This is a genomic window from Acinetobacter sp. YH12227 (assembly GCF_013417785.1).
Taxonomy (GTDB): Bacteria; Pseudomonadota; Gammaproteobacteria; order Pseudomonadales; family Moraxellaceae; genus Acinetobacter; species Acinetobacter gandensis.
On sequence record NZ_VPDH01000032.1, the window covers coordinates 1 to 42,830 of the forward strand.

General features: G+C 40.5%; 35 protein-coding genes and 3 pseudogenes. 16 read left to right on the plus strand and 22 right to left on the minus strand.

All coding sequences use genetic code 11. From position 1 onward, the window contains the following. Positions 1-100 (plus strand): annotated as a pseudogene (locus FTV09_RS08685) (IS1 family transposase); the annotation flags it as partial. Between the two features lie 2 nt (positions 101-102). Here the strand turns inward: FTV09_RS08685 and FTV09_RS08690 are convergent. The 5 genes from FTV09_RS08690 to acnD all read right to left on the minus strand — a co-directional run bounded on the left by FTV09_RS08690 (position 103) and on the right by acnD (position 6,300). Next, positions 103-588: a DUF2569 domain-containing protein gene (locus FTV09_RS08690; protein ID WP_180058004.1), complete on the minus strand. Its 486-nt coding sequence runs from the start codon at positions 586-588 to the stop codon at positions 103-105. A 161-nt stretch (positions 589-749) separates the two neighbouring features. After that, positions 750-1,325, minus strand: coding sequence for a DUF4126 domain-containing protein (locus FTV09_RS08695; RefSeq protein ID WP_180058006.1), 576 nt, complete (start codon positions 1,323-1,325; stop codon positions 750-752). A gap of 124 nt (positions 1,326-1,449) precedes the next feature. Continuing rightward, positions 1,450-1,593, minus strand: coding sequence for a hypothetical protein (locus FTV09_RS08700; protein WP_081410307.1), 144 nt, complete (start codon positions 1,591-1,593; stop codon positions 1,450-1,452). Between the two features lie 192 nt (positions 1,594-1,785). Beyond that, positions 1,786-3,597 carry a hypothetical protein gene (locus FTV09_RS08705; RefSeq protein ID WP_180058008.1) on the minus strand — a complete coding sequence of 604 codons (1,812 nt, stop codon included), beginning with the start codon at positions 3,595-3,597 and terminating at the stop codon, positions 1,786-1,788. 84 nt (positions 3,598-3,681) lie between these two features. Next, complete coding sequence (gene acnD / locus FTV09_RS08710; RefSeq protein ID WP_180058010.1) at positions 3,682-6,300, minus strand: Fe/S-dependent 2-methylisocitrate dehydratase AcnD; 2,619 nt, start codon at positions 6,298-6,300, stop codon at positions 3,682-3,684. Between the two features lie 599 nt (positions 6,301-6,899). Here acnD and FTV09_RS08715 point away from each other — a divergent pair. Continuing rightward, positions 6,900-8,996, plus strand: coding sequence for a multicopper oxidase family protein (locus FTV09_RS08715; protein ID WP_180058012.1), 2,097 nt, complete (start codon positions 6,900-6,902; stop codon positions 8,994-8,996). A gap of 123 nt (positions 8,997-9,119) precedes the next feature. Continuing rightward, positions 9,120-9,845 (plus strand): folate-binding protein YgfZ, encoded by a 726-nt coding sequence (locus FTV09_RS08720; protein ID WP_257222868.1) that lies wholly within the window; start codon positions 9,120-9,122, stop codon positions 9,843-9,845. A 44-nt stretch (positions 9,846-9,889) separates the two neighbouring features. Here FTV09_RS08720 and FTV09_RS08725 read toward each other — a convergent pair whose 3' ends face one another. Then, on the minus strand, positions 9,890-10,135 hold the full coding sequence (locus tag FTV09_RS08725) for a hypothetical protein (protein ID WP_067764873.1): 246 nt from the start codon (positions 10,133-10,135) through the stop codon (positions 9,890-9,892). 280 nt (positions 10,136-10,415) lie between these two features. Here FTV09_RS08725 and FTV09_RS08730 point away from each other — a divergent pair, with 280 nt between their 5' ends. After that, positions 10,416-11,198, plus strand: a complete 783-nt coding sequence (locus FTV09_RS08730) for a tetratricopeptide repeat protein (protein ID WP_373685034.1) — start codon at positions 10,416-10,418, stop codon at positions 11,196-11,198. Positions 11,199-11,284: 86 nt separating this feature from the next. Here FTV09_RS08730 and FTV09_RS08735 read toward each other — a convergent pair whose 3' ends face one another. The 3 genes from FTV09_RS08735 to FTV09_RS08745 are packed head-to-tail and all read right to left on the minus strand — an operon-like array spanning position 11,285 to position 15,905. Next, a complete protein-coding gene (locus tag FTV09_RS08735; protein ID WP_180058014.1) occupies positions 11,285-12,421 on the minus strand; it encodes an NADH:flavin oxidoreductase/NADH oxidase in 1,137 nt (378 codons plus the stop codon). A 15-nt stretch (positions 12,422-12,436) separates the two neighbouring features. Continuing rightward, positions 12,437-14,629 (minus strand): TonB-dependent receptor, encoded by a 2,193-nt coding sequence (locus tag FTV09_RS08740; RefSeq protein WP_180058016.1) that lies wholly within the window; start codon positions 14,627-14,629, stop codon positions 12,437-12,439. Between the two features lie 19 nt (positions 14,630-14,648). Beyond that, the gene (locus FTV09_RS08745; RefSeq protein WP_180058017.1) at positions 14,649-15,905 is read right to left on the minus strand and encodes a carbohydrate porin; all 1,257 of its coding nucleotides are present in this window, start codon (positions 15,903-15,905) and stop codon (positions 14,649-14,651) included. A 391-nt stretch (positions 15,906-16,296) separates the two neighbouring features. Between FTV09_RS08745 and mutM the strand changes: the two genes are divergently transcribed. Together mutM and FTV09_RS08755 are read left to right on the plus strand one after the other, a co-directional pair. After that, positions 16,297-17,151, plus strand: coding sequence for a bifunctional DNA-formamidopyrimidine glycosylase/DNA-(apurinic or apyrimidinic site) lyase (gene mutM, locus FTV09_RS08750; RefSeq protein WP_180058019.1), 855 nt, complete (start codon positions 16,297-16,299; stop codon positions 17,149-17,151). Next, positions 17,148-17,429, plus strand: a complete 282-nt coding sequence (locus tag FTV09_RS08755; RefSeq protein ID WP_067764891.1) for a peptidylprolyl isomerase — start codon at positions 17,148-17,150, stop codon at positions 17,427-17,429. Before mutM ends, FTV09_RS08755 begins: the two co-directional genes overlap by 4 nt. Positions 17,430-17,564: 135 nt before the next feature. On the opposite strand, the gene mscL is transcribed toward FTV09_RS08755, so the two are convergent. Continuing rightward, positions 17,565-18,008 carry a large conductance mechanosensitive channel protein MscL gene (gene mscL / locus FTV09_RS08760; protein ID WP_180058021.1) on the minus strand — a complete coding sequence of 148 codons (444 nt, stop codon included), beginning with the start codon at positions 18,006-18,008 and terminating at the stop codon, positions 17,565-17,567. Positions 18,009-18,287: 279 nt separating this feature from the next. Beyond that, entirely contained in the window at positions 18,288-20,123 is a 1,836-nt protein-coding gene (gene typA / locus FTV09_RS08765; RefSeq protein WP_067764897.1) for a translational GTPase TypA, read from the minus strand. Between the two features lie 173 nt (positions 20,124-20,296). On the opposite strand from typA, the gene FTV09_RS08770 reads away from it, so the two are divergent. The 3 genes from FTV09_RS08770 (at position 20,297) to FTV09_RS08780 (ending at position 24,230) form a co-directional block, all read left to right on the plus strand. Further along, positions 20,297-21,667 (plus strand): uracil-xanthine permease family protein, encoded by a 1,371-nt coding sequence (locus FTV09_RS08770; RefSeq protein WP_180058022.1) that lies wholly within the window; start codon positions 20,297-20,299, stop codon positions 21,665-21,667. Positions 21,668-21,732: 65 nt separating this feature from the next. Further along, on the plus strand, positions 21,733-22,764 hold the full coding sequence (locus FTV09_RS08775) for a methyltransferase (protein ID WP_067764902.1): 1,032 nt from the start codon (positions 21,733-21,735) through the stop codon (positions 22,762-22,764). Positions 22,765-22,766: 2 nt separating this feature from the next. Further along, positions 22,767-24,230, plus strand: coding sequence for an amino acid permease (locus tag FTV09_RS08780; RefSeq protein WP_067764905.1), 1,464 nt, complete (start codon positions 22,767-22,769; stop codon positions 24,228-24,230). Between the two features lie 62 nt (positions 24,231-24,292). On the opposite strand, the gene FTV09_RS08785 is transcribed toward FTV09_RS08780, so the two are convergent. Beyond that, the gene (locus FTV09_RS08785; protein ID WP_180058024.1) at positions 24,293-24,838 is read right to left on the minus strand and encodes a peptidase C39; all 546 of its coding nucleotides are present in this window, start codon (positions 24,836-24,838) and stop codon (positions 24,293-24,295) included. Between the two features lie 100 nt (positions 24,839-24,938). After that, positions 24,939-25,988: an outer membrane protein Omp38 gene (omp38, locus tag FTV09_RS08790; RefSeq protein WP_067764911.1), complete on the minus strand. Its 1,050-nt coding sequence runs from the start codon at positions 25,986-25,988 to the stop codon at positions 24,939-24,941. A gap of 379 nt (positions 25,989-26,367) precedes the next feature. On the opposite strand from omp38, the gene FTV09_RS08795 reads away from it, so the two are divergent. From FTV09_RS08795 to FTV09_RS08805, 3 genes are all read left to right on the plus strand, one after another. After that, a complete protein-coding gene (locus FTV09_RS08795) occupies positions 26,368-26,889 on the plus strand; it encodes a GspH/FimT family protein (RefSeq protein ID WP_180058026.1) in 522 nt (173 codons plus the stop codon). 108 nt (positions 26,890-26,997) lie between these two features. Beyond that, positions 26,998-28,173 (plus strand): thiolase family protein, encoded by a 1,176-nt coding sequence (locus tag FTV09_RS08800; protein ID WP_180058028.1) that lies wholly within the window; start codon positions 26,998-27,000, stop codon positions 28,171-28,173. A 191-nt stretch (positions 28,174-28,364) separates the two neighbouring features. Beyond that, the gene (locus FTV09_RS08805; protein WP_180058030.1) at positions 28,365-28,814 is read left to right on the plus strand and encodes a VOC family protein; all 450 of its coding nucleotides are present in this window, start codon (positions 28,365-28,367) and stop codon (positions 28,812-28,814) included. A gap of 70 nt (positions 28,815-28,884) precedes the next feature. On the opposite strand, the gene FTV09_RS08810 is transcribed toward FTV09_RS08805, so the two are convergent. The 5 genes from FTV09_RS08810 to FTV09_RS08830 form a co-directional block, all read right to left on the minus strand. Further along, entirely contained in the window at positions 28,885-29,370 is a 486-nt protein-coding gene (locus FTV09_RS08810; RefSeq protein ID WP_067764923.1) for a DUF934 domain-containing protein, read from the minus strand. Next, positions 29,363-31,006, minus strand: coding sequence for a nitrite/sulfite reductase (locus FTV09_RS08815; RefSeq protein WP_180058032.1), 1,644 nt, complete (start codon positions 31,004-31,006; stop codon positions 29,363-29,365). Before FTV09_RS08815 ends, FTV09_RS08810 begins: the two co-directional genes overlap by 8 nt. Before the next feature lie 266 nt (positions 31,007-31,272). Further along, positions 31,273-33,678 carry a glucose/quinate/shikimate family membrane-bound PQQ-dependent dehydrogenase gene (locus tag FTV09_RS08820; protein WP_180058034.1) on the minus strand — a complete coding sequence of 802 codons (2,406 nt, stop codon included), beginning with the start codon at positions 33,676-33,678 and terminating at the stop codon, positions 31,273-31,275. Positions 33,679-33,849: 171 nt separating this feature from the next. Beyond that, positions 33,850-35,058: a carbohydrate porin gene (locus FTV09_RS08825; RefSeq protein WP_257222869.1), complete on the minus strand. Its 1,209-nt coding sequence runs from the start codon at positions 35,056-35,058 to the stop codon at positions 33,850-33,852. A gap of 194 nt (positions 35,059-35,252) precedes the next feature. Beyond that, positions 35,253-36,371 carry a CaiB/BaiF CoA-transferase family protein gene (locus FTV09_RS08830; RefSeq protein ID WP_180058038.1) on the minus strand — a complete coding sequence of 373 codons (1,119 nt, stop codon included), beginning with the start codon at positions 36,369-36,371 and terminating at the stop codon, positions 35,253-35,255. A 211-nt stretch (positions 36,372-36,582) separates the two neighbouring features. On the opposite strand from FTV09_RS08830, the gene FTV09_RS08835 reads away from it, so the two are divergent. Next, on the plus strand, positions 36,583-37,593 hold the full coding sequence (locus FTV09_RS08835) for an AraC family transcriptional regulator (protein WP_067765044.1): 1,011 nt from the start codon (positions 36,583-36,585) through the stop codon (positions 37,591-37,593). A gap of 53 nt (positions 37,594-37,646) precedes the next feature. Here the strand turns inward: FTV09_RS08835 and FTV09_RS08840 are convergent, their stop codons facing one another. Further along, positions 37,647-37,895: a hypothetical protein gene (locus tag FTV09_RS08840; protein ID WP_180058040.1), complete on the minus strand. Its 249-nt coding sequence runs from the start codon at positions 37,893-37,895 to the stop codon at positions 37,647-37,649. 265 nt (positions 37,896-38,160) lie between these two features. On the opposite strand from FTV09_RS08840, the gene FTV09_RS08845 reads away from it, so the two are divergent. From FTV09_RS08845 to FTV09_RS08855, 3 genes are all read left to right on the plus strand, one after another. Next, positions 38,161-39,366: an acetyl-CoA C-acetyltransferase gene (locus tag FTV09_RS08845; RefSeq protein WP_180058042.1), complete on the plus strand. Its 1,206-nt coding sequence runs from the start codon at positions 38,161-38,163 to the stop codon at positions 39,364-39,366. Positions 39,367-39,377: 11 nt separating this feature from the next. After that, positions 39,378-41,510, plus strand: coding sequence for a 3-hydroxyacyl-CoA dehydrogenase NAD-binding domain-containing protein (locus tag FTV09_RS08850; RefSeq protein WP_180058044.1), 2,133 nt, complete (start codon positions 39,378-39,380; stop codon positions 41,508-41,510). A gap of 163 nt (positions 41,511-41,673) precedes the next feature. Then, the gene (locus tag FTV09_RS08855; protein ID WP_180058046.1) at positions 41,674-42,012 is read left to right on the plus strand and encodes a hypothetical protein; all 339 of its coding nucleotides are present in this window, start codon (positions 41,674-41,676) and stop codon (positions 42,010-42,012) included. Positions 42,013-42,093: 81 nt separating this feature from the next. On the opposite strand, the gene FTV09_RS08860 is transcribed toward FTV09_RS08855, so the two are convergent. From FTV09_RS08860 to FTV09_RS08870, 3 genes and pseudogenes are all read right to left on the minus strand, one after another. Beyond that, the gene (locus tag FTV09_RS08860; protein WP_180058048.1) at positions 42,094-42,519 is read right to left on the minus strand and encodes a GNAT family N-acetyltransferase; all 426 of its coding nucleotides are present in this window, start codon (positions 42,517-42,519) and stop codon (positions 42,094-42,096) included. A gap of 9 nt (positions 42,520-42,528) precedes the next feature. Beyond that, positions 42,529-42,717, minus strand: a pseudogene (locus FTV09_RS08865) (methyltransferase); the annotation flags it as partial. 2 nt (positions 42,718-42,719) lie between these two features. Next, positions 42,720-42,830 (minus strand): annotated as a pseudogene (locus FTV09_RS08870) (IS701 family transposase); the annotation flags it as partial.

Consider the following 42,830-nt stretch of genomic DNA (forward strand, 5'->3'; position numbering starts at 1 on the left):
GCGCGGTTTTAGAAAGAGTTGTAATTTCTCCAAAAAGATTGAAAACCATTTTAAAGCCTTCGACTTAACCTTTTTTTACATCAATAATGGTTTCATTTAATGTCAGCATACTTTTTGAAACACCACCGTATTTTTTACTCGTACAGACAAAAGTAAATACGGTACCCAAATGACACAACGTAAAGCGCTTTTAGCTAACTCTATGATTGTCTCATCACCAAAAGCGGTTTCTTGAGGGACTAGATAATCGGAAACCATGCAGTCGATAAGTAAAATCAATAAATAGCCAATCATTAAACCAATATAAAATTTTGGAAAGCGAAAATGTTTTGAAAAATACAAATAGACGGCATACAAGGAACAAACCAGCAGCACCACATTTACCGCACACTCGGCATAAATGAAATATAACAAACTGGGATGATAAATTTCTGACGTTGGATCACTGAGTAGATCAATACCCCCTTCTTTAAAAAATTCTAGCAAGGCATAGCCATCGACCAATAATGTGATGGGTGACAAAATCACACCAATGCCCACCAAAATGAGCCATCCACCCAGACCTGTTAATTCTTCCTGTTTATTCATTTTTATCTACATCGTTTTAATCTGGCGTGATCTTAGTCAGTGGACAGTTTTAAAGCAATCTTGTATTGATATTCAGCAATAAAAAATCCCATCTTTAAATACGCCGATGGGATATAGGTATTTTTAATCAAAATGATCATGCTGGCATTAGCGTTACAAACTTAAAGCGGCGTGGCAGGATTTTCATTGTGTTTCATACGAATCCGACGTACTAACCAAATTACGATACAAACAACTAATACCACGACAAAAAATGGAAGTAAGAAACTCAATACAGATAACACCAATGCCCCAATCCATTCACCTGTTGAAATGACAGGATTGGCTATACCACCTGTAGTGACTGTGGAAACACCTCGCGCTGCTACGGTGCTCATTTGTACTGCTGTTGCTGTACCGCCACCAACGATAATCGCAGCTGCCCAACTGGCAAACTGTGACATTTCCCCGCTACTTACAGCCATGGTGGCTAATGTCCCTGCAATCATGGCTGCCGGTGTTGAAACTGTGTCTAAGGCATTATCTACCCACGGTATGTAATAAGCAGCAATTTCACAAACGGTCGCAACTGCAAGTCCCATGCATACCGCAGGCATTGCAAGCCATTCAAAACCTTTCATCGGTTCGAACCAGCCCATTAGCGAAGCAACGCTCATAACTAATAAGGGTACAAATACACGGAAGCCACAGGCTGCACTAAGCCCTACGCCGATACATAAACCTAAGATTGTTTCCATGTGTGACCTCACCGTTGAAATGGTTTTTTATATTTTTATGCTTAGAGATAAATTAACAAAAAAGCCCTATCAAGTGATAGGGCTTTTCTTTCTTAACAGCGGGTAACTGTTAGTGTTTTGCAGCTTAGGCATTCTTATTGTTAAATTGATTGCCTTGGCATTTGGTACACGGTGGTAAACGATCAGTACCAATTTCTAAGTAGGTGCGGTGGCCGCATTTGACACAAAAATAGAAGCCTGTTCCGGGTTTTTGACCAGCAGTAACCATTTTTGTTCTCCATGTGTTTTAGAAATGGTGCAATCAGTATACCCCTATCGTGATGATTGTCTATTGGTCATTTCGACAATTGATAATGGCATTTAGGCAAAGCATAATTTCGTGTGGAAATTTTGGTGGGTTTACAGAGATTTGCTTATTAAATTCTAAAATCTTTCATAAATTAAAAAATTTTAACCATATTTATGCAGCACAATAAATCATAGGAAAAACTCCTGCATCTTTGGCTGCATGTGAAAATGACGATAAAATCCACAGCCATTGAGTAATATGTCCTGCGACTTTTTGTCCTTGTTGCAATTTCTTAAGCTCTCTCTCTATTTTAGTTTTAGAGATAAAATTACAACTTAGAATGCATTTTCTATGTAATTTAGGGTTTTTTAAAATTAAGCTAATATCTTCATGAAAATTTCCTGAATCCTTTCGAATCCTAGATATTTGAGTTTGTATGCCCTTACCTGTTCCATTAGCCCCCTTACCACTTTTATAAAACTCAGAAAAAGTTGTGGAGTACTTATTTATAATTTGTTGACTTGAGAAATGCATATTTCCTAAATTTTTAATACCTTGGCCAACAACATCCTGTAATTTACTAGCAGAATTTGTAATGTCATTTGAAAATTTTGAGTGGATAAAGCTGACACTAAAGTCTTTGGAATCAATAATTAAGTGATCTGCCCACTCATCACCTAAATCATCACAAAATATATAATCATTATTAGAGTGTAAGTTTTCAACAAAACCAAACATCGAATCTTTAGTAAAACTAGTTTGTTTAGAATCAAATTGACCTTTCTCTGATTTAAGCTTTTCAATATCTGCTCGAGGATAAAGCATAGTCAAAATTGAATCTATTTCTGATAAGCCAGATACATCTTCAAAGCAATTATCCATACAATACATATAACTAGGATTATCAAATGTCAGGCAGAATAAGCCTTTTTTATTAATATAACTCAAAAGACTTTCTAACTTTCCATTTTCTTCAATTTTAAAATTTCTCAATAATTTTGAATAAATAGACAATGTTCTTTTATTTCTGTTTATTTTTGAGGAGCCTTCAAAATTAACCACATTTAAATTATTATCCAACTCATATACAACACCCAATTTAGAAAATAACTTTTTATAGATCCCATCTGGCACATCTATAATTTTTTTGTCACGCTTAGATTGACCATTTACTTTTCTTTTCCGCTCATATTTTATTGATATCATTCCATTTTCTATTCGGTCTTCGATAGCAGAAATATCAATTAATAAGGCGGCGGGGTTACACAACGACAATACATGATCTAATGAAACTTTTTTTGCAAAAAGCTTAAGAAATTCATTTTCACTTGCATTTTCAATTAATTGAATTTGAATATATGCCCATTCGACTATTTCTTCTATAGATTGTCTAGGTGATGATTCAACAAATCTACCACTTCCTGAAATAGATTTAGTCTGCCCTTGCTCTCTTACTTTTAAATGCGATGGAACTGCACGTCCTGCTGAATGACTAGAGAAAGCTCCTTTTAGGTCACTTGATTCAAGTGACCTATTTCTAATAGCTTTTTCCGAAACTGTCATGTTACGCAATGAAATTTTTTGAAAATCCGCATTTTCCCCAATTAATTTACTTAATTCATTAACATCAATTAGTTGAAAATTCTCTTTCATATATTGCAAGTATGTTGCACAACTTTTACTCAATACAACTAAATAATTACCTATTTCAATTAGTACTATATAGGCAAAAATATGATCTTCGTAACTATCGTCATCCAAAAAATAAACAGGTCTGACTGTGGAAAAAACTTTAATTGAAATTGTAAAATCAATCAAATTTTGTGTCTGTTGGTTTAATCTAAATTCATCAATTATAAAAGTTGTGTTGGTTTCTTTATTATCACTAGCTAAATCACATATTTGATTAATTACAGCATCAGTAAATGGAATATCAGATTTAAAAAATAAGACATTTTTTGTTAATTCCAATCTTTCAGGCATGAATTCCCCAATTCAAAATGAATAAAAAACACCCTAAAATATAGGGTGTTTTTTAAACAATATCAAATGTTTCGAATTAAACTCTTAAGCCACATTCCCTTCTAAAAAGTCCTGTGCAAAGCGCTGTAACACGCCACCCGCTTCATATACTGAAACTTCTTCTTCAGTATCCAAACGACACGTTACAGGCACTTTAATAATTTCATTTTTGCCATCTGCTGTAGAACGCTCAACCACTAAAGTTAGGTCAGAACGTGGCGCAATATTACCAATTACGCTATACAGCTCAGTACCATCCAGCTTCAATGTTTTGCGGTCAGTTCCTGCTTTAAACTCAAGCGGTAACACGCCCATACCTACCAAGTTAGTACGGTGAATACGCTCAAAACCTTCCGCTACAATCACTTCTACACCCGCAAGGCGTACACCTTTGGCAGCCCAGTCACGGCTCGAACCCTGACCATAGTCTTTACCTGCAATAATGATCAGCGGTTGCTTACGGTTCATGTAAGTTTCAATCGCTTCCCACATACGCATCACTTCGCCTTCTGGCTCTACACGCGCTTTTGAACCTTGCTTGATGGTACCGTCTGAACGCACCACCATTTCATTAAACAATTTCGGGTTGGCAAATGTTGCACGTTGAGCCGTCAAATGGTCACCGCGGTGGGTTGCGTAAGAGTTGAAGTCTTCCTCAGGCACGCCCATTTTGTGCAGATACTCACCCGCAGCAGAGTCCATCATAATCGCATTCGATGGAGACAAATGGTCGGTGGTAATGTTATCTGGCAAGATTGCAAGTGGACGCATATTGCTTAATGTACGTGGTGCAGCCAAAGCCCCTTCCCAATACGGCGGACGACGGATATAGGTACTTTGTGGACGCCAGTCATAAAGCGGACTTTCAGATTTTTCAGCCACACCCAAGTCAAACATTGGAATGTAGACTTTCTTAAACTGCTCAGGTTTTACTGCAACTTTTACCAGTGCATCAATTTCTTCATCCGACGGCCAAATGTCTTTTAAGTAAATAGGATTACCGTCTTTGTCATTGCCGAGTGAATCAGTTTCGATATCAAAACGAATTGTCCCTGCAATTGCATACGCAACAACGAGTGGTGGCGATGCCAAGAACGCTTGTTTAGCATAAGGATGGATACGGCCGTCAAAGTTACGGTTACCCGAAAGCACCGCTGTTGCGTATAAATCACGATCAATAATTTCTTGCTGAATTACAGGGTCTAGCGCACCTGACATCCCGTTACAGGTTGTACATGCGTAAGCCACGATACCAAAGCCAAGCTTTTCTAGATCACCCAATACACCCGCTTCTTCTAGGTATAAAGCAGCGGCTTTAGAACCTGGTGCAAAAGATGATTTCACCCACGGTTTACGTACCAAGCCCAATTCATTGGCTTTACGTGCCAATAGACCTGCCGCAACAGTGTTACGTGGGTTTGAGGTATTGGTACAAGAGGTAATCGCAGCAATAATCACCGCGCCATCTGGCATTAAGCCTTCAGCTTCTTGCGCACGTGCAGCGTCTAAATTGCCTGCAATACCTTTGGCTTTTAAATCCGCAGTCGATACACGTGCATGCGGGTTCGATGGGCCTGCAATGTTGCGAGTCACTGTTGAAAGGTCGAAACGTAATACACGCGGATATTCTGCCGCTGTCATATCAGACGCCCAAAGACCAATTTCTTTGGCATAGGTTTCAACCAATTTCACCTGATCTGCTTCACGACCTGTCAGTGTTAGGTAATCAATGGTGTTTTGGTCAATGTAGAACATTGCCGCAGTTGCACCATATTCAGGGGTCATGTTCGAAATGGTTGCGCGATCGCCCACAGACATGCTGTCTGCACCTTCGCCGAAGAACTCAAGGTACGCACCGACTACACGCTCTTTACGTAAAAACTCCGTTAAAGCCAATACGATATCTGTTGCTGTAATACCCGGCTTGCGTTGACCTACAAGCTCTACACCAATAATATCTGGTAGACGCATCCACGATGCGCGACCGAGCATGACATTTTCAGCTTCTAAACCACCTACACCCACAGAAATCACGCCCAAAGCATCTGTATGTGGTGTATGTGAGTCTGTGCCCACGCAGGTATCTGGGAATGCCACACCTTCACGGTTTTGCACCACTGGAGACATTTTCTCCAAGTTAATTTGGTGCATGATGCCGTTACCCGCAGGAATTACATCGACATTTTCAAATGCAGTTTTGGTCCACTCAATAAAGTGGAAACGGTCTTCATTACGACGGTCTTCCACGGCACGGTTTTTCTCGAATGCATCTGGATCAAAACCGCCATATTCCACTGCCAATGAGTGGTCAACAATAAGTTGTGTAGGTACAACTGGATTGACTTTTGATGGATCACCGCCTTGGTCTGCAATCGCATCACGTAGACCAGCAAGGTCAACCAAAGCCGTTTGACCTAAGATGTCATGGCACACCACACGTGCTGGATACCATGGAAAGTCGTGGTCTTGTTTACGGAAAATGAGTTCTTTTAAGGATTGCTCAAGAATGGCTGGATCACATTTACGAACCAACTGCTCTGCAAGGACTTTTGAAGTGTATGGTAGTTTTGCATATGCGCCTTGCTCAATATTTTCAACGGCTTCACGCACATCAAAATATTCTAACTGGGTGCCTTGCAGTGGTTTACGGTAGTTGTTGTTCATAGCGTTCCTGCCCTCGGTCTTTCATTTTTTTGCGTTGTCTTTTGTTTAAGACAATTCATCTTTGTTCGTTAGGCATACTACACTGTCGAAAGTCCATTTCCCAAATCTTATATATTTCAAATATTTAAGCATAAAAATAGGTGTTTTTTGAAATATCTTGTTACATAAGTGATAGAATTAAAGCTCTAAATTGATTTTTTATCGAAAAATCATGGAATTTTCTCATTATTCTTTAGTCTAAGCAGAAATAGTCTGGATATTAATTCAACACCTTGAAGCACATCATGCAGTTTTTAAATTACTTAATACTGTTTTAACCTTGTCATCGACTCTAAAAATAAAGCTGTAAGTACACAAAATTTCAGCATTAATTTAAGCGTGACACAAAGCACATTAAATACCTAATCTTCTGATCAAATCGCATATTAATCCCTATTTGCAGGGATAGATTCAGGCTTCACCCCTCCCCGATAATATGAAGCGTACTCCTGACAGGAGTTGGTTTTATGACGCCAATCATCGTGACACACAACAAATAATTTGGACGCGCCATCATTCAAACTCACTGTTGATTCGTCATTATGCTTTGGGGAAAGTTCATGACACATTATAAAAAATTTATCGGGGCAAGCTGCCTTTTAAGCTGTTTAACGCTTTTTGCCTGTGGCGATAACAACAAAAAAGACAACGAAACATTAGTGCAAGAAGATGAGGCTGATGCTCTTCACGTAATTACCAATCCACCACGTTTAAAAGCCAATAAAAGCGGCGAACATGAGCTGATTGTTGCTTATAAAAAGCAAGCTTTATTTGACCCTGAAACAGGGGAATATGATCAATTACATGCGCGTGGCTATTTGACCAAGCCTGAGCTTTATAACAGTAAAAATGCCGATGGCAGCGTCACAGATGTATTGGTTGGCCCTCAAATTCGCGCCAAACAAGGTGAAAATTTAAAAGTTCATTTGGTCAATAACCTACCGGTTGAATCAAACGAAACTTGTCCTGATCCTGTTACCAATATTAATCAAGGCAATTGCTTTAACACCACTAATTTACATACCCATGGTTTATGGGTGAGTCCGCAAGGCAATAGTGACAACGTATTCCTCACTATCAAACCCAATCAAGACTTTCATTATGAATTTCAGATTGAGCCGAATCATCCTGCGGGTACGTTTTGGTATCATTCGCATGTCCATGGCTCAACAGCTATTCAGGTTTCAAGCGGCATGGCTGGCCCTTTAATTATTGAAGGTGAGCGTAAACCTATTGTGACGAATGGACAAATTCAGCAAAACGGTGACTTTGATATTTTATGGAAAAATCAAAAGACACAAAATTATGATCATGAAAAAATTATGCTGTTTCAGCAAATTCAATACAATGAAGATTGCGACACTAAGCTGACGCCGAATGCCGATTCACCTTGCCTGTATGCCCTTGAAGATTATTCAAAACTCGATATTCCAACCTCGTGGGCAGATGAAAATCGTTATACCAGTATCAATGGCAAAATGCTGGGAGAAATTAAAGTTGATCAAAATCAATACCACCGTTGGCGCATGATTCACGGTGGTATTCGTGACACTATTGGCTTAACCATCAAAGAGCTACCAAATTCTTCAGCATTCACCGCTGAACAAACGCTTGCTGAATGTCAGAACTATCAAACCAAAGCCATGTCAGCGCAATTTAAAAAATTAAAAACCTTGCCACTGTATACAGTCGCTCAAGATGGTTTAACCATGGGGAAAATACAAAAACAAGGGATTGAAATATTTCAGCCAGGCTATCGCTTTGATGCCATGTTGGCTTTTCCAAGCATTAATAAATACTGTGTATACGATGCTAAATTGAACTTAGAAGACGAAATCAATGCCCCAGACTCAAGTCCGCTGCTACGTCGTGCACCCGAAGAAAAACTGAATACGCAATTGCTCGGTTGGGTCAATGTTCAAGCAACGCAGCTACCTGTACAAAGCCCTTATGACTTTTTGAAAGCGCAAGCCACTGCTATTGGACTTGCACCTGAAGTAATTCAGCAAGTTTCGCAAGGTGATCTATCCGCCTTTATTTCTCATGCTAGCCTCATGACTGCTGAAGTCGATGAATTGCTCAAAAACATGGCAAAACAAATCACCAACTTCGACATTATGTTTAATGCTGATGGAAGCTTTAAATTTGGTATTCGTCATGCCGATGAAGGGACACTCATCAGCTTTGGCGATGCTTATCATGCAGAAGACCACACCCACCATAGCTTTGTACGTAAGCTCCCAATAGGTCAAACCCAAGAATGGGAATTAACCAGTAATGTTGCAAGTCATCCCTTCCATATTCATGTCAACCCATTCCAAGTAGTGAAAATTTTGAATGAAGTGGGTGTCGATGTCAGTGCCATAGGCAGTTCAGATAAAGATGGTGCTGGAAACATTGACTCGCAATATCACGGCATGAAAGGCGTTTGGAAAGATACGCTATTTGTGAAGCAAGGCTATAAAATAATTGTCCGCAGTAAGTATGAAAAATTTGAAGGTGATTTTGTATTGCACTGTCATATTCTGGACCATGAAGACCAAGGCATGATGGAAACTGTGCGTATATGTGGTGATAAGTTTGACTGTAACAGCGAAGCACCCGCCCACCACAGTATAGACATGAGCGCCAACGATTTATCAGCGCATAGCCATTAAGCCGATCCTTAAATAACAAAAATTAAAATGCCCATCCCAATATGGGCATTTTGTTTGCCTATCTGCTTTGCTTGCTGCAAAATATTGTAATTAATCATTTGTGAATATACACAGAGGCTCGTCATGTCAACGTCTATGGCATTTACATCTTTCACTTTAAATGGTGTGGATGCACAAAAATTCCTTCAAGGTCAGGTGACTTTACATGTTGAACGTCTGGAAGAAAATGTAACGCGTTATACAGCAATCTGCGACCTGAAAGGCCGTATTCACTTTGGCCTATGGCTGACCAAATTAAATGCCGAGAGTTTTGTGATTGTCACAACTCAAGATCAATCTGAAGAATTTGCCAAGCACATTAAAAAATTTGGTGCATTTTCAAAAATGAAACTTGAAGATGCGGGTCTCGTTTATCCACATTTAGTGAATGGCGAAACAACTTTTGGCACAGAGCCAACTGATGTTGCTGCATGGGAAGTTCAAGCGATTCACGCAGGTCAAGCCTATATCGACCAAGCGATTGAACATGTGTTCCAACCACAAGAATTACGTTTACATCAACGTGAAGGCGTGCACTATGACAAAGGCTGTTACTTAGGTCAGGAAGTTATTGCTCGTCTTTGGTTTAAAGCCAAGCCTAAAGCGTGGCTACATGCTATTGCAGGCAAAGGTTCTGCTCCCGCTGAAGGTGAACAATTGAATAAAGGCGTTCAAGTCGTCAATAGCGCAGTGGTTGAAAATGGCTATGTGGGGCTGGTTGTTGCCCGTCCAGATGCATTGTCTGAACTAGATGTCACTGTGCTTGATTTGCCAGAAGCTTTAAATGGTGATGTAGCACGACCGCAGTAAAATATTGATGCATAAAAAAACCTCCTGATAGGAGGTTTTTTTATTTAAAATCCATGAAACAGCTTGTTCATGTCTTTACACACATAGTCTTTAAAATGGTAAGCGCGTGCATGTTTAGCATCAAATTTTGCTTCCAGCTCACCTTTCTTAAAAATATAGACACGGTTTTCTTTACTGACCAAAAATTCAGCACCCAGCTTCATTAATAACGCATCAATCTTATCTTCATCTGCAATTGACTCATCCGCTGCAACCTTGTCATAGTTACGTTTGATGCCTTTTATAAACATGGTCTAACCTCAGATCTTTCGTTGAAGGCGCGATTTAAGCAAAGAACAATTAACTTTGCAAAGTACAAGCCAAATAAAAGCGGTATTGTTCTGAAAACTACAGCTTTTATACGTTAGAAAAATTTTCAAATTTTAAGTCCTAATCACAATTCCTCACTTTACATTTACATAAATCGACCTATGATGTTAAAACAGTCAAAAATAACCACCAAAACACATAAATGGAATTATGTGCATGTTTTACAAAAGGTTTTAAAATGAAAAAATTATTCTCGCAAGTATTTTGGCACTCACAACCCAATTCGCATTGGCTGATACTAAAGCCGCTACAGTGGATCCTGAATTTGCAAAAATCGAAGCGATGGTTAAAGCAAAAAATATGACGGGTGCTTATCAAGCACTCAGTAAATTAGCTGCAACCGGCAATGCCCAAGCCATCTATAACTTAGGCTATTTAACACAAACTGGCCAAGGTACAGCAAAAGACGAGAAAAAAGCCATTCAGCTTTATGAGCAAGCCGGTGCAAAAGGCTACCCTGTTGCTAACTATGTCTTAGGTAAAAATTACGCCACAGGTACTTTAGGCCTAAAACAAGATCCAGCCAAAGCCAAACAATATTTAGAACGTGCATCGAGTGCAGGTTTTGACGATGCAACTATCGACTATGCGATTCTTTTATTTGCTGAAAATAATCCTCAGTCAGACAAATTAGCATTAACGAAGCTAGATCCACTGATCAAGAAAGGTTTCTATCCTGCAATACATGCCAAAGCGCTGTATGACATCAGTACAGGTTTTAAAACTAAGAATGATAAACCAGTTCAACAAGGCTTAAATAGCATTCAAGATTTGGCGAAAAAAGGATATATTCCTGCTCTCATGGCTGTGGGGAACATGTTTGTGAATGGCAATATCATTCCACAAAACCTGCCTGAAGCGAAAAAAATCTTTGCAGCACTTGCACAAGAAAATGTACCACAGGCCAAAGAATCATTAGCAACAGTAGATAAATTAATAGCGGAACAAGCCAAAGCACCGAAAGCTAGCGCGAAAAAAAGTTAAAGCTCATTCATAAACTGTGAAAAAAAAGCCTTGCAATTGCAGGGCTTTTTATATTGCATTTTAAATTTATACCATTCTAGGCCAATTTATTTAAGCAAGGCTGCATCATCAAAGGCTTTAAATTGACTGCGCTGCGCATGTGGCTGACAGCGTAAATATTGCGGCGCAATTTGAATATCTGCTCCCAATTCTGCTGCTGCATGCCAAGGCCAACGCGGGTCATATTGAATAGCACGTGCAATACCAATTGCATCTGCCATTTCATATTGCAATATGCCTTCTGCCTGCATCGCTTCCGTAATTAAGCCCACTGCAATGACCGGAATCGTAACCGCATGCTTAATCGCCTCTGCAAAAGGGACTTGATAACTCGCCTGTAGATGTATTTTCTGATCAACAGCTAAGCCACCACTCGAAGCATGGATATACGCTGCACCTAATTGTTCTAAAGCTTTAGACAATCCCACTGCAGACTCGATGTCCCAACTAGGCTCGCCGGTATATTCCATCCAGTCTGTTGCAGAGATACGTACACCAATTGGATAATCCACAGGAACAACATTTTTCATGGCCTGTAAGACTTCTAAAGTCAAACGAATACGATTTTCAAAGCTACCACCATATTCATCAGTACGTTGATTAGATAAAGGCGACATAAACTGATGTAATAAATAGCCATGTGCTGCATGCAATTCAATGAGGTCAAATCCTGTATCAACTGCACGTTTTGCAGACTCAGCAAAGTCTAGAATAATCTGATCAATTTCAGCTTTGGTTAATGCATGCGGCGCATGATCCTGCGTATTAAATGGTAATTCACTGGCTGAAACCGTTTGCCAGCCTTGCGCATGATCAGGTGCTAATTGGCCCCGTCCATTCCACGGCTTATCAGTCGACGCTTTTCGCCCAGCATGGGCAAGTTGGATTGCAAATGGCATCGGTGAAAGACTTTTCACTTTTGCCAATAAAGCTTTGATCTGTGCGCGTTGTAAATCATTCCAAAGCCCAAGGTCTGCATAGCTAATACGCCCTTCAGGCTGTACCGCAGTCGCCTCAACAATACAAAGCCCAGCACCTGACAATGCGTAATTCGCCCATTGCTGTTCATGCCAATAGGTTAATTCGCCTTGTTCATTGGCAGAGTACTGACACATTGGTGCTATCACAATTCGATTACTTAAAGTCAAACTGCCAAACTGAATTGGTTGAAATAACAACGCCACAAAACTCTCCTTATTTTAAAATGCTTTCGTTACACTCAAGCCCGCACTCCAATTGACCCCATCTGCGGGTTCAAAGAAGCGTCCATTACCGTCATTCACAATCACAGAGCCGACATATTTTTCATCAAATAAATTGTCTGCTCGAACATAGCTTTTTATTTTCCAGTCATCCTGTTGCCAAACATAACCGGCATTGGCAGAAACCACGGTGTAGCTTGGTGCAGCATCACTATTGGCATCATCGACATAAATTTTATCCATATAACGGACATCAAGTCCGGCATTAAAACCTGTTTCAGGTTGCCAATTTAGCGCTGCAAAGGCTTGGTTTTTAGCAATACCCGGAATGTCATTTCCTTTCGTTACAACCTTTGCAGGATCGCTATTGGAAATGTCTGCATCAAAAGTAGCATCGATAAAGCTATAACTGGCTTGGGCAGTCAAATCACGCCAGAGCTTTTTATTCCATGATAACTCTAGCCCTTGGCGCAAGGTTTTATCGGCATTGCGGAAAGTATTACGCCCATTGTTCGATTCGCCTGAAACAATGTCATTCTGTGTTTCACTTTGGAACACGGCTGCCGTGAAATTGCCCCATGCATTTTGCGCTTTCACCCCCAATTCATAGTTATCACTACTAGCAGGTTTCAAATCAAAATTCATGCCGTCATCTTTAGAATAGGCCATTTCGGTAAATGTGGGTGTTTCAAAACCTTTGGCATAACTGACATAAGCGTTTATTTTCGGATTGATCGCCCAGCTTAGTGCCGCTGATGGTAGAACCTTGTCATAGTCGGTTTTACCGCTATCATTTCCATTATCTTTATCAGCTTCATAGACTGCTTTACTTTCATAATGATCATTGGATTTATAATGCACGTTGCTATATCTTAAACCTGCGTCCAAAGTCCATGTTGGAAGAAAATTCCAAGAGGCTTGCACATACGGATCCAAATTCCATAGGGTATTATTTTCATTGCGGCGAATATTGCCTTTTACACCATACTGCCCTTCAGCATTAAAGTTTTCATAACCTTTTCGGTCTTCATCCATATAGTCAAAGGCAAAACCGGCGGTTAGTCGTGTATTTGGTAGCAAATCTTTGCCCGTCCAACGAATATCCGTTCCATAATAATCACGACTAAAATCAATCACACCGCCTGCATGGCGAGGGTTTCTTTGACTTGTTGATGATATTGGATTTCCATCTTCATCTAAGCCTAAATTTATTGAATACTCACCTTTAGGAATCGATTGATACTGGGTTACATCACGTTGCCCCATATATACCATTGCATTGAGTTCATGCTGATCATTCAATGGTTTTTTCCATGTTAAGCCAGTTTGAGTTTGGTTAATTTCTTTACGTACATCAAACTGCTTTAAAAATGCTACTTGCTGTTTCGGATTATTTTGCCAATGTTTTCTTGTCAAACCTTGCGGATCATCTGCATTAATATCCACATGATTAACAATCCAGTTCACTTTTGAACCATCATCCAAATCCCATGTAAGCTTGGCATTACTTAATACTTTTTTAGCAGCGCTGTGGTCGCGATATCCATCCGTTTCAAAGTACGATGAACTCACCACATAACTTGGCTCACTAGCCTTGTCTGATCCACCTTGTAGCACCACATCAGCACGACTTTTGTTATGACTCCCAGCAGAATAACCAAGCTCAACGGAATCTTTGCCTGTTCCTTCTTGGGTTGTAGTTAATACCGCACCGCCCGAAGAGTTCCCGTAAAGTGATGAAAATGGGCCGCCTAATACTTCAACATGACTTAAGCTACTCATATCAATATTTGAGGTTTGCCCTTGCCCATCTGGCATGGTCGCTGGAATTCCATCAACATATAAACGGATACCGCGTACACCAAAAGTAGAGCGCGCACCAAAACCACGCATCGAAATTTGTAAATCCTGTGCGTAATTTTCACGATTATTGAGTTGTAGTCCGGGAACACCTTTTAAGGTCTCCGACAGGTTCACACCTGTATTGTTATTATTTTCTGGCTGCTCAATTCGATAAACCGAGGCTGGTGTTTTAAGCCAAGTCGTATTGGTACGAGGAGCTTCGATTGTAATAGCAGGAAGTAAAACAGGTTCCGTAGAACCTATTTCTGCATAAAGTTGCTGGCAGATGCATGCCGTCAGGCAAAGTAAATGTGTCGATGTGAATTTGACGTTATATTTACTTTGCATGGATGCACCTACTTGTTCATTAGAATGTTACCTTAGAGCTTAAACCAATTACGAAAGCATCATCAACTCGATTTGTTGAGCCTGGGTTAACAACATACTGTAGACTCGGGCGAACCATCAGCCATTTTGTTGGATTATGGCTGTAGTTCAACTCAATGTTATATTCTGCGCTCGCATCAAATTTGTCAGCAGATAAACGATTATTCACATGTGCTCTGTTCACGCCTAGACCAATCATGTCAGTCGGTAAACGGTCTGCTAAACCGATATATTTCAGACCCAATTGTTGTGAATTATCCACTTTCGTTGTTACACGATCATGCCAAGTAAAGTTAGCAAAACTATGTAAGCCACGACGACCCTCGCCTGTAGATGTCAATTGCTGCTCAATCGCAACCCAACCACCAAAAGTACGATTTTTTGCATCTGTCGGGTTAGCAATATCTTTTTGATTTTTTACGTCATCCGCAGTGTTATACATCCCACCAACACGGTAACTGCCCGCTAAGCCGTTTACCAGTGATTTAGGTGTCCACACCAATTCAACTGGAATAGTCACACCATCTGCTTGATCGGTATCCAAATTCCAACCATGACGTTCTAAAGCATTTTCAGGGTTAAATTCATAAACACCGACTTGTGCTGCAAGTTCAGGCGTCGCTTGATATTTCACACGACCGCCCCATTGAGCAACAGGCGTATTCATCCACATCGTACCTTGCCATTTGCCCATCTGTGCTGCACAAAAGGCATTACTTTCAAAGTCACATGCCATCACGTTAAAGTCCATTCCGAGACCTAGACGACCGGCTTTAATACTAATACCCTGTTCTTTAAAATTCTTTTCAATAGAAAGTTCTGTTAAGCGACTTTTTTGGTTGCCGCGACCAAAATTGGCTTGAACATTGGCCAATTGTGGGGCATCACCTTGTAAATCATCAATCGTTGTACTTTGGCCTTGACGGGCTGTCATCACTGCACGCACAGTTACGCCATCCCAACCCGCCAGCTTTTCCATATTGAGTTGGGTACCCAGCCACAATTGACTCGCCACTGTCGCTGAATGTCCAGCATTGCGCCCGCCATCGGCAAGATAGGCAGCATCTGCTGCAATATTTGCTTCAAACTTCACGCCCTGTTGAGCGAGTTCAGTACGTTTACCATCCCAATCACCCAACATATACTGACCTTTAGGGTCAAAAGCATCTGCGGCATTAGTATGTGTCATGGCTGCCATTACCAACGTAGGCATTAAAGCTAGACTGAATTTTTTCATTGGAAAACCTAAATCTGGAGAGAGTGCAGATCGCAACCCAAAGGTTTGAAATCTAAAGGCATAAAAATTACATAACTTTTCACATTCTATCTCAGCATATTTTTTATTATTCATTAAACTTTTTTTTATATATTTATATAAATACAAATAAACTTTTTTATATTTAAATTATTTTTAGCATTGTTTTCAAACACTTAAATTAAAAACCATTTTCACAGAAGTTTAATTTTTATACTTGATGAATCTGCTGCATTATTTGACCCTAAAGTTCATTTTACCTCTTCAAGCTTATTAATGAAATTCGCCCTTTCTAGCTTCAGCACCAAACTTGCAATTCTACTCAAAACACCCAATATTAAGCGCAATATGTTGACAGTATTACGCCTAAGCTATGCCTGAATTACCAGAAGTAGAAACCACCAAAACCAGTCTATTGCCTTTACTAAATGAAAAAGTGTTGAAGGTGGATATTTATCAATCCAGTTTACGTTGGCCTATTCCTGATGACATTCAAAAACTGGTAGGGCAAAAACTCATAAAACTAAGTCGGCGCTCGAAATACATCTTAGCTGAGTTCGAACAAGACACGATGCTGTGGCATTTGGGCATGTCTGGTAGTTTCCGTATTTGTGAAGGTCATGAGGAACGTCGTAAGCATGACCATCTCATAATTCAGTTTGAAGACATGCAATTGCGCTACCATGACCCTCGCCGATTTGGCTGTATTTTATGGTTAGATCAAAATACTCAAACTAAGCTAATTGACACGTTAGGACCAGAACCCTTAAGTGATGCTTTTAATGCGGACTACCTATTCAATAAATTTAAAAATAAGAATACCGGCATTAAAGTTGCAATTATGGATAACCATGTTGTTGTTGGTGTCGGTAACATTTACGCGACTGAAAGCTTATTTAACCTTGGTATTCATCCTGCACAACCTGCTTCCAGTTTAAGCATGAACCAAGTTGAAAAAATGGTGCTTGAAATTAAGCGCATTCTTAAACAAGCGATTGATTTGGGTGGCTCTACCCTACGAGATTACAGTAATGCTATGGGTGAAAATGGTTATTTCCAGCAAACACTACTGGCTTATGGGCGTGTTGGTGAGATGTGCATTAACTGTGAAACGACGTTACAGAACCTTAAGCTCGGGCAACGGGCAAGCGTATTTTGTCCTGAATGTCAGCCATTAAAAAAGGTTAAAATGACCAGTAAGAAAGCCCTTAAAGGAAGCAAAGCATGAAATCTGCCATCGTCCGTCATATTTTAGTGAAAGATAAAGAGTTGTGTGAACAACTCAAAAAGAAAATTAAAGGCGGTGCAGATTTTGCCAAAATTGCCAAACAACATTCGACCTGTCCATCTGGGAAAAAAGGCGGTGAGCTGGGTGATATTAAAAAAGGTCAACTGGTCGGCCCAATCGATAAAGCAGTTTTCACATTGCCTGAACGTGAACTGCATGGCCCAATCAAAAGCCAATTTGGTTGGCATTTATTAGAAATTAAATTTCGAATGGATTAGTCATTTCCCCCCTCTTCTGATGAAGCAGTGTTTCTCACCTTTAATAAAGGAAGGAAAAGCCCCCCTTTAAAAAAGGGATTTAGGGAAATTAAAAAACGGCGCTCCAAGCGCCGTTTTTTTATTTACTCCAAAAGCTTAAGCTTCAGGACGTTTTTTTAGCTCGTCACGAATTTCACGCAGTAATTCGATATCTTCCGGAGTCGCTTCAGGTTCAGGCGCTGCTTCTTCTGCTTTATCACGGCGTAGTTTGTTCATCAGTTTCACCAACCAGAACACTACCCATGCTAAAAGCAAGAAGTTAATAAGAATGGTTAAGAAGTTACCATAGGCCAAGACATTTAAACCGGCATCTTGTGCTGCTTTTAAAGTAGTTACATTATTCGGATTATCGCCCAAGACAACAAACCAATTTGAATAATCAACATCACCGCCCAGAATCCATGAAATCAATGGCATCACGATATCTTTTACCATTGAATCAATAATTTTACCGAACGCACCACCGATGATCACACCGACAGCCAAGTCCATCACGTTGCCTTTTACGGCAAATTCTTTAAATTCTTGAATAATACTCATGTTATCTCCAGAAATTTTTTTCAGCTTTAATTTTGTGACGAAGTATACATTATATCTGTATAACTATTTCCACCTAATTTACTTGGTTTTTATTAGATTCTAAATGCCATGTATAAAAATTCACACAAAACATTTTTCTCTATATTAAAAAGGATTTATCAATATTATGCATGTCAGATTAAATGAATAAACTCATTCAAGTTTTTCTTTTTTATTCAAAACATCCATGCATAAAAAAACCGCTAACCTAAGTCAGCGGTTTTTTTCAGAACGATAAAATTAACCGTTACGGTTACGTTTACGTTCGTTTTCAGTCAACCAACGTTTACGAATACGGATTGACTTAGGTGTTACTTCAACTAACTCGTCATCTTCAATGAATTCAAGTGCTTGTTCAAGCGTGAACTCAATGTTAGGAACAAGTGTTAATGCATCATCAGTACCAGAAGCACGTACGTTTGTTAACTGTTTCGCTTTAGTTGGGTTTACAGTCATGTCGTCTGAACGTGAGTTAATACCTACGATCATACCTTCATAAACTTCTAACTGTGGTTTAGCAAATAGACGACCACGGTCTTGAAGTGTAAACAATGCATAGCCCAAGCAAGTACCTTGAACCATAGAAATCAATACACCGTTTTGACGTTTCGCAACAGTACCTTGTTTCATAGGACCGTAGTGCGAGAAGCTTGATGTCATGATGCCTGTACCTGAAGTCATTGTTAAGAATTCAGAACGGAAACCAATCAAGCCACGTGAAGGAACAGTCGCTTCAATACGGATACGGCCTTTACCGTCAACTTCCATATTTGTCATTTCACCTTTACGGTGACCCATTTGTTCCATTACAGAACCTTGGTGCTGTTCTTCAACGTCAAACGTTACGTTTTCGTAAGGTTCTTGTTTTTCACCATCAACTTCTTTCAAGATTACTTGTGGACGAGATACGCCCATTTCGAAACCTTCACGACGCATGTTTTCAATAAGTACTGAAAGGTGAAGTTCACCACGACCAGATACTTTGAAACGATCTGGACTGTCAGTATCTTCAACACGTAGTGCTACGTTGTGAATCAATTCGCGGTCAAGACGTTCACGAATATTACGTGAAGTTACGAATTTACCTTCTTTACCAGCAAACGGTGAGTTATTTACTTGGAAAGTCATAGACACTGTAGGTTCGTCTACAGAAAGCGCTGGAAGAGCTTCAACTGCTTTTGGATCACAGATTGTGTCAGAGATATGAAGTTCATCAATACCTGTTACACAAACGATATCACCAGCAGAAGCTGATTCTACGTCGATACGTTCTAAACCATGGTAACCCATGATTTTTAAGATACGGCCGTTACGTGTTTTACCGTCTTTGTCGATTACAGTTACAGGCGTGTTTAATTTCACTGAACCACGTTGAATACGACCAACACCGATAACACCAACGAAACTGTTATAGTCAAGTGAAGACACTTGCATTTGGAATGGACCATCAACGTCTACCGCTGGTGGTTCAACAATGTCTACGATTGTTTGGAACAATGGCGTCATGTCTTCAGCTAGTTCTTCTGGAGATGGACCAGCCACACCACGAAGACCTGAAGCATATACAACTGGGAAGTCTAACTGTTCGTCAGTACCACCAAGGTTGTCGAATAAATCGAATACTTGGTCAATTACCCAGTCTGGACGTGCACTTGGCTTATCCACTTTGTTGATAATTACGATTGGTTTCAAACCACGTGCGAACGCTTTTTGCGTTACGAAACGAGTTTGTGGCATTGGACCTTCTTGAGAGTCAACAAGAAGTAGTACACAGTCAACCATCGACATTACACGTTCAACTTCACCACCGAAGTCGGCGTGTCCCGGGGTGTCCACGATGTTGATACGGTATTCAGTATTTGTACGAGCATCAGTCCATTTAATTGCAGTGTTTTTTGCAAGAATGGTAATACCACGTTCGCTTTCAATAGCGCCCGAATCCATTACACGTTCGATCTCGCCTGCGCGATCGCCAAGAGCACCTGATTGTTGTAAAAGTTTGTCAACTAGAGTTGTTTTACCATGGTCGACGTGCGCGATGATGGCAATGTTACGGAGAGTTTTAATATCTGACATGTTAATTCGATACGCCTAAAGTTTGAGGGCAAATTATACAGAAAAAATATAGATTTTAGTAGTGACAGTTTATTGACAATGACAATTTTTTTGACGACTGACACGCTTTAGGTTTTGTAAAGCTGTGTAAACAGATTAGAATGGCGCCACCTAGCCTTAATTTTCAGTGCCGCATGTCTGATATCAATCAATCTCCCAACCCCAAAGATCAACTTGATTTAGTCTATGGACTTAATGATCGACCTAAACCACTTATCGCGTTTTTAGCAGCATTCCAACATCTATTGGCCATTATTGTCCCAATTGTGACACCTGGTTTGCTGATCTGTTTAGCACTTGGCGTGTCCAAAGAAGACACCAATATGATTCTTTCGATGTCATTGGTGATCTCAGGGATTGCAACGTTCTTGCAATGTAAAAAAGTGGGCCCTTTTGGTGCAGGTCTTCTCATTGTACAGGGCACAAGTTTCAACTTTATTGGACCTATTATTGGTATTGGCTCGGCAATGGTTGCAGCAGGGACACCTGTTGAAGCCGTGATGGCATCAATTTTTGGTGTAGTGATTGCTGGTTCGTTCATTGAAATGGGTGTTTCACGTATTTTACCTTGGGTAAAAAAACTCATCACACCTTTAGTCACCGGTATTGTCGTGTTATTGATTGGTCTTACCTTAATTAAAGAAGGCCTGATCAGCATGGGTGGTGGTTATCAAGCCATGGGGGATAAAACCTTTGCCAATGCAGACAATCTCATCATGTCATGTACAGTTTTGGCACTTATTATCTTACTGAATCGTGTACGTATTACATGGGTGAAAAGTTCTGCCATCTTAATTGCCTTAGTCGTGGGTTATATCCTTGCAGGCTTTATGGGTCATTTGAACTTCGATGGTTTAAAAGATGCGCCGCTTATTCAAGTCCCAACACCTATGCACTTTGGCTTAAGCTTTTCTTGGAGCCTTTTCATTCCAATGGCATTTATCTACCTAGTAACCTCTTTAGAGGCAATTGGTGATATTACTGCCACTTCTAAGCTTTCAAACCAAGCAGTAGATGGCCCTGAATGGATGAAGCGTATTAAAGGTGGTGTATTGGTCAATGGTGCAAATTCATTCCTTGCTGGTATCTTTAACACGTTCCCAAGCTCTGTATTTGCACAAAATAATGGGGTAATTCAGTTAACAGGTGTAGCTAGCCGTTATGTGGGTATTTGGATTGCAGCCTTACTGATCATCTTAGGTTTATTACCCGCTGTTGCTGGGGTTATTCAAGCTGTTCCGCAAGCCGTTTTAGGTGGCGCAGTTATGGTGATGTTTGGTGCTGTAGCAGCATCTGGCATCAATATTTTGTCAGGTGTTCATCTAGATCGTCGTGCCCTACTGATCATCGCTATTTCATTGGCACTAGGTCTAGGTGTTGCACAAGTACCACAAATTCTTGAACACCTTCCTGAATTGTTCCGTAATATCTTCAGTTCAGGCGTTGCAACTGGTGGTATTGCTGCCCTTATTTTGAATATTGTTCTTCCAGAAGTGAAGAAATAAGTTCATTTGTCTTTAACACTGCCTAGGCATTTGCCTGGGCAGTGTTTTTTGTGATGGAGAGATCAATGGATCTAACAAGCGAAGTCGTCATGCGACAAATCGATTTATTGAAAGGTCGGGTGCTCTTTATTAATGCACCGACAGATGACTTATTGAGTCAATTCACTGATGACATCACCGCTTCAATCTGGTGTTGGAATTTTAATGACTACCAATATTTTCAATCACAACAATCAAAAGTACATTTTGGTGTCGAATTTCCCGAGGGTGAATTTGATCAAGCTGTTATTTTTGTACCGAAATCAAAAGAATTACTCAATTACCTTTTACACAATGTTGCAAGTCATTTGAGTGCTGGCTCATCTATTTTTCTAGTCGGGGAGAAAAAAGGTGGCGTAGAACGTGCCGCTAAGCAAATGCAACCTTATGGCAAAACTTTAAAAATTGACAGTGCACGTCACTGTCAAATGTGGCAAACCCATTTAGAAAAGACCATTACTCCTAAACCATTAAGCGAATGGGTACAACAATATACCGTTGATACGCCAAATGGCGAATTAACCATTTGCGCATTGCCAGGTGTCTTTAGTCAGAATCGACTTGATGTCGGTACAGCAACTTTATTACCTTATTTGTCTAAAGTGACATCAGGTAAAATTGCCGACTTTGGCTGTGGCGCTGGGGTGATTAGTGCGTATTTAGCCAAACTCAATCCTAAAAATCGTATTTTTGCGATGGATGTCGATGCTTTTGCATTAACCTCTACACAAATGACGTTTGAGCAAAATCAGCTTGAACCTGAACAACTTGAGATTAAAGCAGTCACAGGCATTCAGGATGCTCCACTATTTTTACATGCCATTGTCAGCAATCCCCCCTTTCATCAAGGGATTCAAACAGACTACAATGCCAGCGAAAATCTCTGCAAGACCTCGCGCAGACACTTAAAGTCTGGGGGTGAACTGTGGATCGTTGCTAACCGATTCCTCAATTACCCAACATTAATTGAGCAAAATTTCGGTCAATGCACAATTAAAGCAGACCAACAAGGTTTTAAAGTTTTGTTTGCGAGCACGCAAAAAAATATTAAGGAATAATGATGAGCGAAACACAACAACCGACCCAGCTTAAACGTAAGCTGGGCGCTCGCCATCTCAATATGATTGCAATTGGTGGCTCAATCGGTACAGGTTTATTCCTTGCATCGGGTGCGACCATTGCCAACGCTGGCCCAGGCGGCGCCCTACTCGCATATTGCTTAATTGGTATCATGATTTACTTCTTGATGACCAGTTTAGGTGAGTTGGCGACACATAACCCTACTTCTGGTGCATTTTTTACCTATGGTACAAAGTATGTCGAAGGTGGCTTTGGCTTCGCATTGGGTTGGAACTATTGGTATAACTGGGCCATTACCGTTGCATTTGAATTGGTTGCAGTCCAATTCATTATGAAATTTTGGTTTCCAGACATTCCAGGTTTCTACTGGAGTGCGATATTCTTAGCAATTATTTTTGCCATTAACGCTTTAACCGTAAAAGGCTTTGGTGAAAGTGAGTTTTTATTCTCATTGGTTAAAGTCGTTGCGATTATTGCATTCATCATCATTGGTTTATTCATGATTGGTAAGATCATGCTTACTTCTGATGTCCCTGCATTTGCAAACTGGACCAAAGGTGAAGCACCATTTGTAGGTGGTCTCCAAGCATTGATTGGTGTGGCGATGATTGCAGGATTCTCTTTCCAAGGGACAGAGATGGTTGGTGTTGCTGCTGGTGAATCTAAAGATCCTAAGAAAACGATTCCTGTTGCGATTAAACAAATCTTCTGGCGTATTTTATTGTTCTATGTAGTGTGTATTTTCATCATTGGTACGCTCATTGCCTACGATGATCCACGTCTATTACAAGCTGCAGCGACAGACAACATTACCCTTTCACCTTTTACGCTCCTTTATGAAAAAGCAGGTTTTGCATTTGCTGCCAGCTTAATGAATGCCGTGATTCTCACTGCAATTCTATCAGCTGGTAACTCTGGCATGTATTCTTCTACACGTATGCTGTTTGATATGGCACGTAAAGGTAGCGCACCAAAATGGTTTGCACGCCTTGACCCCCGTGGCGTACCAATGAATGCACTGTATGCGACAACTGCTATTGCAGCGCTATGCTTCTTAACCACATTCTTAGGTGAGCAAGAAGTATTTAACTGGTTGCTCAACATGTCTGGTATGTGTGGCTTTATCGTTTGGTTAGGTATTGCAATTTCACATTACCGCTTCCGTAAAGGCTATTTAGCACAAGGTTATAAACTTGAAGACCTCGCATACAAAGCCAAGTTCTTCCCTTTCGCACCTTGGTTTGCATTCATTTTATGTGCCATTGTTGTCCTAGGTCAAAACTATCAAGCGGTTCAATCTGGTGACTGGATGGGAGTTTTATCTACCTATATCAGCCTTCCATTGTTCCTTGCGATCTGGCTTGGATATAAATGGAAAAATAAAACCAAATTAGTTGCGTATCAAGAAATGGATGTTAAACCCATGAATGTTGATCAAGACTAAATATTTAAAAAGCAGCTTTCGAGCTGCTTTTTTTATCCTAGAAATTTAATATTTTTATAAATTTACACGTCTGTAAATTCTTCAGCTCTCATTACAAAATTTCGATCATCAATGACGATTACTTGCTGACATATACCAGGCTGTTCGCGTTGCTGCTGAAACAGACCTGCAGACATTGCATCAAAACTATCAAAAAAACAAATCTCATGCTCATCCATAGAATAAATGAGCGAATGATTCCCCACCCCCTCTAAAGTATCGTAATACACAATAACAAAGCGTCCAGCTTCAACATGCTGCTGGATTTCTTGATAGCCCAAGACACCATTTACAGGAATATTTAATTCATTTGCTTCAAGATAACATTCAATTTCAGTTTGATGCTGTTCAGGATCATGTTCTGTAAAAAAATCCACATCAAGTCCAAGTTTTTTAAGGCCAACAGCAAGTGCAATTCCAAAGGTACCATCTTGATTATTATATCTACACAATTGGACTAAATCCGTAATATCAAGATCAACACCATAGTGATGAAAGATCATCCAAATTGCATAAATACCACCATTGGCTTCTAAATTTTGTAAATCTTCTGGGATATCAATGCTCATGAATACACTCAATTTTACTGAATATTACATTTTACTTATATTTAAGCATAAAAAAAGCGGCTCATCAGAGCCGCTTTTCTTTACCTAAGTAAAACTCAAATTATTGAGCTTGACCAGGTTGAGCCACTACAGTACGGCTACCAGAAATAGTCGCGAATACACGACGGTTCATAGCACGGCCTTCTTTAGTGTTGTTGTCAGCGATTGGTTGATCCCATGCAAAGCCTTGAGTAGAAAGACGAGCTGGATCTACGTTGTATTCGTTAACAAGTGAAGATTTAACAGAGTTAGCACGAGCAAGTGATAAACGTTCGTTTAGAGCACGTGGACCAGTGTTATCTGTGTGACCTTCGATGTTTGCTGTAGCGTTAGGGTATTCAACTAACTTTTCAGCAACTTTAGCGATTTCAGGTTTGTATTGATCTTTGATGTTTGATTTGTTTGTATCAAAGAACACACGAAGTTCCATGTTAAGGTCTTCAGTCAACTCTTGTGGAGCTGGAGCTACAGGAGCTACAGGAGCTACAGGAGCAACTTCAACTACAGGAGCAGCTGGTTTAAGGTGACCACCAAGAACTACGTTAAGACCAGCTAAAGCTGTATAGTTCCAGAAATCTTCGTCAATGTTGTAAGTAGCACGAGCTTCAGTACGTAGAGATAAAGCATCGTTTAAGCGCCAGAAAGCACCTAGACCAGCATTACCCAAAGTACCTTCTTCAGTAGTACCACGGTCAGTACCAGCACCACGAGCATTTACGTCGTCAAATTTGTATTTGTAGTGACCAGCACCTAACAATACATATGGCTTAACTTTGCTGTCGTAGTTTTTAGTGATCAAATCAGAAGTAGCATAGAAGTTACCATTGATTTGAGTTTGTTTGTACTCACCCCAATCAGTATCCACATCGCCTTTAACTTGGTTGTATTCAGCTTCGAAACCTAACCATGGAGTTAATTCAACACCAAGTGCTGCACCAACAAACAAGTCGTCTTGTAGCTCAGGACTTTCAGTTAAGTTACCGCGGCTGTTGTTGTGTTGAGAATCTTGGAAAGTGTAACCAAGCATTAATGGAGTAACAGTTACGCCTGCGTTTGCAGCTGCTAAAGGAGCAGCTACGAGCATTGCTAATGCAATACGACTCATTTTCATGGATTTATCCTCCAGAGATAACAATTGTTGTTCAAGCTCAAGCCGAAAAATTGGCTATCCTGAGATAGGCTTTCTTATACCCCAGTTTTTTTTTTAAGCTATTCACGCTGAATCATACAAACACTTTATTCTTTTTCCAAGTGCTTGATTAATCTAATCAAGTAAATTATTGACAAAATTACTTACAATTTCCGTTGTAATTCGGTAAATTTTCACTCAATTCTGAGCAGCGAATCGCCTATTGTCACTTGCTATTTTTATTTTAACAGCTTTATCAAAAATTGAGTAATAAAATTCTATACTCAAAATTCATAAAACGATCAAAGCATATTTATAACACTAGACAAAGAAAAATAATATTAAAATTAGGATTAAATAAATGTTTTATATAATAAAAAATGGTTTTACACTATTTGAGATCATTATTACCATTCTCATTATCGCCATCATTACAACAATTGCATTGCCTCACTTCCATAAAATGATGGCAGAACGAGAAATCAAGAAAGTTAAAGCAACAATTATCAGCTCAAGCCATTATGCACGTAACCATGCATCTCTATACCATGCAAACATTGTGATATGCCCAACGCCTGATCTAAAACAATGTCAATCCAGTCATTGGAATACAGGCTTTTTAATTTTTATCGATCAAAATAAGAATCGACAAGTTGATTCGAATGAAAAAATTTTATACCAAGAAGCACTCAACCTAAAATATGGTGATTTAAATTGGCGCGGAACGCTCAGCACTCCAAGTTTAACCTTTCAAGCTTTATCCGGTTTACCCATTGGTTCTAATGGGAGCTTTTATTATTGTTCTAAATCTGATCTTCCACATCAAAGAATCATTATGAGCAAGATGGCACACATACGAATCGAAAATCCATCGACATGCTAGAGAACCGATGCGTCTACGAACATCTTTGAATTTCACTTTATTCAAAGCTAATTTTGCCTATACTGCTTTGGATTTTGAAATTTTAAACAGAACAATGGAAGCATAAAAATGACAGAAATCGTAATTGTAAATGGTGCACGTACTGCAATGGGTGGTTTCCAAGGCAGCCTAGCATCTGTAACCGCACCTGAACTTGGTGCTGTAACAATCAAAGAAGCTGTAGCTCGCTCTGGTTTACAAGCAAATGATATTGAAGAAGTGATTATGGGCTGTGTTCTACCTGCTGGATTGAAGCAAGGTCCTGCACGCCAAGCTATGCGACAAGCTGGACTACCGGATAGTACAGGCGCAGTTACGATTAATAAGCTATGCGGTTCAGGTATGAAGGCCGTAATGCAAGCAGCAGATATGATTAAAGCCGGTTCTGCAAATTTCGTAGTTGCTGGTGGTATGGAATCTATGAGTAATGCACCTTATGTCCTCACTAAAGCACGTTCAGGTTATCGCATGGGCCATGGTGACGTTAAAGATCACATGTTCCTTGATGGATTAGAAGATGCTGAAACAGGCCGCCTAATGGGTTCATTTGCTCAAGACATGGCAAATACAAAAGGTTATACCCGTGAACAAATGGATGACTTTGCGATCCGTTCACTGAAACGTGCGCAAACTGCAATCAATGAAGGTTACTTTGCCGATGAAATCGTACCTGTTACAGTTTCAACTCGTAAAGGCGATGTGGTCATTGATAAAGATGAACAACCTTTTAACGCTAATTTAGAAAAAATCCCAACATTACGTCCCGCGTTTGCCAAAGATGGCACCATTACCGCGGCTAATGCCAGTTCAATTTCTGATGGGGCTTCTGCGTTGGTGCTTACTTCGGCAGAACAAGCAGCAAGCAAAGGTTTAAGTCCTTTAGCTAAAATCGTGGCTTATGCCTCAAACTCACAGCATCCATCAGAATTTACCATTGCGCCTGTTGGTGCCATTCAAAAAGTTTTAAATCAAACTGGTTGGTCTGTTGCGGATGTTGACCTGTGGGAAATCAATGAAGCTTTTGCCATGGTAACCATGTGTCCGATAGATGAATTCAAATTAGACCCAGAAAAAGTCAATATTCATGGCGGTGCTTGTGCACTAGGCCATCCTGTCGGCTCTACCGGTTCACGTATCATTTTGACTTTGATTCATGCACTGAAACGCACAGGTGGCAAACGTGGTATTGCAGCCCTATGCATTGGTGGTGGCGAAGCAACTGCTGTGGCGATTGAACTGCTTTAATTTACTGTTTTAATTCTCCCTCCCTCGGGGAGAGAGCTAGAGAGAGGGGCTTTTACTCCCCTTCCTATAGAATTTTAAATCCCTCTTTTGAGGGATTTTTTTACTTACATTTTTTAATTGTTGCATCATTTAAAGTTAAGCAAAGCATCCTAATATTTAAAGTTATACATAACAAAAAATGGATATTTACTATGCAGCTAAATCACTACTTGAATTTTCAAGGCAATACCGAGGCAGCCTTTAATTTTTATCGTTCTGTATTTTGTGGAGAATTCCTCAATATGATGCGTTATGGTGATATGCCTGCCGAGGAAGGCATTTCACTATCCGATGCAGATCAGCAAAAGATTATGCATATTTCCCTGCCAATCAATGAATTTACCGTGCTGATGGCCTCAGATGTCAACGAACAATTTTGTGCACAAACCAACCAACCCTTTACAGTAGGTAGCAATCATTATATTTCGATTAATTTAGAAAGCAGTGAACAAGCTGAAGCCAAACGATTGTTTGATGCATTGTCCAAAGGTGGCTCTATAGAAATGCCTCTCGAAAAGACCTTTTGGGGTGCACTCTATGGCGCATTTACCGATCAGTTCGGTATTAAATGGATGGTCAATTGCCAGCTTGAAAACGAATAATCACTCATTAAAAGTATTTCGATCAATAAAAAAGCCTCCGAACGGAGGCTTTTTCAATCAATCACGGCACTTAAGCACCTGTTTGATAATGTGCTTGCGGCACCGCAGTTGAAGCTTGGTAAGGATTCGTAAAATCACCTAAACCTGCAGCAGCTTCAGTAATATCCTTGCCTTCTTTAACCACAAAACTATCAAAACCTGAACGTTTCATGTAATTCAACACATCTTTAAAGACATCACCTGTTGCACGAAGTTCACCTTGGAAACCTTGGCGACGTAACAATGCAGCAAATGAATAGCCACGACCATCATTAAAGCCTGCAAAATCGATGAAAATTGTATCTAGCTGATCTAATGGAAATTGATGATCTTCAGGAGATGCATCAACTGTAACGAATAAACCTTTTTTACCGCTAATATTCGCCAATTGATCTAATTGCTCAACGGTTAAGACTACATCACCTTGTGGCAACACACCATCTTCACCAATCACTTGATAGGTATTATTAGTAACAGAGCCATCTTTAGTGAGGACTTGAAGTGCGGTATTAAGCATATGCACGCTCCTTAAATGGTTGAATACCAACACGGCGGTAAGTATCAATAAACTCTTCACCTTCAGTACGAAGATCAAGATAAGTATTTAAAATTTCATCAATAATATCTGGTACAACGTCAGCCGCAAATGATGGGCCAAGAATATCGCCAATTGAAGCATCATGATCCGCATTACCACCTAAGGTAATTTGGTAGAATTCAGCGCCTTTTTTATCTACACCTAAAATACCAATGTTACCTACATGGTGGTGACCACAAGCATTCATACAACCTGAAATATTCAAGTCGATTTTGCCAAGGTTATAAATGGTATCGAGATCGTCAAAACGACGTGAAATCGCTTCAGAAATTGGAATTGATTTCGCATTTGCCAATGAACAGAAATCACCACCTGGGCAGCAAATAATGTCTGTTAAGAAGCCAATGTGTGCACGTGCCAAATTGTGTTGATCAAGGATTTTCCACAATTCGAATAAATCTTTTTGCGGTACATCAACAAGTGCAATATTTTGTTCATGCGTCGTACGGAACTCACCAAAAGTATATTTATCAGCAAGATCTGCAATCAAATTCATTTCTTCAACAGTCATATCACCCGGTGCAATACCCGCACGTTTCAGTGAAATGGTCACAATACGATAGCCTTTAACTTTATGCGCATTGGTGTTGATATTGAACCATTGTTTGAATTTTGGCTCAGCTGCAAATTGTTCACCAAAGTCTTCATCTGCATAGTCTTGATAATCAAATGGTGTGAAGTTCTCATCCATTTTTTTCAAGGTGTCTGCATCAACTTTTAAAGTCTTGATGGTGTGTGCAAATTCAGCTTCAACTTTTTCAGCAAATACAGCTGGTGTCAGTGCTTTCACTAAAATTTTGATACGCGCTTTATATTTATTGTCACGACGACCATGCAAGTTATAGACACGAAGAACGGCTTCTAGGTATGCAATAAGGTCTTCACGTGGCAAGAAATCACGAATAAAGCTACCAATGACAGGTGTGCGGCCTAAACCACCACCGACTTTAATTTTGTAGCCGATCTCACCTGCTTCATTTTTCACGATATACACACCGATATCATGGAAAGATGTTGCAGCACGGTCAGTTTCTTCAAGTGCAGACACTGCAATTTTGAACTTACGAGGCAAGAATGCAAATTCAGGATGGAATGTTGACCATTGACGAATCAATTCACACGTTGGGCGTGGGTCAGCAATTTCACCTGCAACCACACCTGCATATTGGTCAGTCGTGGTATTTCGAATACAGTTCCCTGAGGTTTGAATCGCATGCATTTGAACAGATGCAAGCTCTTGCAACATGTCAGGTACGTTTTCTAGTGCAGGCCAGTTGAACTGAATGTTTTGACGTGTTGAAACGTGCGCATAACCACGGTCGTAGTCTTGAGCAAGTTGTGCAATTTTACGTAATTGTTTTGAGTTCATTAGACCATAAGGCACAGCAACACGCAGCATTGGCGCATAACGTTGTACATAAAGGCCATTTTGAAGACGCAGTGGACGGTACTCATCTTCCGTCAATTTGCCTGCTAAATAACGTTCCGTTTGATCACGGAACTGTGCAACACGTTCATTAACCAGTTGCTGGTCAAAATCAGTATATAAATACATGGCGTACAGCTAGTAATTTCTATTATAACGGTGCACAGCATAACGAGATTTGATCTATCAAGAAAATGCGTTTTTTACATATTTAATAGCGATTTTATTGATAAGACAATCGTAATTTCACTGATATAGCGGATTGCAGACACTCATTTCATCTATTGCTCTATATTGATTATTTTTATCATTGCTTAGCACATTTACTCATATACAGTTACATAAAAAAAAGCCCGACGAATCGGACTTTCTTTTTCTTGGTTTTTTAAAGCCAATTATTTTTTATCTGGTAAAGCATAGGCCACTAAATAGTCACCCATTTTAGTACCAAATGAACCATGTCCACCGGCCATAATCACAACATATTGCTTACCATTCACTTCATAAGTCATAGGTGTCGCTTGACCACCTGCAGGTAAACGCCCTTCCCACAAAGTATCGCCATTGGTTACATTGATTGCGCGCATATAGTTATCTTGCGTACCACCAACAAACATCACATTACCCGCAGTCGAAATTGAACCACCAAGACCAGGAACACCAATTTTTACTGCTGGAAGTTGGAATAAATTTGGAAGACTGTCGCGAATCGTCCCGATACGTTTTTTCCAAACAACTTCATGGGTATTTAAATCAACACCTGCAGTAAAGCCCCAAGATGGTTGTTTACAAGGTAGACCAAGTGGTGACAAGAAGGCTTTAATTTCTACACCATAAGGTACACCATACATCGGTTGAACGCCTTGTTCAGTACCTGCACCTTTCGCTGTTTGCGCGCGGTTCGGATCTGTAGGAATCAACTTAGTCACAAATGGCAAGCCAATTGGGTTCATCACAGCCACTTGACGGTCTTGGTTGACCGACATCCCCCCCCATTCAAATACACCCAAGTTACCTGGGAATACTAAAGTACCGTTTTCTGAAGGTGGAGTGTAAATGCCATCATAGTTCAATGATTTGAAGTAAACACGACACATCAACTGGTCAAACATGGTTGCGCCCCACATTTGTTTATCCGTCAACTTATCTTTTGGTGCTAAATCAAAATCTGAGAAGGGTTGAGTTGCTGAGTAGCGCTCACCTTTGGTTTGTGGACCACGTTTCACAGTTTGTGGCACAGGTTTCTCAGTGATTGGAACAATTGCTTTACCTGTACGACGGTCGAGTACGAACGCGTTACCAGTTTTAGTCAAGACATAAATCGCAGGTACTGTATTTCCTGATTTATCTTTGATATCCGCCAATGAAGGTTGCGATGGTACGTCCATATCCCACAAATCATGATGGGTTGTTTGGAAGTTCCAAATCAATTTACCTGTCGATGCATTTAATGCCAACATTGAGTTCGCATAACGCTCATCAAGTTCAGTCCGATGACCACCATAAATATCTGGTGTGCCTACCCCTGTTGGTACATAAACAATATCGAGTTTTTCGTCATAAGCCAAAGGTGCCCATGCATTCGGAGAGGCTACAGAGAATTTTTGACCTTCGCCCGGCATGGCATTTGGATCTTGCGCACCAGTATCAAAAATCCACAACAATTCACCTGTGTTGACATCGTAACCACGAATAACACCTGATGGTTCTTTAGTCGAGAAGTTATCTGTAGTTGAACCGCCAATCACAATGGTTGTGCCAGTTACAACTGGAGGTGAAGTTGGAATATAACCACCTGGATACGGATAAGGCATATCTTTTTGTAGATCGACCTGACCATTATGACCAAAGTCAGTACATGCTTTACCTGTATCTGCATTCACCGCAACCAAACGACCATCGTTCACTGGTAAGATCACTTTACGTGGACATTCTGTTGAGCTTGAACGTTTGTTGACTAAACTTTTTGCAAATTGAGTCGTGTTCGCTGCATCAAAATAAGATACGCCACGACAAGTTAAATGTTGATAGGTATTATCCGCTTTAAGCTTAGGATCAAATACCCATTTTTCTTTGCCTGTCGCAGGATCAAGCGCAATTAAACGTTGATGTGTTGTACACATAAACATGTTGTTGCCAACTTTAATTGGCGTCACCTGATTGGTAGTTTCACCTGAGTCATTTTCTGTTGGCATTTCACCAGTACGGAAAGTCCAGGCAACTTCCAAATCTTTCACGTTGTCGCTATTGATTTGAGTCAATGGTGAATAACGTACCCCACCCTGAGTACGACCATAGGCAGGCCAATCTTCAGGAGCAACCCCCTCAATTGCCGCAGCAGCTTGAGGCTGAGTATTTTTAATTTCACCATGTATTTCTTGTGGATCATTAAAAATAGAATAAATCATCACCACAATGGCAATAGCTAAAGTACTTGATAAAGCAATTTTGCTGGTTTTACTGTCCAACATGCCACGAGTGACTGCTGGAATTAACAACCAAAGGCCCAGTAAACCTAAAATATCAAAACGTGGTGCAAGTGCCCAGAAGTCTGAACCGACTTCCCAAAGTCCCCAAATGATCGTACCAATCATCAATATGGCATAAATATATAGGGAAGAGCTTTGATTTTTTCTTAAGAATACAGCTGATGCAAACATCAACAGACCAGCAATGATGTAGTACCAAGACCCACCAAGGACTGCCAGCCAGATACCACCAAAAAGAAGAACAAGACCGAATATTGCCATCACAACGACGGTAAATGTTCGCATTCCTGTTCCAGTAGATGGATTACTCATGTTGACCACCTCTATTATCGAATGTTTTACAATGCGTATAAATAAGCTCATACGCATCACCTTGATCTGTCGCAAAAAGAAGCTGTTAAAAAAACAATTCGATATAGAGTATTTTTTTATCCTAATGCACTAGATTGAATTGCTTTTATAAAAACTTTTTTTACGCAAAAATTAAAATGCTGTTTGGAACTTCAGACCGCCCACCCAAGCATTTTCACCATTTTTATATGCACCAACATGACGAACATATTGCACATTTGGACGAATGGTTAACCAGTTTGTTGCATGGATGCCGTAATAAATTTCGGCATCGTATTCTTCACTACGACCATCATTGAGGTCATCATTGATGCTAATACGGGCAAGACCTACTGCGATTTCATCTTTGGGACGCGCATCGAATGCGCCTTTGTAGACCAAGCCAATATTTTGCATATCGCTTACATTATTGGTTTTAGTATCGTGCACGGTGGCATTGATAAACCCAGTTAAGCCACGTGATGTGTCTTCTTGATGTGCAGTTAATTGTTGTTTCGCAACGACCCAGCCACCTTGATGATGATCTTTTTCTTTGTTTGTGTTAGCAACTACATCTGCGTCAGCAGTGATGTAGTAATAACCAGCACGGTATTCACCTGGTAATTTTTGTTCGCCTACTTTGGGTGTCCATACCACTTCAGCAGGTATAATCGCACCTTTAGAACCATCAGTACTCAGATTAAAACCTTTACTGCGTTTTAAGTTTTCAGGGTTGTATTCATACACACCTGTTTGTACATAAACTTCTGGGTTTAGGTTGTATTTAACACGAGCCGCCCATTGTGAAACTGGCCAGTTGTACCATTGGTCGCCCACCCAGTTACCTACTTGTGAGCCACATAGAGCTAAGTTCTGAAAATCACAATCGAAACTGTTGAAATCCTCACCTTCACCAAAACGACCGACTTTAATATCTAATTTTTGGTCTAAGAATTTTTTCTTGATCCAAAAGTCTGTTAAACGCCAAGTTTGACCGCGACCCCATACCTCTTGTGCTGAGCTTAAATGTCCATTTTCAACACCTGTAGATTGACCATTTAAAGCACCAGAGGTTTGAGAGAGAGATCGACCATTACGCTCTGTAATGTTAATTTGCGCTTCGGTATCCTTCCAGCCTGCTATCTCTTCTAAGTCTAAGTGAGCACCTATAACAAATTGATCTGCATATTCAGTGCCATGACTTGAGGCATATTTTGAATCGAGCAAAGTGGCTAATTCACCACCGTAGCCAAAATTAAAATCATAACCTTTATTTTGCAATTCAGTTCTTTTTCCATTCCAATCACCAAGCATCCATTGGCTTTCAGCACTAAAGGCTGAGTTTCCAGCAGCAAAAGTCATACTTGATACGATTGAAGTTAGGGCGGCTGCAACTACGGTAAATTTGGGAGAGAAGCACATATAGCAGACCTACTTATTTATAGATATTTTGTATATATTACACCTATTTTTTGTAGCTTTGTTTAACTTTTTTATTTTGATTTAATTTACCTCTTGGTAAAAATAGCCAAGTTATTAAAAACATTCTGTATTTTTTACCATTTTCCTTCGCCTATTTTTTGCCCCACATGCAAATAACGATTTTGTGAGCGAGAAAACTTTATTGGACAAGCTAATTGACGTTCTGTCTGTGCCGAATTTGTATCCAAAGGAACATCGACCGTCCAATCCCGTTGCAATGCCAACGCTGAATCTAATGCTTCATCTAAATGAAGTACCGGTTCAACACAGACATCTGTATTTTCAAATAAGCTTAGCCAATGATGTAAATCCTGTTGGATGATTTTTTCCTGAATTGCCATTTTGACTTGTTTACGATCATCTGCATCAAATGAAGCGCCTTTTTCAAGCAATATTGGAAGTTCTAAAAGCTGTGCCAAACCCGAAGTAAATTGTGGCTCTAAACTACCAATGGATAGATAACGTGCATCTTTTGTTTGGTAATAATCATAAAAACTGCCACCATTTAAATAAGATTGCTCTGGCGCAGCGGCAACACTTGCGGCCAAAACACCTGAAGCTGCCATATTATTGAGACTGACTACACAATCAGTCATGGAAATATCGATAAATTGCCCCTGCCCGCTGCGTGCACGTTCATAAACTGCCGCAAGAATAGCAATGACAGCATGTAATGAACCACCCGCCACATCCGCAATTTGCACGCCTAAAGCTGGCGGTCCACCGTCAATACGCCCACTGTGTCCTGATATACCAGATAATGCGAGATAATTTATATCGTGTCCGGCCTTATCTTTATATGGGCCACTTTGACCATAACCTGTAATGGAACAATAAATCAGTCGCGGATTGATCTCACTTAAAGTGTCATAACCCAGTCCTAAACGCTGCATCACACCGGGACGGAATTGTTCTAAGACAATGTCGTAATCAGAAATTTTTGATTTAATCAGTTCTACATTTTCAGAAAGTTTTAAATCGAGTGCGATGGATTGCTTGTTGCGATTGAGATAACTATGCGAAGTCGCCTGTCCATTGGCATAAGGTGGCATCATTCGAATAAGGTCTGGACGCGTCGGTGATTCAATATGCACAACATCTGCGCCCATGTCCGCCAGATACATGGTGGCAAAAGGCCCTGGCAAAAGTGTAGAAAAATCGAGAACTTTCAATCCTTTTAAAGCTGCTTCCATTGGAGTTTTTACTCTATTTGTGTTGATTTTTCATTCATGTTAGAAATATAAAAAGATTAAAACAATGTCATGTTCAGCCATTTACCTTGATAGTTTCGGCAATTTACCATGTAAAAATGGCAAAACCGCTGTTGTAAATTGCCATGATTTCATTTTTTAGCGTCATTTAGGTCAAGCATTAGTGAACATTAAAGAGACTGAAGGATTAAACATGAGTCGTGATACGATCAGTATCCATTTCGTCAATGCAGCCTTAACAGGTGTAAAACGTCTCGGCATGGATGTCGAAACTTTATTGTCTCATGTTGGTATTGAAGCCGAACTTCTACGCCAACCCAAAGCACGTATTTCTCCAGAACAATACACACGTTTTATTAAAATGTTGTGGATGGTGACTCAGGACGAACACGTTGGTTTTGATATTCAACCACGTCGTTTAGGCACTTTTGCCATCATGTGCCAATTGATCATTCATGCGAAGACCCTTGGTGACGCGCTTGAACTTTCATCACAGTTCTATAAATTGTTTGGCGATGAATGGTCTGTAACTTTAGAACGTGATAAGCATGAAGCACGTCTAGTACCACAAATTCCAAAAACCATGGACCCAGATCATTTTATTACTGAAAGTATGCTCATGATTTGGCATGGTTTAGCATCATGGTTAATTGAACGTCGTCTACCTTTAGAACGTGTTCATTTTGGTTATGCTCGCCCTGAACATGCAGATGAATACGATGCGCTATTCTTTGCACCCGTAATGCAATTTGATGCACCGCGTACCGAAATTACCTTTGCTGCTGATTATCTCGACCTGCCAATTCGTCAAAACGAAGAAACTTTGGAAGAGTTCTTAAAAGCAGCGCCAGCTCAGTTACTTGTTAAGTTTAAAAATACCAATTCTTTAACTTCACGTATCCGTGACGTGTTGAAGAGCCAAATTGGTGAAGAAATGCCAACGCTTAACGATGTGGCATCTATGCTGTATTTATCTCCACAAACCTTACGCCGCCGCTTGGCTGCCGAAGGTAAGAGCTATCAAGGCGTGAAAGATGCCCTACGTCGTGATGCTGCAATTCACTTGTTGTTAAATCCAGATTTAACACTTGAAGATGTCGCGCAACAAGTTGGCTTTAGTGAAACCAGTACATTCCACCGTGCATTTAAAAAATGGACAGGTGTGACACCAGGCCTATACCGCCAACTGCACGGCTATCACTAAGCTGCTGTTAATTTAAAATATAAAATGTAAAACCTGATTTCGATCAGGTTTTTTTATTGGGAAAAATCCGCGCGTTCTCTTTGACAAAGCACTGGATCCACTGAGGTAATCACTCGTTTTCCATTCTGAATCCGATGCATCTCTGCTTTGGTGACTTGAAAGTTTCGATCATATTCACAAGCTAACCCGCCCGTTCCTTCATCTGATGGGTGAATACCGTAAATCATATAGATATAAAAACTGATCATGATGACAAAACCCAAACACACGGTCAGCACAATCCAAGCTGCTACTTTCAACATTTTTTTCGCGCAATTTTGCATGATTTCTTTATTTGCGATATGTGTTCCAAATGATTACAACATGTTTATAAGCGCATTGGTCGATTTGGAAGCTAAATCATTCTAATAAAAAACACATTGTATCGATTCCATTTTGCTTGATTCTCTTAAAAATAGTTGACCAAAAAGCTCAAATGATCTGATCCGTTCTTGTCATTGCACTCTTGTAATTAATCCGTACACTCAAAAAACCAATAAAAATTTAAATGCATATAGGGACAGGATTATGAGCGAGGCTTACATCATTGACGCCATTCGCACACCGCGCGGCAAAGGGAAAAAAGACGGTTCACTGCATCAAGTGAAACCGATCAGCTTATTGACAGGGTTACTCAACGAATTACAAAGCCGTCACCAGTTTGACACGTCCGCAGTGGATGACATTGTTTTGGGCTGTGTCACCCCGATTGGTGATCAAGGTGCAGATATTGCTAAAACTGCCGCGATTGCAGCAGGTTGGGACAATGATGTGGCTGGCGTTCAAATTAACCGCTTTTGTGCATCAGGTTTAGAAGCAGTCAACTTAGCGGCACAAAAAGTCCGTTCAGGCTGGGAAGATTTAATCGTCGCTGGTGGTGTTGAATCGATGTCACGTGTACCGATGGGTTCAGATGGCGGCCCGTGGGCACTTGATCCTGAGACCAACATGGCTTGTGATTTTATTCCGCAAGGGATTGGTGCAGATTTGATTGCAACAATTGACGGTTATTCACGTGCGGATGTCGATGCTTTTGCTGCAGATTCGCAACAAAAAGCCGCAGCAGCACAGGCCAATGGCTATTTTGATCAATCCGTCGTTCCAGTCACAGATAAAGCTGGCGTCACAATTTTAGCCAAAGATGAATTTATTAAACCCACCACAACAGCAGAAGGCTTAAGCAAGCTGAATCCTAGCTTCGCCATGATGGGGCAAATGGGCTTTGATGCGATTGCTTTGCAAAAATATCCAGAAGTCGGTGCAGTCAATCATGTACATCATGCAGGAAACTCATCAGGCATTGTAGATGGTGCTGCTGTCGTTCTACTGGCGTCTGAAAAAGCCGTGAAAGAACAAGGTTTGAAACCACGTGCCAAAGTTTTAGCTACAGCACTGGTAGGTACAGATCCAACCATCATGCTGACTGGGCCTGCACCAGCCGCACGTAAAGCTTTAGCCAAAGCAGGCCTAACAATTGATGATATTGATTTATTTGAAGTGAATGAAGCCTTTGCAGCTGTAGTGATGCGTTTTATTACCGAACTCAAAGTTGACCCTGCCAAAGTCAATGTGAATGGCGGTGCTATTGCATTAGGTCATCCGCTGGGTGCAACAGGTGCGATGATTTTAGGCACCTTGCTCGATGAATTGGAGCGTCAAGGTAAAAAACGCGGTTTAGCCACACTCTGTGTGGGCGGTGGTATGGGCATCGCAACGATTATTGAGTTGGTATAAGGAGAATAAAAATGAGCGCAATTCAGTTTGAAAAAAATGCCGACAACATCGTCATTCTAACCTTAGACTCACCCAATCAATCTGCCAATACCATGAACGCAGATTTCCGTACTGCCCTAAGCGATACCGTTGAAAAGCTTCAGGCAGATACAGAGATTGCAGGCATTATTTTCCGTTCTGCCAAAAAAACCTTTTTTGCTGGCGGTGATTTAGACGAGCTAATTCAAGCTACACCTGAACATGCGACTGAATTCTTCAATATGATTGAAGAGATGAAAGCCAAACTACGTTATATCGAAACCCGTGGCATTCCTGTGGCAGCAGCACTAAATGGCACAGCACTCGGGGGTGGTTGGGAACTCGCACTCGGCTGTCATTATCGTGTTGCGTTAAACGATGAAAAAAGTAAGTTTGGTTTACCTGAAGTGACGTTAGGCTTATTACCGGGCGGCGGCGGCGTGGTACGCATGACTCGCTTACTCGGTCTGCAAAATGCCTTTCCTTTCCTGATGGAAGGCAAACAATTTGGAGTAGAAAAAGCCAAATCACTTGGACTGATTCATGACACAGCAGAGTCTGAACAAGAACTGCTGGACAAAGCCACTGCTTGGGTCAAGGCCAATCCAAAATCACAGCAGCCTTTTGATGTGAAAGGCTTTAAAATTCCAGGTGGCACACCGTCCACGCCAGCTGTAGCACAAATGTTAGCGATTGCTCCTGCCATGCTGCGTGATAAAACCAAAGGCTGCTACCCTGCGCCTGAGGCAATTATGGCAGCCGCTGTTGAAGGTGCTCAGGTCGATGTCGATACAGCATTAACAATTGAGTCCCGTTACTTCACCTATTTGGCGACAGGTCAAATTTCTAAGAACATGATCGGTACTTTTTGGCATGGACTAAACGCCATTAAATCAGGTGCAAGTCGACCAAAAGACATTGCAAAATGGCAAGCCAGCAAAGTTGGGATTTTAGGTGCAGGTATGATGGGCGCTGGTATCGCCTATGCGACAGCATCTAAAGGGATTGCTGTAGTACTCAAAGATGTCAGCATTGAAAATGCTGAAAAAGGCAAAGCCTATAGCCAAAAATTGCTAGATAAAAAAGTTTCGCAAGGCCGTTTAAGTACAGATAAGCGCGATCAAATATTAGCGCTGATTCATTCAACCGCCGACGCCGTAGATCTACAAGGCTGTGACTTGATTATTGAAGCCGTCTTTGAAAACCCTGAGCTTAAAGCCAAAGTCACTCAAGAGGCTGAAACTCATCTTAACGACAACGGCATATTCGCATCGAATACCTCAACTCTACCGATTTCAGGTTTAGCGCAAGCCTCTCACGATCAAACGAAATTCATCGGTCTGCATTTCTTCAGTCCTGTTGATAAAATGCAATTGGTCGAAATCATAAAAGGTAAAAACACGTCCGCTGAAACCTTGGCCAAAGCCTATGACTTTGTGCAGCAAATTGGCAAAACGCCAATTGTGGTGAATGACAGCCGTGGTTTCTTTACCAGTCGTGTATTCGGCACCTTTGTACAAGAAGGCTTACGCATGTTGGCAGAAGGGGTTCATCCTGCTCGTATTGAAATGGCAGCCCTCAAAGCAGGTATGCCGGTGGGTCCTTTGGCTATTCAAGATGAAGTCTCTCTCACCTTGTCTGAGCATGTTGCTGCTGAAACTCGTAAAGCACTGCAAGCCGAAGGCAAAGATTTACCACGCTCTGGCGCAGATGAAGTCATTCAAACCATGATTCATGACTTAGGACGCAAAGGTAAAGCAGCAGGCGCTGGTTTTTATGACTACCCTGAAGGTGGCAAAAAACACCTGTGGGAGGGTTTAAACCGCTGGCAGAAACAGGTGGATATTTCTGAACAGGAAATGATTGATCGCTTCCTGTTTGTGCAGTCACTCGATACATTACGCTGTTTGGAAGAAGGCGTTTTAGAATCCACCATTGATGGTAATGTGGGTTCAATTTTTGGTATTGGCTTTGCCCCATGGACTGGCGGTGCTCTGCAATTTTTAAATCAATACGGTTTAGAAAAAGCGCTGCTGCGTGCCCAAAAACTCGAGACACAATATGGTGAACGCTTTAAGGCACCACAACTGCTGAAAGATAAAATTGCCCGCGGCGAGAAAATTTGATTTTTTAAGCGATTAAAGGAGCTTCGGCTCCTTTTTTATGTTCATAATGCCCTGACCACACATTGATATCGATTTCGAATATATTTCACTCAGTGAAACGCAAAATATATGTTATAAAGTAACATCAATTAAGCATTCACTTTATCCAATTGAGTACGTTGTTATGACAGATCATTCATCTCCTGAAAAATCGCCTTGGGGCTGGAAAGCACTGATTATCTTTTGTATTTTAGGTGGTCTGTTTATGTTGATTTTCTGGCTCGCTATTTCAAATGAACCAGACTATATGCCAAGTCAGCAAAACAAACAAAATACCCAACAGCATGCATTCAAAAATGCACCTGTTATGTCTGAAGAAGCGATGCAAAAAGCACAGGCCGATAAAGTTACACGAGAAGCATCTACAGCAACTGCTAGCGAAATGCACATGACTGAAGAACAACATGCGCATATGGATGATACGGGTGCAGAGCCGACTTCTGGCAATACACACGGTCACTAATATCTAAGCATTCATAGATCAATATTAAAAAGCGCTTCAACTAAGAGGCGCTTTTTTTATTAATCAAATAAAGTAGATTTCTTAGTTTAGAGACATCCGCATATCAATATGTGGAATACCACAATCTAAATATTCTTCACCTTCAAGCACAAAACCCAAATTGGCATAAAAATCGATGGCATGAACTTGAGCAGAAAGGTTTAAAAATTCACGATGCTCTTGCTGTGCATATTGAATGATGTACTGCATTAAAATACGACCAACCCCTTGCCCACGATGCGTAGCTAATACGGCAACTCGTCCAATACTATTGTTCCTTAGGAGGCGAGCTGTCGCTATCACAATGGTTTCATCACGCACGACAAAATGAACTGAAACAGCATCTTCAGCATCCCATTCATCTTTAGCTGCAATGTGCTGCTCTTGAATAAACACCTGTTCACGAACTGGCATAGCGTCATGCCTTAACATTTGCCACGTTCCATGTTCAATTTGCATTGAGCTCATTTCATTTCCTTAGCATTTACAGCCAATATCTTGTTGATCCCACTGATCATTCAATAGCAATTCCAAGGAATGCTTTTTAATGCCATACATTTCTTTCAGTGCTTTAATTTGTGCCAATACGGCTGCATCTGGCTGTTGATAATCTTGGCGTTTGGTCGCCAAAATCATTTTATTTTTACTGGTATAGGACTTACGCACTATTATTTATAGATTCTCTGTGGTAGCAGATGATTTTTATCGAGAATAAAGTCATCAATGAAGTTTTTGATAACTGGTCTAAATAATTTCTTCTGCCAACGATATACATTTTC

Coding starts and splice junctions, on each gene's coding strand:
- FTV09_RS08690 (WP_180058004.1), bottom strand. CDS start 588: ATGAATAAACAGGAAGAATTAACAGGTCTGGGTGGATGGCTCATTTTG.
- FTV09_RS08695 (WP_180058006.1), bottom strand. CDS start 1,325: ATGGAAACAATCTTAGGTTTATGTATCGGCGTAGGGCTTAGTGCAGCC.
- FTV09_RS08700 (WP_081410307.1), bottom strand. CDS start 1,593: ATGGTTACTGCTGGTCAAAAACCCGGAACAGGCTTCTATTTTTGTGTC.
- FTV09_RS08705 (WP_180058008.1), bottom strand. CDS start 3,597: ATGCCTGAAAGATTGGAATTAACAAAAAATGTCTTATTTTTTAAATCT.
- acnD (WP_180058010.1), bottom strand. CDS start 6,300: ATGAACAACAACTACCGTAAACCACTGCAAGGCACCCAGTTAGAATAT.
- FTV09_RS08715 (WP_180058012.1), top strand. CDS start 6,900: ATGACACATTATAAAAAATTTATCGGGGCAAGCTGCCTTTTAAGCTGT.
- FTV09_RS08720 (WP_257222868.1), top strand. CDS start 9,120: ATGTCAACGTCTATGGCATTTACATCTTTCACTTTAAATGGTGTGGAT.
- FTV09_RS08725 (WP_067764873.1), bottom strand. CDS start 10,135: ATGTTTATAAAAGGCATCAAACGTAACTATGACAAGGTTGCAGCGGAT.
- FTV09_RS08740 (WP_180058016.1), bottom strand. CDS start 14,629: ATGCAAAGTAAATATAACGTCAAATTCACATCGACACATTTACTTTGC.
- FTV09_RS08745 (WP_180058017.1), bottom strand. CDS start 15,905: ATGAAAAAATTCAGTCTAGCTTTAATGCCTACGTTGGTAATGGCAGCC.
- mutM (WP_180058019.1), top strand. CDS start 16,297: ATGCCTGAATTACCAGAAGTAGAAACCACCAAAACCAGTCTATTGCCT.
- FTV09_RS08755 (WP_067764891.1), top strand. CDS start 17,148: ATGAAATCTGCCATCGTCCGTCATATTTTAGTGAAAGATAAAGAGTTG.
- mscL (WP_180058021.1), bottom strand. CDS start 18,008: ATGAGTATTATTCAAGAATTTAAAGAATTTGCCGTAAAAGGCAACGTG.
- typA (WP_067764897.1), bottom strand. CDS start 20,123: ATGTCAGATATTAAAACTCTCCGTAACATTGCCATCATCGCGCACGTC.
- FTV09_RS08770 (WP_180058022.1), top strand. CDS start 20,297: ATGTCTGATATCAATCAATCTCCCAACCCCAAAGATCAACTTGATTTA.
- FTV09_RS08775 (WP_067764902.1), top strand. CDS start 21,733: ATGGATCTAACAAGCGAAGTCGTCATGCGACAAATCGATTTATTGAAA.
- FTV09_RS08780 (WP_067764905.1), top strand. CDS start 22,767: ATGAGCGAAACACAACAACCGACCCAGCTTAAACGTAAGCTGGGCGCT.
- FTV09_RS08785 (WP_180058024.1), bottom strand. CDS start 24,838: ATGAGCATTGATATCCCAGAAGATTTACAAAATTTAGAAGCCAATGGT.
- omp38 (WP_067764911.1), bottom strand. CDS start 25,988: ATGAAAATGAGTCGTATTGCATTAGCAATGCTCGTAGCTGCTCCTTTA.
- FTV09_RS08795 (WP_180058026.1), top strand. CDS start 26,368: ATGTTTTATATAATAAAAAATGGTTTTACACTATTTGAGATCATTATT.
- FTV09_RS08800 (WP_180058028.1), top strand. CDS start 26,998: ATGACAGAAATCGTAATTGTAAATGGTGCACGTACTGCAATGGGTGGT.
- FTV09_RS08805 (WP_180058030.1), top strand. CDS start 28,365: ATGCAGCTAAATCACTACTTGAATTTTCAAGGCAATACCGAGGCAGCC.
- FTV09_RS08810 (WP_067764923.1), bottom strand. CDS start 29,370: ATGCTTAATACCGCACTTCAAGTCCTCACTAAAGATGGCTCTGTTACT.
- FTV09_RS08815 (WP_180058032.1), bottom strand. CDS start 31,006: ATGTATTTATATACTGATTTTGACCAGCAACTGGTTAATGAACGTGTT.
- FTV09_RS08820 (WP_180058034.1), bottom strand. CDS start 33,678: ATGAGTAATCCATCTACTGGAACAGGAATGCGAACATTTACCGTCGTT.
- FTV09_RS08825 (WP_257222869.1), bottom strand. CDS start 35,058: ATGACTTTTGCTGCTGGAAACTCAGCCTTTAGTGCTGAAAGCCAATGG.
- FTV09_RS08830 (WP_180058038.1), bottom strand. CDS start 36,371: ATGGAAGCAGCTTTAAAAGGATTGAAAGTTCTCGATTTTTCTACACTT.
- FTV09_RS08835 (WP_067765044.1), top strand. CDS start 36,583: ATGAGTCGTGATACGATCAGTATCCATTTCGTCAATGCAGCCTTAACA.
- FTV09_RS08840 (WP_180058040.1), bottom strand. CDS start 37,895: ATGTTGAAAGTAGCAGCTTGGATTGTGCTGACCGTGTGTTTGGGTTTT.
- FTV09_RS08845 (WP_180058042.1), top strand. CDS start 38,161: ATGAGCGAGGCTTACATCATTGACGCCATTCGCACACCGCGCGGCAAA.
- FTV09_RS08850 (WP_180058044.1), top strand. CDS start 39,378: ATGAGCGCAATTCAGTTTGAAAAAAATGCCGACAACATCGTCATTCTA.
- FTV09_RS08855 (WP_180058046.1), top strand. CDS start 41,674: ATGACAGATCATTCATCTCCTGAAAAATCGCCTTGGGGCTGGAAAGCA.
- FTV09_RS08860 (WP_180058048.1), bottom strand. CDS start 42,519: ATGAGCTCAATGCAAATTGAACATGGAACGTGGCAAATGTTAAGGCAT.